This is a genomic window from Salinadaptatus halalkaliphilus (genome assembly GCF_006543045.1).
GTDB classification, from domain to species: Archaea; Halobacteriota; Halobacteria; order Halobacteriales; family Natrialbaceae; genus Salinadaptatus; species Salinadaptatus halalkaliphilus.
Window position 1 is genome coordinate 1 of sequence record NZ_RBZW01000015.1, and the last position, 40,990, is coordinate 40,990.

The window sequence follows — 40,990 nt, forward strand, 5'->3', positions numbered from 1 at the left end:
TTCGGCGGAAACTATTTCGAAAACCGGGGAGAAAAGCGCTCAAACACGCTATCAAAGCTACACTGTGAAATCAACAAAGTGCTACACAAGAGCGAAACTATGAGCCAATCTATCGGGAAAGGCTTGGTGGAGCAGTCCGAAATACATCAGTGCAACCAGACCTCATAGAAGACGCTATCCAGATCGGTCTCGCCTCAGAACAAATTCTTCCTTGTGGCGGTGACGGAAAAGATGCCGTACGTCTCCCCAGCCCACGAGAAAACTTTGAGCACCATCTCAACGACGAACAAATCGATTTCACACAATCGTATGAAACATGGGCTAATATTTGGGAAAAATCGGGCTTGAAAAAGGATGAAAAAGAAGAGATAGCCTCTACCATAGCAACCTTAAAACTCATATATGACTATAATTCTACTGAAGCACAAGCAGGGGTTGGTGCTGCGATTACAGCCGGCGTATTAAAAGAATCCGGCAAACAAATCACTCTTGGAGAAAGAAAAATCCCCACATTTTGGGCTAATATCTACAATGAATTCTCATACTCACCCCACGAACCAATGCCAAAAGCCCGACTTCAGATCGGTTTGGAAAAGCTACACGATTTAACAGAAGACGAAGCTAACGCAACAATAAAACTAGCACTTGACCACGGGATTCTATACAAACACGAGGACCGCTTCAGCATCAACACACCTCGAGATGACAAAGGCCCCCAGATCGATGACGCAGCTTTCAATCCTGAAAGCTATCCGGTCACCATCGATAGCACAGATTCCGATCCAGACGACAAAGAGAACGACAACGACCCAACCGACACCCTAGAAGAACAATCAGCCCAAGGTACCTCCGCTGATCCCTCGCCCGAAAAGAGCCCGACCGATCCGGCCTCAACATCTGAGCAAACAACTGAAACCGAAAGTACTGAGCTTGAATATACCTCTGACGAAGACGAACCACCCACAGAGAAAGCCACTTCGGACACACCACCCGGTGGCCAACAAACACTCGGGGCTTCACTCACAGCAGAACCTCAGCCTCCCACCGACTCCACAGATCCAGCCCCAGAATCCAATTCACAGCAAGAGACAGACGCACAATCGGATTCCACAACTGACCCAGTGGATTCCATAGATAGCTCGCAAAAATCCAATCAGGAACCAACAGAGCCCCCTCACCCAGACGACTCCACTGGCCAAGACACAACTGAGGATTCAGAGTCCGAAACTTTCGGCTCTGGGTTTTACTCAGCAGATACTGTAACAGACTCTGAGCCTGCCCAGGACCCCGAAGGTGATCAACACTCCAGTACCGACACCAGCAAATCGAACTCACAGCCCCAAGCAGACACACAAGCCGATCGCGACTCTCCCTCGACGAATACCCCTTCTACCTCATCCGAATCCGCTCAGGAACAATCTGAGCGCGAAACAGAAGACAGCACTGAGCCGGCAGAGTCTCCAGATTACTCTGACGACCCACTTGCCGCCGAACCCAACAGTATGCTCAAAGAGGTTGATGTCGACGATCTCAACCTCCGACCCAAACCCCGGCTTGAACGAATCCAAGCCTGTCTCGAGGAAGCAGCCGCATTCTTCCACGCTCAACTCGAGACACCAATCGACGAGAATATCGAGTGGAACGAGACAAAGGCCTACGAGGAAGGCTACCGGAAACCCGAAACAGCACGAGAATACTTCGGCACGCCAGATACGGACCCGATACCAATCCCCCTCGAACAGGATCCAGAGGCACTCGAGAATCAACCTGCCCACCGGGACGAACAACACTCTGGCGTCATCCCGACCGCCGACGCCAAAGCCGACGATCGTACCCCAGAGGAACTAGCAGCCGACGACCAACCTTACGCCTACCTCGGAACGGATCACCGTGGGTGGCCTGACGAGACGATCGACGACAAACAACTCGGCTGGGCACCCATCGACACCACTGCACTTTTCGACCATCTCCAGGCACACGGCTTCGAACACCACACGATGGTCGCAACTGGCCTCTTTGCCAGACCGTCCGACGCCGGCGGCAAAACCGACAACAACCGAGAGTGGGTCGACTACACGACCCAAATCGACGACGATGAAGAGCCAGACCCCCTCAAATGTCTCTTCTGCGCTCGATACGTCTTCCCATACTACGACGAGCACAATCGAGTCACGTTCCTCATCGGCCGGAAAGTCGGATTCGACACCGAACACGGCATCCACGAAAATGACTTCCTCAAAGGGAAGTACATCAAACTCGCGATGAGCAAGGGCTACTCCGCCGCCAACGAACCAATCTACGGCCAAGAGTCCATCGTCGACGGCGAACCACTCGTGATCACCGAAGGGATTGCCGACGCGATCTCAGCTCACGCTCACGGCATCCCCTGTATCAGCCCCGTCACGACAACCGTGAAAACAGAACTTCGCGACAAACTGAGCGATATGATCCAATCTCACGGCATCCCCGACGTCCATTTCATTCAGGACGCCGACCCACCCGAGACGAGTATTCCCGCCGAAGACGACCTCGAGTACGACGAGGAGGCGTGCAAAGAGGCACTGAACACTCGACTGCTGTTCTCGCCGACCGACCTTCCAGCCGACCTCACAGCCGACCAGATCGTCGACGCCTACCAAAGCGACGAACTCGGAGCGCTACTCGAGGAGCACAACATTGCCACCGACCCCGAGGATGTGCCGGTCCACATCTTGACCGACGACCCATCGATCAGCGACAGTGGTCCAATCTCGGAAGTCCTGACGATCGGCCAGGATGGGCCAGGGGTGAAATCCGCTGTCCAAATGGGACAGATTCTCGACGCGAAAACACCCGACCAGTACTCTGCAGAACACGGCGACCTCCAACAGGCTGCATCGATCTACGAGGACCACGTCGTCAACGCACCCCCAGAGGACCACCCAACCAACGCCGAACTCGACACGCTACTCGAAGAGACGCTCGAGGAGATTGCCGCCGAAGAAACCGAAGACGAAGACGAAGCAAATCCAGCTCCAGACACGGACGGCAAAATCGACGTTCCGAGCGACTACGAAGGGACCAACATCTGGGTGACGGAACTCCCGCAGTTCGGTGACGAAAAACGCGACCTCGACGACTACCTCCAAGAGGGGTGGCTCTCGATCATGCCACCAGCTCAGTTCGGCCTCTGGTCGATCCTCGAGACCTTCCCAGCAACACCCAGCGATGGACCGACCCAACCCGCCGATTGGCTGGCGAGTCTCACAAGCGACGAGGAGCCGGTGAGAGCCTACCCATCGAAGATCGATCCAACCATCCTTCGGTATCCACCAATCGACTCTGCGACACCAGAAACCTACGGGAGTGTCAAGCGTGACTGCATGGCTAGCTCCAGTGCAGTCTACAACCCAATCACCGACACAGAACAACTGGCCACTCTCGCTCAACAGGGACTGGCAACCACCCCGTACCACCATGCTTCGTTGTTCGGCACACTCCCCTCGCTGACCCCCGGCCAACACCCGGCATCAGCACTCCCCCCAACTGGGGGCCAATCCGGCACCGATCTCAACCTCGATCCGCAGGAACTCGAGGACCGAATTGAGTCGAACGAATGGCAGAATCTCACCGGCTCTCACAACCCCCTCTGGAGTGCCACCTTACGGGACCTTGGGTTCACGCCTGGATTCCGAGGAAAGAATCCCTTCGGCCATCACGGCGAGAGTGAAAATTACTTCGTCGTCTACGACGATGACAAAGCCTATTGTTTCAAGAACAATGTGCTCTATAATTTCTTGAACGCAACCCTGGTCGAGATCGGTGAACGACACCACGCAAATGCCGAAGGCTCGCTCTCAGATCGGGAGAAATTTTTGGTCTGGAAATACGCTCGAACAAACGGCATCGTTCCTGCCCATACTCCTCTCCCGATCGACTCGCTCGTCTGGTACGGACTCGAGAATGATCTCGTCGAAGAATCCCAGCTCGAGCGCTGGGATACTGACGACACTGACGGCGATGAAACCAACGCCAGCAACGCCGCGCCCAAAACCAAGTTCCCGTACGACAACTACACCCAGACACTCGAGCATATCGAAGAACACCACGGCGTCACACCAGCCCGTCTCGTCACCCTGCGCGAGGGGGATTCTTCCAGTGACAATCATAGCGGTAACGAAGATAGTCCCAAATCTGATACGATGAGCTGGGACGATGCTCTGCTCCAGTACGGTTCCTTGCACCAGCAGCAAGACGATTCGCCCGAACCACTCCAACAGTTCCTGAACTTCTTCGTCGAGATCGACACCGATGTTGACGAGCCCAAAGAGAGTGACCTGTACATCCCAACCGAGCAATTCAGAGAAGCTTATTACACCTGGGTCGATCTGGTAAACGAATACACGAGCAACACAGATGGTATCGACTATGCTGATGTTGAAAAGAAAGCACCAAATATCTTGGGAAGAAATCTGAATGAAAATGATGATGTGTCAAAATCCCGCCGCCGAATAGACGGGCCTCTCACTTCGTGTTACATTGGAATATGCTTGAACTCAGACGGTAACAAACTATCTAACTTGACCGAAGACTAAGAATCTAATATTTATTCAGATACATTTTCACCCCAAACAAATAGCCCCGCTAGCCGGTTTCATAGCACCACTTCGGATAGAGATCTTCCTATAGTTTGTTTTGAGAGGGACCTAACTCCCATAAAGACATAACCATAAAGAATCACCAATAATTGGATTTCTACATCTGAAACGGAATATATTGAAATAAACCATACAACGAGGGGGTGTTCAGGGATAATCCGATAAAAATATCAAAATTAATATTCAGCCTAATATAGCCAATAATTGCTATACGTAGCGGTGTTCAGGGATGCATAATTTCAACACAATATAGGTAAATCTCACGATATAGGAATTCAGTATATCAATACTGATGCTATGTCTATTAGTTAAAGTGAATGGACATGCGAGTAATGCCGATTTGAGAAATCACGAAAAAAACCATACGTAGCGGTGTTCAGGGATAGAATATGACCTATTCTACCTATCCCCGAACACCCCCATCTAATCGCAAGAAGACTTAGGGGTGTTCAGGGATAGCCTCCTGACTTTATTCCGCCATATATAGAAATATTCTTGATAGTTTTTCTCTCTTTACTGAAAAAAACCATACGGCGGTACGATAGCTTCCAATTCGAGTGTTGTTTGAAGCCTATCCCCGAACACCCCCGCCTAATCGCAAGATGGCTTCGGGGTGTTCAGGGATAGATGTACTTAAACGGGGTGGATAGGGCATATTCTTGGCAAATATGGTGTGATAGAGCTTATTGCAGGAATATAGTCCCCATTTTCACTGCTCTTTATTTCACCCTATTTTGGACCCCCCGATTTGACTAGCGGCGTCTGAGTTAATACCCCCATTTACCCCCGTTGGGTGGGGGGTGAATGGGGATTTGCCAAGTTGTATGGCTCCTAGATATACTGGCTTCACCAGCATCACCCCCAGTCCCCCTGTGAGGGGGTTGGGGTATTGGGAAGACCAGAGGAAAACGAAGATTGGAGATGGGGGAGGGTGGGAAGACAAGTTGGACTGCCACCACGATCTCCAAACGGCCGATCGGCCTCGACGAACTCGACGTGCTATCGCGACCGCCGGTCGTTGCACTCCCATCGACTCCAACTGACTCCCTCGAAACTATCTGATTTCCTAGATTGGACTCACCGATGTCTTCTGGGTCAGACGGACCAAGGGATGACACAATTTTTCGAGCGGTGACGACCGCCGCTTCCCGAGTGAGTCTCGACGCGGTCGCACCAGCTGGATCGCCACCAGATTTTGACCACTCGTCTCACCGCGATACCGACTCGGATCTCAGTCGACTTCCCGGTCAGTCGGACTCGATTCGAGGAGTGATTTCACCGAGAGTTCGTCGACGGTGATCGACCCAATACTGACCCAGGTCTGGTCACCGGACGGTCGACCACGAACACCAGGTAACTCACTCGCCGATCGGCTCAGTTCGAGAGGACGAATCCCGCCGGCGACCGTCGCCATCGGAACGGTGCAGACGTGACCGACAGTCACTCTCAGAAATCTGATATCGGCTGGTGACCAAACGCCATCTGTCGGGAGTCGTCTCAGGGTCCGTCAGCCCAGGTCTGATGCCGGTCGCGAACAGCCGGTCGGCAGGCTCCGACCAAGCCGCCCCAGCTGCGACGGTCGCCGCGCCGATCGAGGTTCCATTGACACTGGGTGGCCCCCAGTAGGACGGTCACCGCCACGCTTCGTTCACCACCTCCGATGGACTGCAACGAACCCTACAGCCCAGGTCGGGCCGCCTGTTTTTTCGGCGCTGTATTTACCCTGGAATGAGGTCAACCAGATGGGCCGTGCAGGCAGGGTTTGTTACATTCGCATTTTCAAGCCGAATTTATCCGGCATTTGCTTTGGACACTTGGTGTTTCTTGCTACTGCTGTTAGGCACACAATTTACTCACCGATTTGGACTCCTACCCACGGGTTTGTTGAGGCCATTTAGGATTGCAAGTTAGCCCCGATTCTGAATGGAATCTCGGCTGTTTCTTCAGGCTACTATCGAAGCCGAAACGAACCACTACCTCAACCGGGAACTTCCATAGTTTGTTCGAGGTTCTTTGCAGACCGAAACGAACTCACCATTGAGGGTTGTACTCACGGTTCGTTTGACACCCATTACAGGCCGAAAACAAGGTCGGATATTGGGTGGGTATTTCGGGTTTCTTTCGGAACCGATCAGGTTTCCAACGAACGGCGACCTCGAGCGAGGGGAGATTTTGTTTCCACTGCTGTAGCGTGGCGTAAGCAAGGTCGGTCTCGAGAGGGCGGCGGTTGTTCGTTCGAGGCTCGGATGACCTTGAAACCAAGGACAGTCTCGAGGACCAGCAGAAGTTTGTTCGAGGTCCAGTCATGGCCGAAACCAAGGACGGTCTCGAGAAGCAGTGGGTGTTTGTCCGAGGCGCGATCGATCCTGAAAGCAACCACAGTCTCGAGCAGCAGTGGAAGTTTGTTCGAGGCCCAGATCGACCTGTATCCAATGGGAGTGTCGCAGGGGAGTGGCTGTTCGTTTTGGATCGCAATCGACATGGAAACAACACCAGTCTCGAGGGGGTAGTCGGGGTTGGTTGAGCGCTCGATCAGCCCCGTCTGTAACGCCAGTCGCCAGGGGGTGATTTGGAGCTGCCTCAGTACCAAGTCCCCCAGTGGGACAAGCGTGGCTCCCGTGGGGGCAATGGTGTTCTGAACCCCTTGCTTTCCACTCGAGTTTCGGTCACTCTGCAAAGGGGTATCGTCCGTTACTGTGGGTGTAATCAGCCGACCGATTGTCCCCATAGGGAGGTGTCTCGGATCGGCGGTGATCACTTCGTCGACGTCGACGCCGGCGAACCACACCACTTCGAAAGCCCTCGGGCCGCTCGAGGTCGCTCTGCGGGATATCGACGGACGTCGTTGCGTCGATAGAGCCCACAGAGACGACCACGTACACTCGAGCGACCCTCGCCCTTTCAGTCCACCAGGGGACGGTGGCGGCGGCAGATATAGCGCCGACAGTAAGGCTATCTACCGGAGATGAGGGTTTATCGCCCCCAGAGGGGCGAGGTCCCTCGGAGTGACTATCATGAGTTCGAATCCACAGACCGTCCAGCAGTCCAGCACCGACAACCCAGAACCAGTCGTCGCGACGTTCAAGAGCAAAGACGATGTGGTCGGCCGGCGTCCCGACCACGATCCCCACGGAGAGTCCCAAGCACTAGCCGCCCACTGTACCACGTCGTGTGACAGCTGCGGTATCACCGGCCTCGTCCCCGAAGAGACGCTCATCTACGCCGACGGGCTCTGTCGAGACGGGCCGGAGAAAGACATCATCTGTCCCGACTGCGACGAGTGAACCCAGCCGGTCGCCTCTTTTTTTGCGCTGACAATCAGCCCGACATTCGTCTAAGTGGATAGATGCAATCCACGATACGACTCGAGGTTTCGACCGACGCAGGCAGCATTTATCGCCGACAGTAAGGCCAACTTCCGAAGATGAGGGTTTCGACCCCAGGGGGGTCGGATCCACCCTCGGAGTGACTACCATGACTCAGAAAACCATTCAGCGAAGCCGTCGCACCGATACCGAGACCGAATCGACCAACGCGAACTACTACCTGCTGGCTCCCGGCACGTCGCTGTCTAGCCGGACGCTCGAACAGATCGGCCCGAACGCGACCCAGACGGTCTACGATTGCCAGCTCGAGGCCCTCGTCCACGATCTGGCGTTCAACCGCTCCCGGAAGTTCCACGTGCTGCGTGTCGACCCGGAGACGAACGAGGCCGCCGTCGGCAGTGGAGACGGCGCAATCCACCCCAACCCGGTCGAGGGAGTCAGCACGGCCGACGAGACGGTCTTCTGCAAGAACAAGCCCTGGAGTCGATGCGGTCGCCTCTCCTCGGATGCCCTCTTCGAGATCGACACCGAATGCCTCTCCCTCGAGAAGCAACAGGGAAGCCAGTTCACGATCGCCTCGGAGTGAGGCCAGCCGGTCGGCCTCTTTTTTTGCGCTGACAATCCGCCCAACACAGCAGTAAGTGCTTGGGAAAAAGCAGTCGGTACTGAACTCCCCGTGGTCTGGATGCCTCAGCAGATTCGTCGCCGACAGTAAGGCCATCGACCGGAGATGAGGGTTTTCGCCCCCAGAGGGGTGAGGTCCCTCGGAGTGACTTCAATGTCTGACAACCCAACTCCCGAGCAGCAGCAGCGACTCACCAGCATGTTCAACGCCCGCAACCGAGTAAAGCACTTTGCAACCGACGAAACGGAGGTCGAAGGCCGATGAGCCGTCGTGTCACCTTCAGCCTTTCCGGTCACGCCGTTACCCGCCAACGCGGGTCGGAGGTGGACAGCGTCCAGACGACCACCGGCGGGGCATCGATCAGCGACCTTCTCGAGAACCTCGAGTGAGCCCAGCCGGTCGCCTCTTTTTTTTGCGCTTCTCGACGCCTCCACCACCCACCACCTCCAGGTTCCGGGCTGCCGATGCCTTCGGCATCGGTTCCGGGCTTTCCCTTCCACTCCAGTCGCCAAGTCCTCATCCAGCTCGGTTGAACGGCCGTCGTGACGGTCGCGATCTCTCCGGTGGGGACAGAGACACTGGGGCAACTACCTCTTCGTCGACGTCGACGCCGGCGAACCACACCACTCCGAAAGCCCTCGAGCCGCTCGAGGCCGCTCTGCGGGATATCGACGGACGGTGTTGCGTCGATAGTGCCCACAGAGGCGACCACGTACACTCGAGCGGCCCTCGCCCTTTCAGTCCACCAGGGGCCGCCGAGGTCTAGTGAGTGTGTGCTCAGTACGGCATTTGTATATCGTGACGGGTAGAACGAACATGACGGAATCTACCCACCCAGAGGAAAAGGCACAATCGTTCGAATTTACCCAGACTAGCCCATTGTCACTATCGGATTTTGACGGGGCCGACCACCGCCGAAAGCACAAGCTGTCGTTCGATACCTCGACGTTGCCGGACGACGCAGACCCGTGGATGGCCGACCTACTCGACTGGCTTCTGGATGGGATCAATGCCATAACGAACTACCCGACCCTGTGTCTCTGGCTTCGTGGATCGACACGCGATCTCCTGTTGGGATACGAACCGGCCGACGGCCACGAACGTGCTAGATTCATTCGTGCAGCAACGTTTTCCAACTCCGGCCTCTCGGCCTTCGAGTTGTCTCGAGACAACGAAATCGACGCCGGACTGGTGACAGTCTTCGACGCCGTGAATATCCTGTACGATTTCGTCTGTGGTGTCGGTGGCCACTACGGCGAGGAACCATCGGTCGTACTCACCGATATGATGTACCTGCAACAGGTTGCCAGTGCCACCCACCCAATCGCCACCGACATGCCAGACGGAACCGAATCCTGGAGTCGATCACAGCTGGTAGATCGCCGCTTCCCTCTTCCCAACGACCGCGACCGTGTCGCACTCCCCGAACCCGTGTTCGACCCATCTTGGCACCAGCAGGATCCTCCCGAAGACCCTCACAACCATCCCGAACAACTACTCTCTGAGCACATCGATCAGAGTTAGGCCTATCCAGCTCGTGACTGTTAGCCAGACACTGTCGTACCGCATTTATGTGCCCGAATGGGCAGGTCCAGTTCCGACGGACCAGAGCGAAGGACGACCAAGGGAGTCGGCCTTCGGAGTGATCTTCATGAGTACGACACAGCAGACCCAGTCCCCACGACGATGCATCGAGACGCCAACTGCCTACGATTCCGAGCTCGAGAACTCCGAGACTATCCGTCTCGAGGTGGAATGGATGCACGAACGAGCAACCGGCTTCGCGATGAAACTGTCGCGGTTCCTCGACACCGGCGACGAAGTCCACCTCAAAAAGGCCTGTGCCGCGCTGTTGATGGCCCTCGATATCGCCGAAGACGCCAACGATTCGATCGACATCGACGACAAGTGGGTGATCGACGGCCCGTCCGTCGACCGCGATGCACACCACGTTGTCCGCTGTTCCTCGCCGGTCGAACTCGAAATCGAACATCTCGACCAGCGGGCTGCAGACGCGATCCAGCACCAGCTGGCCCACATCTGTCGCCACCGCGACACCGACGATCTCCACACCGAACTCGAGTACCTTGCGGACATGCTCGCAACGGTCACGGAGGACGGCCAACGGTCGATCGTCCGCATCGCGAAGCCCGAAACCAGTGTCCAGCCCAACCTCGAATGGCACACTGACAACACCCCGCTTGCGAAGTGAAAACAGCCGATTTTCGCCGGTAGAGGCCCCACATACATGAGTTCGAGTTCCCAATCCGTTCAGCAGAACCGCTACCCGACTGTCCACGAGTCCGATGTCGAACACGCCCGGTCGTTCTCCGTCGACGATCTCGAGGTTCCCGAGCCCGTCGCCGAAACGATGGGTGTCGACGACCTTGCAGCGTTCGACGGGTTCGAGCACCGAGGGATCACCGTCGAGATCACCGACGTCGTCAAGTCGGCCCGCCATGCCCTCTACAACGAACACGTTGCACAGGGCGAGGAGGCTGCCCCCCAGACCTCGATCACCCTCCACGATGCCGCCGATCGGCTCGCGTCGTTCCTTGGGAGTCGCTTCGATACCTGGATGACGACCCAACCCGAGATTGCCCTCGAAACCAGTTCGGAAGCACTCGACGAATCGGATGTGTGGGGCTACCTCTGGGGAGACGATCCACTTGGCCTTCGCGACGGAGGAATCAATTACCATGCAGATATTCACCGAGACTTGATCGTCTCGGCACTGGCCGTCGTTTTCTCCCACGCCGTTCCCCAGGAGGAGGCTGACATGGACGTTCGACGGGAGGATGCCCAGCGCGAGCTGAAGATGGTCGTGGCCGGCGAAGCACACGGTGCGTTGTCTCGCGAGGAAGTTCACGAGGTCGTCGACCAGATGTACGACCAGATGGACGACCGCTTCGGCGCTCTCGAAGACTGAATCGCTCACCGATCCGATTCCAACCACCGAATCTATGACCAATCTCCAAGACACAATCGACCTGCTTGACGAGGCTGAAGAACTGCTTTCCGAACAAAACCCAGGGAGTCGCGAAGCCCGTGCTGCAGCGAAGATTCGCGAGGCCCGGACTCGAGCCGAACGCTCTCGAGAGGAGGTTGTCCGAGTGCTCGGTGCAGACGAAGACTGAGACCAGCCGGTCGTCTCTTTTTTTATGCCATCTGGTCCGACAAACACGCCGACAGTAAGCCTTTCTCCCGGCGACGGCGTTTTTGTCCTTCGGACAAGTGTTCAATACCATGACTGAAAACGAATCCACCCGTGTTGGGCATTGCAAGCAGGACGATTGCAGCGTGTATATCGGCCGGGGCTACGACGGCGAAGCGATGGGCGATGTGGAGATCGGCGAACGAGGCTGGCTCGGGAATCCGTATCCCCTCGACGATGGATACAGTCGCGAAGAGTCGATCCGACTGTTCGCTCTGGATCTCCTCGAGCGTATCGACGAGGATCCACAATTTCGAAAGGCGTTGTTCGACATCCAGGGCGAGACTCTGGGCTGTTGGTGTCACGGACTCGACGAGGAAGAACCGGCCTGCCACGGCGACGTGCTTGCTCGAGCAATCGATGCGATCCAAAAACGCGAATGAAAGTAGTAGTCGTCTCAACTTCAGTACAGCACCGGTAGTACATACAGTGAGTTTGATACAGGAATACATTCAATAGGTTTCAATACATCCAATAGAGTATGCCAATCAGCAAAGATCAATTCGAAGAAATCGGTGACCGAAAAGACAGGGATGGCCCTACACCTGGAACAAACGCGGCGAAAATTCTCTCCTTTCTCCGTACTCACCCGAATAAAGCGTTCACACAAAGCGAAATCGCAGAGAAAACCGACGTAACAAGTGGTTCCGTCGGGCCGACACTCGTCCGGTTACGGGAACGCGGACGAGTTGATCATCGGGGCAAGTACTGGCGCGTCAGCGATCACGACCAGAGTGTGGATACTGCTACCGGCCATGCAGCTACTGCGTTAGCAGCACGAGAAGACGACAACGAGAAGCCCCAGATGACAAACTGGCAAGAACACGCCGTCGACCCTCGAGAACATCGAAATGCACCGTGACCCATTCGAATCCGGCGATGTGTTCTGGGCACCCGATCCGTATCGCACAGGAGACAATCCTCGGCCATGGCTGGTGCTAGCCGCCGAAACCATTCCGTATGTCGGCGAAGAATACATTTGTGCTGGGCTGACGATGAGTGACCTCCCAGACAATATCGAGGTGAAAAACAAAGACTGGGTCGTAGGGAACGACCCAGCCAAGACCTCGTACTGTTCACCGTGGGTGCTGGCTACAGTCAAACACGATACAGTAGCAGGACCACAGGGATACCTCACAGACGAGTTCACTCGCGAGATCGTTCAACAAAGCGTTGGATATCTTAACGGGGACGTGAACAGCAAGCCGTGACCTCCCTCCGCTAATTTGTTTCGCTCGTAGCCAGCCCAACATTCCTGTACGTGGTTAGGAGATACAGACTCCTTTTCCAATCCGTTGTTCCGGTTGGCTGTCGGGACACTGCTTTCGACATTTATATGCTATCGGACAGGTACAATGTGGTTAACGACTTCCGGAATGAACGTTTCGATGGAAACCGCAACTCAGTACGAGGATTTCGATCCAGCCGAGGCAGTTCTTCTCACGGTCCCCGAATTCTCCGAGGACCAGGCCCAGCTGTTTGCAGAACAGTTGTCGGCCTTCCTCGAGAGCCACGATGGTCGGTCGCTGCTTCGCTGTGTCTCGCTGTTGTACACCGCTGTCGAAGAAGACAGCGAAGCACAGGCCGTCGCGACGACCGGCGATCTCGACGCCGTCGACGACGACCTCGAGTCCAACTGGTCGATCGAACTCCAGATCGAAGGCCTCTCCTCCGAGGCCGCCGAGAAACTCGCCCGGAACTTCCAGCCGATCCTCGACGGCACCCTGAACGATCCAGCACTTCTCCTCCTGGGGGGTAGCCTCGCGTTTGAAACCGAACACCAGCCACGCTCTGTCATCCGTCTCCCGGCCCCCGACGGTGCCGATCGCAACGACCTCGAGTGGCACACCGACACGACAGTATCCCAGAAAACCTTCTGCGAGGAATACGACGAAGTCTCCACGTAGTTCGTTTCATCGTTCCACAGCCAAACACTCGCCTAAGTGGTTAGGAGTTACCAGTATTTTTTGACTGGTATCTGTTCTGGTGTGGCTGTCGGTACAGGCTGGTATTCTCGTGGCTATCACGCATTTGTCGGCGTGGAACGGTCGATGCTCGAATCCGTTAACGACCTCGATCTCGAGGAGAACGAAGCTGTCCGCGTCGAAGGTGCCAACGGTCGCCCAGACCGATGCATCTATATTGGCCGTGTCGGATCAACCATTCTCGAGGTCTCGTCCGACCGACTCCGAGAACTCTCCCCGGAGGCAGCCCACTACGTGGTCTGTGCTGGCCTCGCGACCTCGCAGACGACGATCGGCGAGGCCTTCGAGTTCTTCCACGGTGACTACGAGCCCGAGATCACGTATTTCTGTCTCGGCTGCGGGTCGACGTCGACGCCAGGATCCAAGAAGTGCTGTGGATGTCCGGTCGGCTGCGAGATCGACTCCGTTGATTGGCCGCCCGTCCCGACTCCTTCCTCCGCGTAGTCACTCTTTGTTTCACCACTTTCCAACTCAACACTCGCCTAAGTGGTTAGAAGTTACACGACGGCCGGCTGCCAGGTGTCTGCGTTCCCGCATTTATACACGACGAATTGGTGCAGTATCGTCGATCCAACGGATCGACTGCAGCCAGTCTCCACACATGCTCGCCGTTGTGGACAGCCGGGTCGGTCGACATTCAGACGACAGCCGACCCGAGACGAGTACCGTGGTTGGGGGAGACTGGCTGATTCATCGCCGACAGTAAGGCTAACTTCCGGAGATGAGGGTTTCGGCCCCCAGGGGGGTCGGACCCGGAGTGACTGTTATCATGAGTCGAAATACCGATTCCGAGTTCGAGATGGACGCACAGACCACCAAGTACAGCGTTGAGTCGACCAGCCACGACGGTGAGGTTCTCGAGGCTGCCGACGTTGACGAGCCGGTCACCGCCGACGAGCCGTCGCCAGAACAGAACGTCACTGCCGACTACGACGAAATCGCGAACCTGCCACGAACCTCGTTCGGTCGCACGATCAACGCCCGAGCGTGGCACCCAAGCTGGGGTCCAACGCCTGCTGGCTACGACAACGTCGTTCCCCGAACCCAGGCAGTCGTCAGTGCCGATACCGACGTGAAGCTCGGCGAGACGGACGACGGACAAGCCCTGAAACAGAGCGTTCGCTCGATCCGACAGGGCAACTACTCGAACACCCCGGACGGCATGGGCGCAACCGTCGGCTCCGGATGGACCTACGACATCCCCGACTACCAGCTGATGGAGCGCGAACTCGCCGGCCACGGTGTCGAACTCAGCGGCTCGCCCTCGGCCCGTGTCGAAGCCGCTCACGCCGAGCAGCGCGAAGAAGAGTTCCAGCGAGCCCAGATCCCCACCCAGCAGGACGTGCATGAGCACTACTCGGTCGACATGACCGAAGGCGTCTCAGGCGACGAACGAGCGTTCACCATCGGCGACGAGTTCGCCGAAGAACTCGAGGAGCAGACCCAGTGGGACCTCACCGAGGAAGCGATGATGTCGATGACCGAGAAGTGGGAATCCGTTCGCGAGTACACCATCGACTGTGCCGATCGGCGAGCCCGTGAGTCTCGAGAGGCAGTCGCCGAGATGGGCGTGACGAACACGGCGACTCGCGACTTCGAGCGCTTCACTGACGACGGTGACCGAGCACCGGAAGCCGAGATGGCGGGCGAGCAGGCTGCAGATCACCGGAACTACCACGCCCGATTCACCCGAACGCGCTACCCAGAAGGCCGCTGCCCAGCGTGGCCAGAGGGTGAAGCCGAGACGGAGACGATCGACCTGGGCGGCGAGACGGTCGAAGTCGCAACGGAGCCAATCGCGCCGGCGTCGGCCGAGGAGCTGAAGTGGGCCGCAGAGCAGGCTCGAATCGAGTGTCTCCCAGAGTGGCTGCTCGAGAAGGTCGAACGCGGTGCGATGCGGTTGTGGGATCGCAACGCCGAGTGCGTCGGTGTCGACGCCGAGAACACGTTCTACGCGGATCTCTCGGACGAACTCGAAGATGGCGAAGAACACCCAGCCAACGAGGAGGCACCTGCATTCGTGACGGCAGATGGTCGAATCCCGGCACTCAGCGACTCGAGTGCGCCCGGCCTGCCGAGTGTGGACCGAGCACGAACCAGTTTCGAGCGAGCGCTGGCCACCGAGCGCGAATACATGTACGCCTTCGAGCCGGCGATGGAGAACCTCTGGCACGCAGACGGCACGCAGTCCCTCGAGACGATCGAGCCGTACTGGAACGGCTGTTCGGTCAAGGTCGAAGTGACGCGCTCGTACGTCCCGAACGACCCACAGAGCCAGAACCAGATCCTCTACGTGAAGGATGTGACCCCGACGGCGACGGGCGAAGGACAGCTTGGCGAGGAAGCGAAGTTGACAGTCTGGCGAGCATCCAACCTCGACAGTCGGGTCGCAGTCGGTGACACGTTGTACATCTCGAACGCGAAGCCCGGTCAGTACAAGAACCAACTGACCCTGGCTGCCACGAGCGACACGACCATCGAGGTCGTCGAGGCGGGCGATGGCCCGATCAACACCCACCGAGACGCCCTGATCGGGGCGATCAGCGGAGCCAACGAGGCACACCGTCCCGAGGGCGACGACCACCCACCAAGCGTCGGTGGAGAGATCGTCGAGGAGAACCCAACGAAAATCTTCCAGAAGCGCCACCGGCCGCCGGAGATGACGTTCCAGGTCGGACCACCGTACGAAGGCAAGAACACCCGCGTCGGTCGCCCGATGGAGGAACGTCCCGTCCCGATGACGTGGACGTACCCGATCACCGAGTGGGTCGACGAACACGCCGATGTTCGCTCGGAGGAAGCCGACGGCGAGGTGGCACCAACGGTCCACGAGCCCGACGAGGTGCTCGAGGACGATACGACCCAGATCACCCCAGACGAGTTCGCACAGGCGCTGGCCACCCTCGACGCCGAGGACAGCACGCCCGGTGGCCGGTACTGGGAGGCAGACGACTTCGGGGCAACGGTCGAACTCCTTGACGACCCCGAGGCACTGGGTGGCATCGACGAATTCGTGGCTCGGATCGGTCACCACCCGCACGCGGCAGATGAACTGGAGATTCGTGTTCATTCCGGGATTCCCCTGGAAGAGGGTGAGCCGAAGGCGATTCGGATCGTCGAGTGGCACACCGAGGAGGACGCACCAACAGCGTTCCGACCGAAGGTCCACCTGACGCCGGGCTGGGAACAGCGGTTGGTCCGGAAGGTCCAATCGCTCCACGGCGCTCGCCACGACCCATCGCGGTCGTTGGAGGCGGCGAAGCTCAAGGCAGCGACGGGCGCGGACGAGAGCGGTGTGCCGGTGGTGCAGCCGAGCGCGGCGACGGAGAGCGCAGGACGGTCGCCGTCGGAGCGCCCGGACTGGGAGCCCCGGCGGATCTTCCAGAACGGGAGCTACTTGCATGAGTGTCCAGTCGACAGCTGTGAGTTCTCGCATCCGAAGAAGATGCGAGTCGTCCAGCACATGGGCGGGAAGGCGAGTGGCGCGGACGATCCCCACAGCGCAGCGAGCGAGAAAGCAGCTGCCGAGTAGGCGCTCGACGCGGTAGGAAATCCGGTCGCCCTAGCCCGCCGGTTCCTTCGAACACCGACACCACCCACCGCCCTCCATGTTCCGGGCGGCTAACGCCGCCGGGCTTTCACCAGCGTCGACGGTCCGGGATGCAGTACACGAGGTTGCAATCGCGACCGTTCAGCGAGAGTTGGACCGGTCAGCCGCACCTCTCTCGATATTTGTGTCTCTGAAAGAGGTGGTGGTCGTCCAGGTTCGACCTCGAGCACCACGAGTGGTGTTCGAGTCGCTGGGTGATCACCGTGGCGAGTCGTACAGTCTGCAGTCCATCGAACCACCATAGCACCCCAAGTCGGGTCTATCAAAATCGTAAGACTGACGTGCATCCGTCTTTAGTTAGGCGCAAAACCGCACGATAGCGGCGGCTTATCGGAGTTACTTTTCGGAAGGAATGAGGAGGCGGAAGATGTGCACTCTAACCCCTCCTCACAGGAAGTGGAACGCCATCTCACTAACTTCCTTCCATCTGAAGCGCTCGAAGACCACGCCGATGCCGTCGGCGTGGTCGAGCGTGACCGGAAGCTGCAGATACCGCCGCTCGTTTGGTCATTTGCGTTCGGCTTCGCCGGCGGCGCAAGCCGAACGCTCGCCAGCTTCAGACGGAGCTACAACTCGACTGCAGACAGGACATTGTCCGCAGGAGGCTTCTATCAGCGGTTGACGCCGACTCTCACAGAGTACCTCCGCGACCTCGTCGAGTACGGGCTCGACGAGGTCGCTGTTCCTCACACCGTCTCAGAGGAGTTCAACCGATTCAGAGACGTGATGATCGCAGATGGAACGGTTCTCCGGCTCCATGAGTTGCTTTCTGAGGAGTACGAAGGTCGCCGTGATGAGCAGGCTGGAGCACGGCTCCACCTGCTCCATAACGTCACTGAGCAGACGATCGACCGGTTCAGCGTCACAGATGAGAAAAGACACGACAGCACGCAGTTCGAGACAGGATCGTGGCTCGAAGGTCGGCTAGCGATCTTCGATCTGGCCTATTTCAAGTACCGGCGGTTCGCGTTGATCGACGAGAACGACGGCTACTTCGTGAGTCGACTGAAACGCAGCTCTAACCCGGTTGTAACCGACGAATTTCGGGAATGGCGCGGCCGCGCCATTCCCTTGGAAGGGAAGAAAATCTTCGACGTCGTGGACGATCTCTGTCGCAAGTACATCGACGTCGAAGTTGAGATCGAGTTTGACCGGAGAGAGTACGCGGGCACGCAGTCGCGCGATACGAAGCGGTTCCGCGTCGTCGGCGTCCGCAACGAGGACGCCGACGACTACCACCTGTACATCACGAATCTCTCACGCGAAGAGTTCCTGCCGGAGGATCTAGCGACGATCTACCGGTGTAGGTGGGAAGTAGAACTACTGTTTCGGGAGCTGAAGACGCAGTACAGGCTGGATGAGTTCGATACGACGAAGAAGCACGTCGTAGAGATTCTGCTGTACGCGGCGCTGTTGTCCTTGGTTGTGAGCCGTGAGTTGCTCAGTCTGGTCATCGAACACGCAGATGATGAGCTCGTGTTCCCGCCGGAACGCTGGGCGGCGACCTTCCGGTCGCACGCCCAGCTCATTCTCTACCGGTTGAGTGACTACCTCGGGTACTCTCCACCGCCACTGCTTGATCGGCTGATCGCCGACGCGCAGAAGATCCACAAACAACGGCCGGTTCTCCAAGAACAGCTCGCTACCGCCCTCAAACCGGCTGCTGAGGCCTAACTAAAGACCAATGGACTGACGTGTTGTTGGTCACTGATGTCAATCTGCCGTTCCAGAGTCTCCACCTCGCTCTGGTAACGACAGATACCTTCCCTTCCCCAACCCCTCTTTCGAGCAACTGGGGAGCCAAAAGAGCGCACATCGGTTCGACAGGGAGCATCGGTTCGTCCGCGCCGGCACCCCAACCCGGCGGTTCGAAGCGGTGTTCCCCGAATCGTGTCGCGCATTCGTGCGCTGAAGCGTCGAACTCATGCACCTCAGCCAGACAGTCTGTGTCAGAGTCACTCCGATCGACACCCCCCTAACCTCTGGAACGAGTCGGCGGCTGCAGACAAGCCCATCCGGCTCGACGACATTCGTCATATTCGACTGAACGGTTTCTCGAGAGCATACTCTCTCGAGAAGCGGTTCGATTCCGCGCCAGTCGATTCCCTTCTCGTTCGTCGAACAAAGACCTTCGATAGCTAGCGGTATATTGCAAATTTCCAAGTATTACACCCTCCTACCCCCTCACTATGGACAAAATAAAAGGCGAAACCACCGTCACCGTCACAAGCAAGGGGAGAGTCACGATCCCGAAAGAGTTCCGAGACAAGCTCCACATCGACACGCCAGGCCGTATCCGATTGATCGAGAAAGAAAACGGAGAGATCATAATCCGACCAGTCAAGCGTCCGTCCGAGCTCCGAGGAGCACTCGCAGCAGAAACCACAGGGGACGACGAAAAATCGGCAACAGAACTCCTTCGCGAAACTCGAGAACAAGACCTCATCTAGCGGTTCCGTGGTCAGCTCGGTCAGCCATTCCACCGGAAGTCCGGTGTCTCGCACCGCATTTGTATTGACGAATTGGTGGTCTCGTTTTGAGTCGGCTTCCAGAGGCGACACAGAGGCGAGATCGGAGTTACACAATGAACCGAGAACCGTCATTCCCAGAGCCGTCAGAAAGTTCCGACATCGTCGAAATCAACGTTGCAGAACTCGAAGAGAGCCTCCAATTCGAGAGCGAAGTCTACAACGGCATGCCGGCTGTCCAAGCCGAACGCGAGGCACCACAGCCCGATGTCCATGAAGAGCTTGCGCCCGACGAGCGCCCGCTCTGCCCGCTGTGTGGCGACCACGATTGCACGGTCCACAACACTCGGTGATCACGATGCAGGAACCAGCTACTCCCCTCGAGCCGGCAAAGCCGTCCGTTCCCAACACGATGGGTGTTCGCGAGCACGTCCTCGAGAGCCCAATCCCGAAACTGGCACAAGGTCGCCAGCTGTCGACTCCAGAAATCGACAAGATCGCGCCGGGCGACGTTGTGGCGGGCTCGGATTTCTTCGTCGTCGTCGATATCGAGTACCACAGCGATCCCGCAGAGTCTCAAGTCGTGCTGTTCAACCAACGGACGACGAATTTCGAGCGCGTACGAGCCAGCCTGTTGTCGGAGTGGGTCGACTCGCCAATGTTCCCGGTCAAACACTTCGGCGACGTTCTCATTCCAGCCGACAGCAACTACCAGGTTGAACCGCCCACGCTCGAGACCGAGCGTGCGACCGAAATTCCTGTCGCCGGCGTTCGCGAAGACGACGCCCAAGAAGAATCGGAACCAGAACTCGACGAAATCTACCCGATGTAAATACATGACCGAGATTCCACCAGAAGCGACCGACCTTTCCGAAGAACAATTCCGAACTGCTTTCGCCGTCCTCGAAACCGCTCGCGAATGGAGTGCAGAAAACGGCCTCGAGCCGGAGCGAAATGCATTCAACGACGCTCACCACTGGTTGCAGGAATTCGAAGCGCTTCTCCACAACCAAGGCCACCTCGAAGAGAAACAACCGCACTCGGTCACAGAGCACGCCTTCACCTGCTCGGAATGCGGCCACGAAGAATGGTCGACCGAGGAACCAACTCTCGGCGGGAACACGTGTCCGAACTGCGGGTGCGGAATGACTGATGCTGTCAGCCAACAGCATGACTGACGGTGATCCCGACGATATCGTCGTGGGCCAGTGCGAAGAGTGCGGATACGTATTCGACGACGATGTCGATTTCCGATTCCCCCAGCCCGCCGAATGCTCGTGCGGTCGCACGCTAACCAGTACAACTGTCGCCGACGTCGAGACTCTCGAGTCGGTCCTGCCAACCACTGTCAACTACGCCTAGAAACCCCCACAATGCAAATCCAGCAATCTCAAGCCGACCAGACCCAATGCACAGACCGTCTTTGCACCGAAGAGGCTGAATTCGGGTACTGGATGCCCGCCCTCGACGATTTCTCGCGTGTTCGCGATCCCGAACGTGACGAACTCGAGGACGGCGATCTCTGCCCGCACGTATGCAAATCCTGTCGCAACCGTCGTCTCGAGAACGGCCAGTACGACGCCGACCGCTTCGTCCGGATCCGCCGAGAGCCCAGACAACCCGAAATAGCCTGAAGCACTGTATTTTTCTCCCGAAATTGTGTGTCGATTCGTTCACTATTGGATTCACTTCCATTACCAGCGACAAACCAACACCAATGTCCACAGATACACCACCCACCGACATTCAAGAAGAATTGGAAGACCGACCCACCATCTCCGCAACCGAACCAGCTTGGGTCACAAGCGACTATAAAATTACAGAAGATGGGGTTCTCGAGCGCGTCAGCGTCCCAACCGTCTCTCATCCAATCCACTCGATTCCCCAGGACCCAACATATCGATTCGAGGATGGTACTGTTCTCCGTTCTTGGAACGATGCAACCGCCTACGCAAGCGCATTCTCGAGCGGGAAAGATCCAAGCCTTTTCTTGCTCGCACACGGGTATCTCGAAGTTGACAAAGAACTGGTTCCACTGATCGAAGAAAGCCGCTCTTGGTTCGAAAGTGCCGAAGACCAGTACCAGATGGCAGCTGGCGGCTTCGGAACAATCGAATCGTTCTCCCCCGGCGGAGCCACCTTTGCGTGGGTCAACAACCTCCACCCAGCGAAGGAATTCCCCCACCGACGAGACAATTTTGAGGCACTCGTCGCTCAAGCAGAAACGCAGGCCACTGTCGTCCCAGACCGAGCTACCGGCATCCAGATCTCCTCCCAGGAAAGAAAAACCACCACTTGGCGAAATGTAACGCCAGGTGGCGACCTCGAGATCTTCGAACGAGTTCCCTTCGAAGAAACCGTAACCGATTTCGACACTCTCGAAACCGAACTCAGCCGGATCATGGAGTCGCCACCTGATTTCGACCTTCTCGAGAGAGATGCCACTGCCGTGGCCAAAGAGATGGAAGCCATCCCAGAGTAGCCGACACGAACCGCATTTGTCCCTCCAGAAGGAGTACAGATGTCCGATACTCCAGACTCGTTACCGCCAGGGGTCCTGGCGTTGTGCGACGAATTCGACCTCGAGCAGCCAACACCCGGCGAACGCTGGGAGTTCGATTTGGCCAATCCACCAACAGACATCAGTGACCGACTCGTCCGTGCTGGCTGTCAACTTCGGTGCGAGTACGCAACCGACAACGGCCGCCGATACGAGTATGTCGTCCCCGAAGCGGGATGGCCAGACCCACTGGGCTATGTGACCACCGACGACCCACAGTGGGTCGGCCCGCAACACGGCTGGAATCCAGCCGATCGATACCACGGGAACGTTCGCGGGTCGATTCCGTCCCCTGGAGACTGCGACCGCCATCCCGACCTGCCTGCCAACGCCTACGCTCTTTCCAGAGTCACACTGTATCCGCCAAAATCTGAGGCCAAATTCCATGCCAAAACGTCGCTCGAGCCTCCAACTGGGGCCTGGGTCGCCGTGCTGACCTACGAGCAGGCGACTCGAAGCCACAGTTCTCACGTTGGTGTGTATTCATCCGAACTCGGCGAGTTCCCCGAATGCACCAAGTGGACGTCCGCACCGTATACCAACGACGAACGTCGCCACGTCGAGTGGTTCGATACACTCGAGGACGCAACCACGTTCGTCAAACGCGAAACCGGCCTCGCTGTCCCGCCCCGATCCGATTAACGACTTTCCACACGTTCACCAACCATGACTGAGAATCGCAATTCGACCCTCGACGAGGAGTATCGCAACGGAGTGTACTACGATTGCCACGCTGGCGAATTCTGCCGGTTCATCGAAGGAGACGGTACAATCTGCCTTGTACACCCCAAGACCGGAGATATCTACCACGAAATCGACGTTGCCGACTGGGGCGAGATGAAGAACGATTTCGATCCCGTTCCGGACAAGGCGATCGAAGCCCCTACCGAGTTTCTCGAGGACGCTATCGAAGATCTCGCGTACCACCACGAGCCCGGCATTGGTTTCAACTTCGCTCGACAACACACCGAAATCGTCGAGTCTAGCTCCAGTTGAGTTCGGCTCAAGGCCCTTTCCCCCTCGAACGCACCGCATTTGTCCGTATTGAGGAGTGGATCGCGTTCGTTCCATGATCTCACAGATGCCATTCCCGGTCGGTTCGCCGGACAGCACCGTCCGACCCGCGACCGCCCCGCATTTGTGGACAAACATGGGTGAGGCGATTCGACGACTCGAGTTGCCTGACACACTCGTCCAGATGACTCACAGTACAACTGCAATTCCGAGTTCCAGCAGAGACACCCCTTCAGTGGGGGCGACTCGGAAGGCGTTCGAACCGGCGAACGCACCGCATTTGTGGGTGAAAATGGGTGAGGCGATTCAGACGCGACGAATCGACTCGACACGAGACGACACAGACGAATAGAAACGTAATCTCGACGCTGTTGCCCTCCGGGTGGCGACACGTCGGTACGCAGAGCCCGGATTCAGATTCACATAACTATGAACGACATTCAGTCCGCTGCAGCCGACCTCGCAGAAACGGCCGACCAAATGAACGCAGACGTTTCCGAAGCCCAGATTCGAGACCAAATCGAAGAACTCACCGAGTACCGCATTCCACTCGAGGATGCCGTCAGCACCGTCCGAAGTCGCCACGAACTCTTCGGCCCGATGGAAATCGACGCGGTCGCTGACATCGACGAGGACGGTGAGTGGTTCAATCTCGAGGTCCAAGTCGTGGAGCTCTGGGAACCAAATTCGGATGCCATTGCCCAGACCGGGCTCATCGGTGACGAGAGTGGTACGATCAAGTTCACGTGGTTCGACGGCACGGACCTGCCAATGCTGGAAGAAGGCGAAAGCTACCAGCTCGAAAGCGTCGTCTCGGACCTCTACCAGGATCGGATGTCGGTGAAGCTGAACAAGGCCACCGACGTGGTCGAACTCGAAGAGGACATCGAAGTCGCAGACCGCGAAACCGAATTCAACGGCCGAATCGTCGACATTCGGGACAACAGCGGACTCATCAAGCGCTGCTCCGAGGAGGACTGCAACCGAGTGCTCTCGAACGGCGAGTGCCCAGTCCACGGGCAGGTCGAAGGTGAGTGGGACGTGCGAACAATCGCGGTCGTCGACGACGGTACCGAGACTCGTGTGGCCACCTTCGACGCCGAAGCCACCGAGGAACTCGTCGGGATGTCTGTCGAAGACGCACGCAACATGCTCGCGAAGAACCCCGACCCAGACATGATCCAGCACGAAATCGAGACGGAAACGCTCGGCCAGCGTGTCTCGGTGACGGGTCCACAGTACGAAAACGACTCCTCGCCGACCATCTTCGTCGATTCGTTCGAAACCGTCAGCGGCGTGACCATGGACGACATCGACAACGTCCTGGTTCGCGCTCGCTCCTAAGCGGGTTCGGAACTCGGAAGACGTTCGAACCAGCCGAACGCACCGCATTTGTTCGGAAAAATGGGTGCAGCGATTCGCGCCGATCGGCGGCGTGACCAGACGAACAATGAGTGAAACAGATTCGTCGGTGGTATCGCTCGGAGCCACCGAGGAGTTGCGGTTGTAGTAGCGATCCGAGCATCCTTGATTCAACAATGAGTACCAACGCTCAAGCTCAGACCCAGGCACAGACTCAGACTCAGACCGACGCCGAAGACGATGACGCCCAGCGCTACCAGCGTCAGGAGGCTGTTCGCGCTCTCGCCAGTGAGATCAACGCAGCGAAATACGAATTCCAGGAAGCAGACGGCGACCGAGAACCCAGCTTCCAGGCACTCCCCAGTGGCATCGGTGCAAACCGCGTGCTGTTCAGCGGGACGCTCACCGATGTCGAGGATGTCGGCAACGACACCGAGTACCTCAAAGCCGAGATCATCGGTGCGACGGGGACTGTCTACGCCTACGCTGGCGACTACTCGCAGGAGGCACGTGCGTTCCTTCGCAACGCAGAGGCTCCGATGTTCGTGACGATCTGTGGCAAGCTCAACTGGTTCGCAGAGGACGACGACGAGTCGCCGGTGGCCGACCGGAACGTCTACATCGATCCCGAGTGGGCCGTCAAGACGGACGCCGACGATCGAGACCGAGCGGTCCTGGAAGCTGCAGAGGCAACTCTGGACCGTCTCGAAGCAGACACCGACCCCAACCTGGAGCAGGTGATAGACGTCGTCTACGGCGAAGACGAGGATGTCCAGGATCTCGACCTTCGCGACGAGGTCGTTCGGGCTCTCGAAAATCTCGAAGACTAACAGCCGAAATCCGGCCCGCTGACCTCGCCGGCTCTCCCCCTCTCTCGGTTGTTCACTCTCTTTTTTGCTGTCTCAGACACCATCACCGCCCACCACCCTCCATGTTCCGGGCGGCTAACGCCGCCGGGCTTTCACTGACGTTGTGATTAGCCAGTCCTCATTGCTGGCGTTATTTTTTGCTGTCTCAGACACCACCACCGCCCACCACCCTCCACGATCCCGGCGGCTTGCCGCCGGGCTTTCGCTTTCCAGCACCGCGATAGTTGGGCTGGAAGGCCATTAGAAGTAGTGGAGTTGGAAGTCGTGAGACAGGAGAATGGATTGGAAGCCTTTAGTATTAGCATTTTGATTGGAAGTCGTATTCAATAATTTGTATTAGAAGACGTATGATATATAGTCGGTTTGAAAGTCGTCTGAACAAACGGTTTGAAATTCTAATTTGAGTCCTTGTAAACCACATTCCACTCTCCGCCTGGCTTCCGCACGGCGGTCCTGGGAACTCCCGTTCCACCAGCTGAATACTAACGGAGAACTCCGACCGATAGCAGCCCCATCGGACGCTCCTCGTCGATTTCCGGCTGCCGGAGAGCGCCCGATTCTGCCCCACAATCGCGCGCGAGGAGAGCGTAGCCGGTAGTAGTAGTAGACCAAAGTTTAGCCAGTAAGTGTTTTACGGACATATGAATGTATATTGCTGATAGGGCAGCGGCAACTGCTACTGCCCCCAAGCATCGATCGGGGGAGCAGTCTAGAATGGTATTCGTCGCCCTCGCGACTGCTTTCTTCGGTACTGTCAGTCTTGACCGACCTGTCGTCGCTCCTCGAGGACGAGTTCGGCGACCCGTTCGGGTTGTTCGTTCGCAAGGCGGAGCACCGCGTCGTGGATCTCACGGGTCTCCTCGTCGAGGACCTCTGCCTGAGCCAACTTCGGAACAATTATTGTCCGAATGACGCTTTCGAACTGATCGACCGTCTCGCTGCGCGCGTAGAACGGCTTCTGCTGGACGTCACTGTACTCGAACGCCGGACCCGATTCCGCGGGAGACACCGGCTCCAATCCCCCGGACGTGTCGGCGTTGTTATCGGCCTTGGACTGGCGGGTCGTCGGCGATTTGCTCGAACTCGAGTCCGTTTCGATAGCAGCACTCGAGAGATCGTCGGACGGCGTCGACGAATCGGCAGTCGTCTCGTTCGCAGCCACTGTTGACTGTTCGATTTCGGTGGTAGTTTCGTCGCCCGACGCGCTCTCGTCCGCATCGGGTGATTCGGCCGCGGTTGACTCCGGACCATCGTCTTCCTTGAGATCGTCGAACGGATTGCTCATCGCTCTATCCCTCCGGCCGCAACGATCTCGGCGAGTTCCTCGTAGTAGACGATCTGGTCGTTCTCTGGATCGTAGTCCTGCAACGGCTGGTTGTGCTGCAGCGATCGCGACAGCGCCGACCGGTGCCGGATCCCCGGCTTGGGCGGCGTAATCTCGCCGGTGTCGATCGCCTCGAACTCCTCACTCGTGATCCGGGCAAAGTCGGGTACGACCTCCTTGAGAGGCTGGCTGGGGTTTACTTCATAGGTTGCCGTGTTCAGGTTCTCGATCAGTTCTCGGTCTTCGGTCTGTTGATCAATCCGGTCGGAGAGCTTGTTCGGAACAACGGCAAGAACGTCAACATCGATGTACTCCCGTGCGGGCTCGATGAGCCGTTCCATCGTTCGCTTGTAGCCGCCGATTGCGCTCGAGCCTGGTTCGATCGGGATCATGACGTTGCCTGTTGCGACGAGGGCGTTATTATTGAGCATCCCCGGATACGCTGGGCAGTCGAAGACCACATAGTCGTACTCCTCCCCTAATAGGGGATCGACGATTTTCGACTTGATCCGTGCGGACCCCTGCATCGCCCCCGCGAGATCTTTCTCGACGTCCTCAAGAGTGTCCGACGAAGGGAGCAGGTCGAACCGGTGATCGGTCGGTCGGATCAGATCGTGAGGTGTCGCCTCGCCCTCGAGGATGATGTCGCCAAGATTGATATCGCTTTGATAGGCGTCTTCGAACCCAAGGCCGTTAGTCGCGTGCCCGTTCGGATCGAGGTCAGCAAAGAGGGTCTTGCCGTGCTCGGCGAGCTGGCGCGCAAGGTTCATTGAGGTCGTTGATTTGCCGACGCCACCTTTCAGGATGACCACGCTGACGGCACGTGAGCCGGTCGTTGTGTCGTTCATTGTCGACTGCCCTCCACTTCGAATGGGTCGGAGTAGCTACCTATTGTTTCGATATGCATTATCTCAGTTTATATAGAACATATCTAATTCAGGTCTCTTAATTCTACCTACTGTAAACAAGGTAGGCGAAGTAGGTACAATAGCTACAATAGGTAAAGTAGGCCCAATAGTAGGTGTAGATGCAATAGGTAAGGTAGATGCAATAGGTAAGGTTCGTGGAAAAGCGATTACAGGTACTGAGTCTAGGATAGCTGGCTTGAGGTATTCAGCTGTCTTGAATGAAACAAATCGGCTCACACTACAAGTTCCCTTATAGAATTTCAAGGCGAATACACCTTCCCGTGAGGAGGGGGTGTTCCGACGACTGTCGGAACCGAGTGACGAACAGGCGGGTGATGAAGCCGACACGGTGAGCAACAGTCCACCGGTTACACCACGGCTGGATATTCCACGCTGACCACAATCTTTACATTTCAAAAGAGTATAAGCTGCTCTGTTGAAGAGCGGTCTAATCGGCTGATATCACGGGTTAGAAGGACGAAGCCGAGGAAACCGAGCTTGGAATGGAGATCGATATCCTCGACTTCGTTGAGCAGTGTCGAGACCTAGCTAAACAAGCGTTGGGGAAGCACGCGGGCGAGCCCGCCAGCGGCGGGTTCGCCCGCTGGATACACGTCGTTTTGCACTGTTTTCGGCTCGAAGAGGGCCATAGCTACCGTGAAACGCCGAACCGGCTGAAGTACATGTCTGAAGTACGTGACGTACTTGGCCTCGATCGGGACGAGTTGCCGGATTACAGCACGATCTACAAGTCGTTCGATCGGCTGAAAATGTGGGTGTGGCGGGCGTTGCTGCGCATTTCAGCGCAGCAACACCCGCACTCTGGGCACGTCGCTCTCGACAGTACGTTCTTCGACCGACGCGCTGCTTCCTCATACTACCGTCAACGATCCGGGAATAGCGTTCAGACGCTGAAAGTGACAACACTAACCGATGTGGAGTCTCTTGCAGTTCTTGACGTCCATATCTCTGCCCGGTGGAAACACGATACGAAGACAGGGCCGCAGGTCGTCCGCCGGAACGCGGACGACCTGCTTTCAGTGGCAGCTTACAAAGCCTTCCACAACTGGCACACCAAATACGAGTTCTACGCTCTCGGTGTCGAACCACTGATCTTACAGCGCGGATCAAGACCACTCACGACGGGGAACAACGGGCTAATCCGGACAAAAGACTACTCTCAGCGCTGGATGGCCGAAACTTCGTACTCGACAACGAAGCGCTCGCTCGGCGATGCCGTGCGAGCGCTGGGCTGGTATCGACAGTTCCGTGAAATTGTCCTCATGTTCGCCATCATCAACATAGAAAAGCTCTGTGAGCCTCTCTAACCATCATTCAGCAGCTATTCAACAGAGCATAATATCCCAATCCAGCGGTGCGGTGCCGTGGGATTCCTCCGCGTTCACGCGGAGGAGGATGTCAAAAGCGCCGTCCAGCTTGCATTGACCCTTGGCGATTAGGACGTTTTGAGCTCTAAGGGATCCATTCAATTTACTATTAGGAAGCGAGCGTTTCTTCAAAATAGGCGATGACCTTTCGTGTCGCCTCAGCAGTAACATCCTCCACGAGCTGCCCCTGATAGCCATCCCTCGGAACATCGTTGTCTGGAATGCTGTCGAGACGAGCGACGAGATCACCAGTTGTATCCAAAAATCGCTGTTGAATCGCGGAGATCGACCACGGCATGATCGACGACCCCTCTGGTGAGCCGCCTTCTACCCAGTCCTCTGCTGAGAGAGGAATCGATTCGTCGTGCCATGTTCGCGTCGTGAGCGTAAGACAGATGTATTGCTCAGGATGGAACGGGACAGCATCAGTGCTGATGATCAGCCACGGACGCGGTGTAACACCACCATCGTCAAGAGATGTTTCGTGGTTCGTGGTCAGGTCTTGCTTGAACGGGTCAACTCCCCAGACGACATCTCCGCGCTCAAATGCGATAATCTCTCCGTCAGCATCTCGCTTCATACGTCGTTTGTCTTCTCGGCTGTGTCCGTAGCTGGCATATGCTCAACCCACTCGGCGGGGTCCTCTTCACCATAGAGATCGTTTAGACTCTCCGTGACGAATTCATATTGTGTGAGCGAGTGGAGGCGGTCTCGATCGTCTGTAATCGCCCAGTATTCTCCCTTATGCCTAACGAGCGCTTGTTCTTCGAGACGCCGCAGGACGGAGTTGATGGAGTTTTGCGGGATATCCGTCTTCTCAGCGATTTCGACTGGCCGAAACGCCTGATCAGCGTGGGTTGCGAGGAACGACAAGACACGTTCCGGCTGTGTGAGTCCACCGCCAAGGGCATCTTCTGAACTCCCTTCGAATGTATCGATGTCAATTGGCATTGTCACTGTGTACCTACGTCTGCCTGTACGATAAACCTTTGTACGCTGTGTAGTACTCGCGCTGGTCGGTAGAATTCGGTAGGTACTGCTCTGCTTTCTCACAGGTAGCAATACGGAGAGTCACCTGTACACCGAGTTCTAAACTCTGAGCTACTAGAAGTGTTGGAGCTTTGGTGGTTTGTAGAAATCCAAACGCAGAATCTCTGGACTCCAGCACGTTTTCGGGATCTACCACCGCTACAAACGAGATCAGAGAGAAGTTAGCTCGATTTGAGACATTTGTACCTGAATCGGCTGGTGTAGTTCACCGATGACCAGTGATATCTAGCAAACTACGGCTTCCCATGCAAGATTTTGCGGAGAGTACGAGTGCTGCGGCTCTCGAAGAGCAGCCTATGGGCCGCAGCTGCACCTTCAGCCGCCCTCGCGGAGATATTTTCCGATCGCCCGGACGAACGTCTTGGCAGTCACGACTGGTGGAGAGCGAATATCACGCCCCATCCCGACTTTCACCAGATAATCAGTGAGTCGCCAGAGATTGTAAAGCAGGGCTGCGAACGTGAAGCCAAACAACCGCACACGGTAGTCCTTCGAGGACGTCTTCGGGAGAAACGCCTTTACCGACTTGTATTGGTTTTCGATGTCCCAGCGTCGGCTATAGCTGTTGGTGACGTGCCTGATCTCGTTGGGAGTGACGTGGTCGCGGTTGGTCACGAACACGGCGTAATTGCCGTCTGCTTCCTCGTCAGTTGCTGGCACGTACAGGAATTCAGCGGTGTGATGGAGTTCGCCATTGATCGCGAACGGAACATCGTGCTTAACAGCGGCGTCAACCCCGTCTTTGCTCTTGATTTTCGCAATCGACTCGTAGTCGTTTTCGTACTTCGGTACCGGCGTCATGTACACCAACCCACGGTCGTGGATCGTTGCGTACACGTCGTTGCTGTAGAATCCTCGATCAAGGAGCACTTCGTCGAGATCGACGTACTGCTGGGCAATCGCCAGCAATCGGTCGACTACATCTGCCTTCGAACCGGCTGGAGCATCTTCTGGTTCCCACGCAGAGCATTCTTTGACTGGTTCAATACCCAAGATGATCGGGACGTCGTTCCCGACGACCGTAATCGTCGCGAACGTATACCCGTGCTTGATTTCACCGTCGCCTTTGTACCCGCTGACCATCGGCGGATAGTCTGCCTTCGGGATTTGCCTGTCCTTGTCGATCCACGGCCAGACGTGGTAGGGGACGTGTGTGAAGTCGATAGCTGCTGCCACGTGGCGGTCATCGAACGGATCTTCGTGGCGAATCGTGCTGAGAATGTTCTCGGTTGCAGCGTCGAACGACTCCATCAGCGTCTCACGAAATTCCTCGGTGAAAGCGACAACATCCCCGATGCTGTACTCCTGAAATGGTTTTGGAAGCTCCTGACCCGGTGACATCGAGAACTGCTTGATCACTCGCAGAAACGTCGAATCGTCACAGAAGTCGTTCTTATCGAGGAACCACCCTGCTTCCCCTTCAGAGTGGGCACTTCCCTGTGTCAGGCATGCGTTGGCAAACAGATCGAGGATCTGTTCGTCCTCGTAAACTCTGTTGTCGGCTCTGTCGGATCTGAACTCGGCGAAGCCGTGTCGGCGAGCGAGTTCGACGACCTTGCTGCCATGGTCGTGTACATACTTGCGTGTCGCTGTTGACTGATCTTCGGTCTCTTCGATGTCGTTCTCGCTGGGTTGTAGTGGTAGCAATACGTCGGTGATAAGGCCCTGATCGTGGGCTTCCAAGAGTATTCCTCGTGATGCGGCCTCAAGCGTGACTTTCGTCTGTTCGCTGAACTGGCTCCAAGCATACGAGATGTTCTGTTGAGTCGGTGGCTTGGGCATCCCGAAGCCCTTCAATAGTGCTGGGCGATTCGCAAGACGGTCCGCGAGTTCGCTCTGGGAGAAGTCGTGAACCATCTGGTAGATGTAGAGTCGTGCCATCGACTCGGTGCTAAAGGTTGCTTTATTCTGATTGCGGGTATCCGTGAGCTCAGCAACTGGAATCGAGACCCGGTTGAGAAGTCGCCAGAGTGTATCAACTTGGTCACAGAGCGTTTTCGCATGATAGACGATTGCTCCTGCCATCGCGGGAGCATCATCATCCAGCGTAGGCGTCAATTCGTGTGCCACAGTAGTTCAAAATATGAGAACAGACGTATATGAATTATTCAACTAACTGCTTAGAGAATTACTTGTAGACCAGGGAGTTGATTTTTCGTATGTAGATTATTATTCGCACACAAATAGGTCATATACTACTCTTTGAAAGACATATATCATTTCGAAAACTAGGATGTGGGTGGACTGGCTAGTTGTTAGCCCTTGTCTTTCCAGTGTTAGCTATGTGCGGGAACCTAGCAAACTGTCATCCTATCAGCCTCCATTGGGCAGTTCATCAACTGTTGGTATCTGGGATTAGTCGTCAGCTATCGCTTCGTAAGTCGCTGCCGTCTCACGGACGGCCTGCTGTTCGAGCCAGTCCTCGGCATCGAGGGCAGCCATGCTTCCAGTACCAGCGGACGTGATTGCCTGTCGGTAGTCGGGGTCCATCACATCACCCGCGGCGAAGACGCCTTCGACAGTTGTCTCCGTCGTCATTCCCTCCCTAGTTTCGACATGACCGGTGTCAGCCAGTTCGACCGGTGTCTCTTCGAGAAAGTCCGTGTTTGGAACGTGACCGACGCCGTAGAAGATCCCGCCGATGTCGACGGTCTCACGTTCGACCTCACCAACATCTCGCGTCTTCGCCGCTTGATCTGCCACGTCGCCGTGTGCCGCGTTCGTCTCGAGTTTCTGCTTCGGATAGCCGTCAGGGTGGCTCACCAGGGTTGCACCGGTGACGCCCTCATTCTGCGAGCCCTGGATTTCGAGGAGTTCGGTGTTCCAGCGGAACGAGATTGCGTCGTGGTTGCGAGCGCGTTCGGCCATAACCTCGGAGGCGCGAAGTTCGTCGCGACGGTGAACGATCGTAACGCTGTCGGCAAACTTCGTCAGGAAGAGCGCTTCTTCCATAGCGCTGTCGCCACCACCGATCACGAGCACGTCGTCGCCGCGGTGGAACGCACCGTCGCAGGTTGCACAGGTTGAGACGCCGTACCCCATCAGCTCGTCCTCGCCGTCGGCTCCGACCCAGCGAGCGCTCGCACCGGTCGCAACGATCAGGGCGCGCGTTCGGAGTCTCTCTCTCCGTTCGAAAGACCGAGTTCGAACGGTCGATCGTCGAGCGTCGCGTCCTCGAGGGTTCCGTGGACGAACTCGGCGCCGAATCGCTCGGCCTGTTCTTTCCCGCGCTGGATCAACTCCATGCCACCGACGCCCTCGGGGAAGCCGAGGAAGTTCTCGACGTCGGTCGTCAGCGTCAGCTGGCCGCCCGGCTCCGGGCCCTCGAGCACGATCGGCTCGAAATCGGCGCGTGCGGCGTAGACCGCAGCCGAGAGGCCGGCGACGCCGGAGCCAATGATCACCACGTCGTGGACGAGTGCGTTCGTGTCCTCGTTCATTCAGTGTGGCCTTGGATCAGGTCGCGGAGTCGATCCGCCGGCAGTGCGCCGGTGTGTTGTTCGACCTGTTCGCCGTCCGCGAAGAGCACGAGCGTCGGTACCCCGCGAACGCCGTACGCACCTGCGAGTTGCTGGTGTTCGTCGACGTCGACCTTCGCGATCACGCCCTCGGTCTCACGCGCCAACTCTTCGAGAACGGGCTCGAGCATCTTGCAGGGTCCACACCAGTCGGCGTAGAAATCCACGAGCACAACGTCGTGCTCGTCGACGATCGCCTCAAGGTGGTCTCCACCCTCGACGTGAATCGGTTCGTCAATCGGGTCGTCGTTCGATTCGGGGTATGCGTCAGTTGCCATCACTCCACTGTAGAGCCCGACAGTGTTTAAAGGTTTTGTGTGTATTGCACAATATAGGATAAGGATTAGGCGGTGGTCGCGGATCAATGATGATAACCCGACGATCAGAAAGATCGTGAAAGAGACAAGCATCGAGCGTCACTGGCCCGAAGCCGAAAATGAGTCCCGAATGGCGAAGCTGTCGAGTTGATGAAACCACATGTCGGGTGCTGCGGTCGTTCGTTGAGATTGAACTATTGGCACAAATTTACTGGAGAGGAAGGTCATCACCACGAAGAACGAGTAAGTCAGTACAATTGAACACAGTAGCTCACAGAACATTGGATCCAGGATCAATCTACAAACAGTACAGGTAGCGAAACCAGCGTTCACGAATAGCAGTAGGAGAAACCACTTCCGTCTACCCCCAAAATGAAAACATATGACAACTGATTCCGAGGAGTCCGTTCGCGTGTGGCTCGTCGAACGGACGTACTCCGACGACGAGCAAAACCTGATTATCCTCACGTACGCCACCACCGACGGAGAGCGATACTTCCGTAAAGAGCGCGCACTCACTTCTTTCACCGACGTTCGCGACACGACTGCCGCCGTTGACGCCGACTCTGATAACCTCGGCACCGTCAACGATGCCGATCTGCGAGAGCGGTATGCTGCTGAAGCGCAGCGTATGGCAGACATACACGATCCTGACGATGTTATTTGATCTTCACGAACCGCAACACAAGTTCACCAGACGACTCGTTTTCCCGGATTCCACACCTTATTATACGGATTGAAGGAGAATACCTGTGGCTTTAGCCGCAAGATGAATCCGATATCTCGAAATCAAATCACGATACGATAACCACTCCGAAATCTCCAAACACATAGTTTTAAGCGACAGGTGACTGATTGTTTATATAGGAATCAGGTCGGGAACAGAGCGATTCCACCTCGTCCTACGATGGCGGCCTGTCCGCCCCAAGCAATGAGACAGTAATCGGAACCAGTCGGATGAACGGTCGGTTCCTACAATGAACCGATGCAGTGCCCGACTGCTTGGAACCCTCAAAAAGTAACTCCGAGTCCGCCGAAGTCTGCCGGACTCCCCGTGGCAAAAACAACACCGGGAGTCCGAACATGACCGAGGATAGGAGTACCGGGGGCTTGGCACTCCCAGCAGTCCCACCCGCCAAAGACCATGAGCATCCCGACGGATTCTCACCGACTGGATGCTCGGTGAGGCTGCAAACCTGAAATAGCCAACGCTCAGGATTCCTCCGCGTTCACGCGGAGGAGGATGTCAATGATTTTGACTTCGTCCGGGTCGTATTAACACGATATTTGCCTATTCGAAGGTCACAATCCATAATCGAACAACAGCAGGGACCCGTTCAGCTCTCGGCGGCAACTACGCTCTCGTCGACGGATTCGTACTTGTCCTCGAACTCCTGAATGAGTTGGCCCATCTTCGCGTACCAGTCGTTTAGCTTGCGTTGCATGTCGTCGGCAATCTGGGACGGATCGGTCGGATAGTAGACGTGATAGTATCCCCCCTGGTCGTAGTTGATCTGTTCCTTCTGGATGAATCCCGCTTGGAGCAACCGCTGAATCGATCGGTAGGCGGTCGAGCGTTCGCGGTCAACTCGGTCCGCGACCTCGTCGATCGTCAGTGGCTCGTCACTCTCGACCATTGCCCGGAAACAGTCCTTGTCCAGTTGCTTGAGACCGTGAATACACTCAAGCAACCCTTCACACTCCATGTCCTGCTGGAGTTGTTCTGCCATCGAATTAGCCATTATTCTATTTCGGGATAGGGACCGCGCTGGTATAAGGGTTGTGTGAATATTGCGCAAGTCCAATAAACGATGATCTCAGCGGTGAAGACAGACGATTGACTCCAACAGCCGAAATGTGTCGTCGTTGGTTGCCCGGCTATTAGCGTCATTACCACTCACCGGCAAGCACCTCGAGAACCGCGTCTATTTCGGCAGACGTGTTGACGGCGTGAACTGAGACCCGAATTGCGTTCGGAGACGGAAGCGCTCGGACGACGATCCCTTCGTCATCGAGGCGACTGACGGTTTCGTCGGGTGCATCAACGTCTATCGTTATGAGACCTGACTCGGGAGACGCCGGACTGAGCAGGCGGTTGTTGGGGACGTTCGATGCCAATCGATCAGCGAGGTTCTGGATTCGGCGTTCGATAGTGTCGAGGCCGACGTCCGAGACCGTGTGAATAGCCTCCCGTAGCGCGACGTGTGGAGCCGGATTCGCAGATCCGATTTCGAAGCGCCGAGCGCCAGCGGCGAACGTCGGTTCGGCTGCTGTGGGCGTCTCGACGCTTCGGTACCCGACCGCCTGCGGTTCGAACTGCTCGGCGACGTCACAATCGACGTACAGGAAGCCGCTCCCCCAGAGACCGAGCAACCACTTGTGCCCGGCAGCGGCAACGATATCTGCATCCCATTCGGCAACGTCCATCGGCAGCTGTCCCGGCACCTGTACGGCGTCGACGAGCGTGAGTGCGCCCGCATCGTGCGCGATGTCGACGAGTTCCGATACCGGGAGTTTCGTTCCGTGGGTCCAGGTAACGGCGCTGAACGAGACGAGTCTCGCGTCGGCAACTGCCTCGGTGTATGCCTCGCGATCGAGACGCCCATCGCTGGTCTCGAGGGTCCGAACCTCGACCCCCTCCCGCTCGAGGCGTTGCCAGGGGAGGACCCCGGCCGGATGCTCGAGGTCGGTACGAACCACGATATCGCCGGGTTGCCAGTCGATCGCGCCGGCGATTGCGTTGATTCCGGCGGACGTACTCTCTGTAAGGGCAATCTCGTCCGGCTGTGCGCCGATAAACGAAGCGACCTGGTTTCTCGTTTCGTCAAATTCGCCGAACGCCGTTTCGTACGGGTCGCCCACCGCAGGCACGTCGTACTCGTGTCGTTGAACGAACTCCGTCGCAGCCTCAACTACGTACTGCGGACTCGGCCCATGTGCGCCGTAATTCAGATACGTCGCGTCCTGTAGTGTTGGGATATCAGCACGGAGTTCTGTCGGCGTTAGCATCGAATCAGCCCTGTCGTGGACAACTCCATATCAAATCGAAGGCGCTGGTCGCACAATAGTTTTGGGTTATCAATACAATACAATGTGGGGAAAACATCTGTCCTGACAGCTACGTCAAACAACGTTCCTAGTACAAAAGTCTGGATAGCGGCTGTAATTCCCATACAACTGCAATTTGTACTACCGGCACTCTCTCGGAACCGGTCAAGTACTGGGACCTGCAGCGATTCCCCCAGCATATATTCTATAGAATTGGGGACAACGCACAACACTTTTGTACCCCGTCACCCAACACAGTATTGCATGTCTACTGAAACACCAAGATCAATGGCGTTCGATTACGAATGGGAATACTCTCCGAGAGTTACGGAGCTGTTCGGAGTATTCACGCTCGTCGCGGTTCTCGGCTGGCTCGTCACTGTCATCTTGACGGCGATTCACCTGTTCGCAATCCCCGCAATACCAGCTGATGCACCAGTCCAGGGAAGCATCGAAGTGATCACCAGTCAGTGGGCGTACGTCTTGGGCATCCCGCTCGCGACTCTCGGCGGATTCTACTACCTGACGACGATCGGACTCGCACTCTGGTGGTTCGATACGCGCCACCCGCTGATCATCAAGATCCTGACGCCGATCACAGCCAGCGGCGTCGCGTTCTCGGCGTACTTCGTCTACCTGCAACTGGGCGTCATCGGCGCGATCTGTCCGTTCTGTATGGTGTCTGCCGCAGCGACGGTCATCCTGTTCGCTCTCGAGCTGGTGATTCTTCACCAGAGTGCGACGCCGTCGCTGTCCAGCATGGGTAGTGACCTCGGTCGCGTTTTCGAGAAGACAAACTACGCACTCGTCCTCGTCCCAATCCTCATGGGGTTGGTCACCATCGCAGGCCTGTTCGTGGTACCCGTGCTCCCGCTGCCGGAAGTGGTTCCGTTCGCCTAAACAGGGAATCCAGTGGCATTCATCGACGGTAGAAACTTGTTTTTAACACGACTGATCATCACGACGTTCAGCGTCGGCGAACCGCTGCCCTTGAGCAGCGACAGGAACGGGGTCGAACAGAGAACGGACAATCGAAGCGAGTCGGTTCCGGGCCGATCACTCGCCGACGTCTCGGCGTGCGAATGCGTTCGGGAGCCGAGCGTACACCCTCGCCGTCGTCTCGAGTGCGTCGACCGTCGTGTATTCGTCGCAGGCGTGGACTGTATCGGTCCCGATGGCGAACTCGACAGTAGGTATCCCAGCGTTGCGGAGTCGCTTCGCATCGCCACCGCCGGTCGCGCTGCGTCGGTGGACCACATCGTCGAGAACCGCAGTCGCTGCAGTCGTCGTTGCGTCCACAAGCGGTGATTCGGGCGCTTCGTACGTTCCAACGCTCCAGCTGACGTCGGTAATCGAGACGTCCTTGTCCTCGTGGAGCCACTCCCTGACGTCCTCGAGCACGGCTTCCGTGTCTACCCCTGCAGGAAGCCGAATGTCAAGCTCCGCGCGAGCAAACCGAGGGACGCTATTGACGGTCTCCCCGCCCTCGATCGTACCGAGGTTTACTGTCGGCTGATCGAACAGGCGTCGGGCTGTGTCCTCGTTCATTGACTCTCCGTAGTAGTCGATCGACTCCTCGAGAATCGGCTCGACCGGTACGGGGACTGTGATGGGATAGTCCGCGAGTCGTGCCCGAATCGTCTCGAGGGCGTCCCAGAGCGCATCAATCGCATTAGTGCCGAGCATCGGTCGCGAGCCGTGAGCCGCCTCACCGGTGGCTTCGAGCGTCAACCAGAGGCTACCCTTGTCGGCGACGGTGATCGACGGGGCATTCAGTGGACCGGTCGGTTCGCCGATCACGCAGGCATCGGCCGTGAGTCGGCCTGCATCGAGTACCGCCTGTAATCCGGCGTCGCCGGCCACTTCTTCGTCGCTGACGAACGCGAACGCGAGCGTCACGGGCGGGCGTCGGTCGGCCACGACGTAAGTGCGGGCGAGTTCGAGCATTGCGGCAACGCCGCCTTTCATGTCCGTCGTCCCTCTCCCGTAGAGGCGATTATCGATGCGCTCGCCGAGCGGGTCGTACGACCAGCCGTCGGGATCGTACGGGACCGTATCGAGATGTCCGCTGTAAAGCAGCGTCGTCGATCGTTCGCCGGGGAGCGTCGCAAGCAGGTTCGGTTTCGTCGGATCGGTCGCCACCCGTTCGGTTTCGAGACCGAGGTCGGTGAGTGCCGATTCGATCCAGTCGACGATTTCGCGGGTATCACCTGGCGGGTTCGTCGTATCGAAGGCGACGAGGTCGAGCGTCGTTTCAACTAGCCGTTCCCGAGGAATTTCGGGCGGACGTTCGCGACTGGACATGGAGTCAGTCAGAACGCCTCATCTGGCGTCGGTTCGTCGATGGAGTCGTATTTGTCCTCGAACTCCTGGACGAGCTGGCCCATCTTCGCGTACCAGTCATTGAGTTGGCGTCGCATGTCAGTCGCAATCTGCTCGGGATCAGTCGGGGAGTAGACGTGATAGTAGCCGCCCTGATCATAGTTGATCTGTTCTTTTTCGAGCAGGCCACGTCCCAGCAACCGCTGGATCGAGCGGTACGCGGTCGAGCGTTCGCGGTCGATCCGGTGTGCAACCTCGTCGATGGTGAGCGGGTCGTTGCTCTCGACCATCACGCGGTAGCATTCCCTGTCGAGTGGTTTGAGCCCGTGTAAGCATTCGAGCAGCCCTTCACAGGCGATATCACGTTCCAGTTGATCGGTTATCGACGACTGCCTAGCCATACTCGAACGTAAGCGTCGCGCCGGCATAAGATTTGCGCGTATCGTACAATACTATTTCGGCGAGCGACGAGGACGCTGACTGAAGCTTCCAACACAGGCGGTCATTTCCGGTTCGACCGCGACGTGAACAGTGGCCGCATCGGTGTATCGGTACGCCTTTCATTTCAGTCGTGTGGGTGGAACCGCTTGACGGCGCGATCGACGGCTTCGGTCTGGCCGAGGAACGTCACACGGTCACCCTCCCGGAGTTCGTGATCGCCTGTTGGAACTTCCGTCGCGCCGTTCCGGTGGGTGAGCAACCCGACGATGACACCGTCGGGGATTTCTGCGTTGAGATCGGCGATCGTCTTCCCGACGAGGTCCGTGGCCGTCACCTCGATCTCCTGGACGTCGCCGGTGCGGCCGAGTTCGTTCATCCACGCCGACAACGACGGACGCTCGAGGACGTTCTCGAGCGACCACGCGGTCGCCATCGAGAGGTCGATCGCGTGGACGCCGAGCGATTCGAACGCATCGACGTTGTCGGGCTGGTTGACCCGAGAGGCGACGCTCTCGACGTCGTATGTCGTCTTCGCGAGCTGGCAGACCAGCAGGTTGACGTCGTCGTCGGGCGTGGTTGCAATGACCGTCTTCGCGTCGCCAGCGCCCGCCTGCTCGAGAACGTCGGCATCGGTGCCGTCGCCCTCGAGAGCGGTGAGACCGCGTTTGCGGGCTTTTTCGACCGCATCGGGGTCGAGATCGATCAGTAGTACGTTCTCTCCGTCTTGTTCGAGCCGTTCTGCGAGAGACAGGCCGACCCGTCCCCCGCCGACGATTATCGTACGCATTGGTGATACCTCGAGGTAATCCGCGATCTGTCGTGCGAGGCCGGCCTGAAGGACGACCGTCGCGAAGATAATGAGAAAGACGGTGCCGGCGAGCAACTGGGCCTCCTGTGGCCGACCGAGGGCCTGCAACTCGACGGCAAACAGCGTCGCGACGCTCGCGGGGATGATCCCGCGCGGGCCGACGGCGCTCAGGAAGAGCCGCTCGTTGTGCGTAAAC

The 40,990-nt window shown here is 57.2% G+C and carries 39 protein-coding genes and 1 pseudogene; 27 read left to right on the forward strand and 13 right to left on the reverse strand.

The genetic code is table 11. The features are described 5' to 3' along the window. The first annotated feature begins 149 nt into the window (after positions 1-149). The 19 genes from D8Y22_RS05410 to D8Y22_RS05490 all read left to right on the forward strand — a co-directional run bounded on the left by D8Y22_RS05410 (position 150) and on the right by D8Y22_RS05490 (position 21,043). Entirely contained in the window at positions 150-4,574 is a 4,425-nt protein-coding gene (locus D8Y22_RS05410; RefSeq protein WP_141463695.1) for a hypothetical protein, read from the forward strand. A gap of 3,077 nt (positions 4,575-7,651) precedes the next feature. Further along, the gene (locus D8Y22_RS05415) at positions 7,652-7,921 is read left to right on the forward strand and encodes a hypothetical protein (RefSeq protein WP_141463696.1); all 270 of its coding nucleotides are present in this window, start codon (positions 7,652-7,654) and stop codon (positions 7,919-7,921) included. Between the two features lie 190 nt (positions 7,922-8,111). Continuing rightward, positions 8,112-8,549 carry a hypothetical protein gene (locus D8Y22_RS05420; RefSeq protein WP_141463697.1) on the forward strand — a complete coding sequence of 146 codons (438 nt, stop codon included), beginning with the start codon at positions 8,112-8,114 and terminating at the stop codon, positions 8,547-8,549. Between the two features lie 299 nt (positions 8,550-8,848). Continuing rightward, positions 8,849-8,977 (forward strand): hypothetical protein, encoded by a 129-nt coding sequence (locus D8Y22_RS23105; protein ID WP_281282377.1) that lies wholly within the window; start codon positions 8,849-8,851, stop codon positions 8,975-8,977. 427 nt (positions 8,978-9,404) lie between these two features. Further along, entirely contained in the window at positions 9,405-10,112 is a 708-nt protein-coding gene (locus tag D8Y22_RS05425) for a hypothetical protein (RefSeq protein ID WP_141463698.1), read from the forward strand. Between the two features lie 127 nt (positions 10,113-10,239). Next, on the forward strand, positions 10,240-10,800 hold the full coding sequence (locus tag D8Y22_RS05430) for a hypothetical protein (RefSeq protein ID WP_141463699.1): 561 nt from the start codon (positions 10,240-10,242) through the stop codon (positions 10,798-10,800). A 36-nt stretch (positions 10,801-10,836) separates the two neighbouring features. Next, positions 10,837-11,517 (forward strand): hypothetical protein, encoded by a 681-nt coding sequence (locus tag D8Y22_RS05435; RefSeq protein ID WP_141463700.1) that lies wholly within the window; start codon positions 10,837-10,839, stop codon positions 11,515-11,517. 34 nt (positions 11,518-11,551) lie between these two features. Continuing rightward, positions 11,552-11,725: a hypothetical protein gene (locus D8Y22_RS22250; protein WP_174811770.1), complete on the forward strand. Its 174-nt coding sequence runs from the start codon at positions 11,552-11,554 to the stop codon at positions 11,723-11,725. A gap of 109 nt (positions 11,726-11,834) precedes the next feature. Continuing rightward, the gene (locus D8Y22_RS05440) at positions 11,835-12,185 is read left to right on the forward strand and encodes a DUF4326 domain-containing protein (protein ID WP_141463701.1); all 351 of its coding nucleotides are present in this window, start codon (positions 11,835-11,837) and stop codon (positions 12,183-12,185) included. 98 nt (positions 12,186-12,283) lie between these two features. Next, on the forward strand, positions 12,284-12,664 hold the full coding sequence (locus tag D8Y22_RS23305; RefSeq protein ID WP_141463702.1) for a winged helix-turn-helix domain-containing protein: 381 nt from the start codon (positions 12,284-12,286) through the stop codon (positions 12,662-12,664). 133 nt (positions 12,665-12,797) lie between these two features. Next, positions 12,798-13,013 carry a hypothetical protein gene (locus tag D8Y22_RS22640; protein ID WP_217350859.1) on the forward strand — a complete coding sequence of 72 codons (216 nt, stop codon included), beginning with the start codon at positions 12,798-12,800 and terminating at the stop codon, positions 13,011-13,013. Between the two features lie 177 nt (positions 13,014-13,190). Beyond that, positions 13,191-13,709: a hypothetical protein gene (locus tag D8Y22_RS05455; protein WP_141463704.1), complete on the forward strand. Its 519-nt coding sequence runs from the start codon at positions 13,191-13,193 to the stop codon at positions 13,707-13,709. Positions 13,710-13,853: 144 nt separating this feature from the next. Further along, entirely contained in the window at positions 13,854-14,231 is a 378-nt protein-coding gene (locus tag D8Y22_RS05460) for a hypothetical protein (protein WP_141463705.1), read from the forward strand. A 325-nt stretch (positions 14,232-14,556) separates the two neighbouring features. Beyond that, positions 14,557-17,319: a single stranded DNA-binding domain-containing protein gene (locus D8Y22_RS05465; protein ID WP_141463706.1), complete on the forward strand. Its 2,763-nt coding sequence runs from the start codon at positions 14,557-14,559 to the stop codon at positions 17,317-17,319. A 447-nt stretch (positions 17,320-17,766) separates the two neighbouring features. Continuing rightward, positions 17,767-19,071, forward strand: coding sequence for an IS4 family transposase (locus tag D8Y22_RS05470; RefSeq protein WP_141463707.1), 1,305 nt, complete (start codon positions 17,767-17,769; stop codon positions 19,069-19,071). A gap of 515 nt (positions 19,072-19,586) precedes the next feature. Continuing rightward, positions 19,587-19,847 (forward strand): AbrB/MazE/SpoVT family DNA-binding domain-containing protein, encoded by a 261-nt coding sequence (locus D8Y22_RS05475; protein WP_141463708.1) that lies wholly within the window; start codon positions 19,587-19,589, stop codon positions 19,845-19,847. Positions 19,848-19,981: 134 nt separating this feature from the next. Next, a complete protein-coding gene (locus tag D8Y22_RS05480; RefSeq protein WP_141463709.1) occupies positions 19,982-20,218 on the forward strand; it encodes a hypothetical protein in 237 nt (78 codons plus the stop codon). A gap of 5 nt (positions 20,219-20,223) precedes the next feature. Then, positions 20,224-20,697: a hypothetical protein gene (locus D8Y22_RS05485; RefSeq protein WP_141463710.1), complete on the forward strand. Its 474-nt coding sequence runs from the start codon at positions 20,224-20,226 to the stop codon at positions 20,695-20,697. 4 nt (positions 20,698-20,701) lie between these two features. Then, a complete protein-coding gene (locus tag D8Y22_RS05490) occupies positions 20,702-21,043 on the forward strand; it encodes a hypothetical protein (RefSeq protein ID WP_141463711.1) in 342 nt (113 codons plus the stop codon). A 180-nt stretch (positions 21,044-21,223) separates the two neighbouring features. Here the strand turns inward: D8Y22_RS05490 and D8Y22_RS05495 are convergent, their stop codons facing one another. Next, positions 21,224-21,484: a hypothetical protein gene (locus tag D8Y22_RS05495; protein WP_141463712.1), complete on the reverse strand. Its 261-nt coding sequence runs from the start codon at positions 21,482-21,484 to the stop codon at positions 21,224-21,226. A gap of 98 nt (positions 21,485-21,582) precedes the next feature. On the opposite strand from D8Y22_RS05495, the gene D8Y22_RS05500 reads away from it, so the two are divergent. The 5 genes from D8Y22_RS05500 (at position 21,583) to D8Y22_RS05520 (ending at position 25,631) form a co-directional block, all read left to right on the forward strand. Then, the gene (locus D8Y22_RS05500; RefSeq protein ID WP_141463713.1) at positions 21,583-22,347 is read left to right on the forward strand and encodes a hypothetical protein; all 765 of its coding nucleotides are present in this window, start codon (positions 21,583-21,585) and stop codon (positions 22,345-22,347) included. 39 nt (positions 22,348-22,386) lie between these two features. Beyond that, on the forward strand, positions 22,387-23,067 hold the full coding sequence (locus tag D8Y22_RS05505) for a hypothetical protein (RefSeq protein WP_141463714.1): 681 nt from the start codon (positions 22,387-22,389) through the stop codon (positions 23,065-23,067). Between the two features lie 24 nt (positions 23,068-23,091). Then, positions 23,092-23,421 carry a hypothetical protein gene (locus D8Y22_RS05510; protein WP_141463715.1) on the forward strand — a complete coding sequence of 110 codons (330 nt, stop codon included), beginning with the start codon at positions 23,092-23,094 and terminating at the stop codon, positions 23,419-23,421. Positions 23,422-23,868: 447 nt separating this feature from the next. Continuing rightward, the gene (locus tag D8Y22_RS05515) at positions 23,869-24,783 is read left to right on the forward strand and encodes a replication factor A (protein WP_141463716.1); all 915 of its coding nucleotides are present in this window, start codon (positions 23,869-23,871) and stop codon (positions 24,781-24,783) included. 194 nt (positions 24,784-24,977) lie between these two features. Further along, the gene (locus D8Y22_RS05520) at positions 24,978-25,631 is read left to right on the forward strand and encodes a DNA-binding protein (protein WP_141463717.1); all 654 of its coding nucleotides are present in this window, start codon (positions 24,978-24,980) and stop codon (positions 25,629-25,631) included. Between the two features lie 793 nt (positions 25,632-26,424). Here D8Y22_RS05520 and D8Y22_RS05525 read toward each other — a convergent pair. Both D8Y22_RS05525 and D8Y22_RS05530 read right to left on the reverse strand, forming a co-directional pair. After that, positions 26,425-26,955, reverse strand: coding sequence for a hypothetical protein (locus D8Y22_RS05525; protein WP_141463718.1), 531 nt, complete (start codon positions 26,953-26,955; stop codon positions 26,425-26,427). Further along, a complete protein-coding gene (locus D8Y22_RS05530; RefSeq protein WP_174811772.1) occupies positions 26,952-27,842 on the reverse strand; it encodes a ParA family protein in 891 nt (296 codons plus the stop codon). The genes D8Y22_RS05525 and D8Y22_RS05530 overlap by 4 nt, the downstream gene beginning before the upstream one ends. A 563-nt stretch (positions 27,843-28,405) precedes the next feature. Here D8Y22_RS05530 and D8Y22_RS05535 point away from each other — a divergent pair. After that, positions 28,406-29,230, forward strand: a complete 825-nt coding sequence (locus D8Y22_RS05535) for an IS5 family transposase (RefSeq protein ID WP_141463719.1) — start codon at positions 28,406-28,408, stop codon at positions 29,228-29,230. 169 nt (positions 29,231-29,399) lie between these two features. Here D8Y22_RS05535 and D8Y22_RS05540 read toward each other — a convergent pair whose 3' ends face one another. The 5 genes and pseudogenes from D8Y22_RS05540 to trxA all read right to left on the reverse strand — a co-directional run bounded on the left by D8Y22_RS05540 (position 29,400) and on the right by trxA (position 34,136). Next, entirely contained in the window at positions 29,400-29,870 is a 471-nt protein-coding gene (locus D8Y22_RS05540; protein ID WP_246084360.1) for a hypothetical protein, read from the reverse strand. After that, positions 29,867-30,241 carry a MarR family transcriptional regulator gene (locus tag D8Y22_RS05545; RefSeq protein ID WP_141463720.1) on the reverse strand — a complete coding sequence of 125 codons (375 nt, stop codon included), beginning with the start codon at positions 30,239-30,241 and terminating at the stop codon, positions 29,867-29,869. The genes D8Y22_RS05540 and D8Y22_RS05545 overlap by 4 nt, the downstream gene beginning before the upstream one ends. 414 nt (positions 30,242-30,655) lie before the next feature. Next, on the reverse strand, positions 30,656-32,365 hold the full coding sequence (locus tag D8Y22_RS05550) for a transposase (protein ID WP_141463721.1): 1,710 nt from the start codon (positions 32,363-32,365) through the stop codon (positions 30,656-30,658). Between the two features lie 330 nt (positions 32,366-32,695). Beyond that, a pseudogene (locus D8Y22_RS05555) lies at positions 32,696-33,780 on the reverse strand (NAD(P)/FAD-dependent oxidoreductase). Next, positions 33,777-34,136, reverse strand: coding sequence for a thioredoxin (gene trxA / locus D8Y22_RS05560; protein WP_141463722.1), 360 nt, complete (start codon positions 34,134-34,136; stop codon positions 33,777-33,779). The pseudogene D8Y22_RS05555 and the gene trxA overlap by 4 nt, the downstream one beginning before the upstream one ends. A gap of 421 nt (positions 34,137-34,557) precedes the next feature. On the opposite strand from trxA, the gene D8Y22_RS05565 reads away from it, so the two are divergent. After that, positions 34,558-34,842 (forward strand): hypothetical protein, encoded by a 285-nt coding sequence (locus D8Y22_RS05565; RefSeq protein WP_141463723.1) that lies wholly within the window; start codon positions 34,558-34,560, stop codon positions 34,840-34,842. A 670-nt stretch (positions 34,843-35,512) separates the two neighbouring features. Here the strand turns inward: D8Y22_RS05565 and D8Y22_RS05570 are convergent. Beyond that, a complete protein-coding gene (locus D8Y22_RS05570) occupies positions 35,513-35,917 on the reverse strand; it encodes a helix-turn-helix domain-containing protein (RefSeq protein WP_141463724.1) in 405 nt (134 codons plus the stop codon). 148 nt (positions 35,918-36,065) lie between these two features. Further along, positions 36,066-37,184, reverse strand: a complete 1,119-nt coding sequence (locus tag D8Y22_RS05575) for an aminotransferase class V-fold PLP-dependent enzyme (RefSeq protein WP_141463725.1) — start codon at positions 37,182-37,184, stop codon at positions 36,066-36,068. A gap of 327 nt (positions 37,185-37,511) precedes the next feature. Between D8Y22_RS05575 and D8Y22_RS05580 the strand changes: the two genes are divergently transcribed. Further along, entirely contained in the window at positions 37,512-38,123 is a 612-nt protein-coding gene (locus D8Y22_RS05580; protein WP_141463726.1) for a vitamin K epoxide reductase family protein, read from the forward strand. Between the two features lie 156 nt (positions 38,124-38,279). Here D8Y22_RS05580 and D8Y22_RS05585 read toward each other — a convergent pair whose 3' ends face one another. The 3 genes from D8Y22_RS05585 to D8Y22_RS05595 all read right to left on the reverse strand — a co-directional run. Continuing rightward, positions 38,280-39,527, reverse strand: coding sequence for a M20 family metallopeptidase (locus D8Y22_RS05585; RefSeq protein WP_141463727.1), 1,248 nt, complete (start codon positions 39,525-39,527; stop codon positions 38,280-38,282). A gap of 8 nt (positions 39,528-39,535) precedes the next feature. After that, positions 39,536-39,946, reverse strand: a complete 411-nt coding sequence (locus tag D8Y22_RS05590) for a helix-turn-helix domain-containing protein (RefSeq protein ID WP_141463728.1) — start codon at positions 39,944-39,946, stop codon at positions 39,536-39,538. A gap of 164 nt (positions 39,947-40,110) precedes the next feature. Beyond that, positions 40,111-40,990 (reverse strand): potassium channel family protein (locus D8Y22_RS05595; protein ID WP_174811774.1); only part of this gene is annotated, 880 nt, incomplete at its 5' end.

Bases quoted from the DNA above. Each gene is read 5' to 3' on its own strand.
- D8Y22_RS05415 (WP_141463696.1), top strand. From the start codon at position 7,652: ATGAGTTCGAATCCACAGACCGTCCAGCAGTCCAGCACCGACAACCCA.
- D8Y22_RS05420 (WP_141463697.1), top strand. From the start codon at position 8,112: ATGACTCAGAAAACCATTCAGCGAAGCCGTCGCACCGATACCGAGACC.
- D8Y22_RS23105 (WP_281282377.1), top strand. From the start codon at position 8,849: ATGAGCCGTCGTGTCACCTTCAGCCTTTCCGGTCACGCCGTTACCCGC.
- D8Y22_RS05425 (WP_141463698.1), top strand. From the start codon at position 9,405: ATGACGGAATCTACCCACCCAGAGGAAAAGGCACAATCGTTCGAATTT.
- D8Y22_RS05430 (WP_141463699.1), top strand. From the start codon at position 10,240: ATGAGTACGACACAGCAGACCCAGTCCCCACGACGATGCATCGAGACG.
- D8Y22_RS05435 (WP_141463700.1), top strand. From the start codon at position 10,837: ATGAGTTCGAGTTCCCAATCCGTTCAGCAGAACCGCTACCCGACTGTC.
- D8Y22_RS22250 (WP_174811770.1), top strand. From the start codon at position 11,552: ATGACCAATCTCCAAGACACAATCGACCTGCTTGACGAGGCTGAAGAA.
- D8Y22_RS05440 (WP_141463701.1), top strand. From the start codon at position 11,835: ATGACTGAAAACGAATCCACCCGTGTTGGGCATTGCAAGCAGGACGAT.
- D8Y22_RS23305 (WP_141463702.1), top strand. From the start codon at position 12,284: ATGCCAATCAGCAAAGATCAATTCGAAGAAATCGGTGACCGAAAAGAC.
- D8Y22_RS22640 (WP_217350859.1), top strand. From the start codon at position 12,798: ATGAGTGACCTCCCAGACAATATCGAGGTGAAAAACAAAGACTGGGTC.
- D8Y22_RS05455 (WP_141463704.1), top strand. From the start codon at position 13,191: ATGGAAACCGCAACTCAGTACGAGGATTTCGATCCAGCCGAGGCAGTT.
- D8Y22_RS05460 (WP_141463705.1), top strand. From the start codon at position 13,854: ATGCTCGAATCCGTTAACGACCTCGATCTCGAGGAGAACGAAGCTGTC.
- D8Y22_RS05465 (WP_141463706.1), top strand. From the start codon at position 14,557: ATGAGTCGAAATACCGATTCCGAGTTCGAGATGGACGCACAGACCACC.
- D8Y22_RS05475 (WP_141463708.1), top strand. From the start codon at position 19,587: ATGGACAAAATAAAAGGCGAAACCACCGTCACCGTCACAAGCAAGGGG.
- D8Y22_RS05480 (WP_141463709.1), top strand. From the start codon at position 19,982: ATGAACCGAGAACCGTCATTCCCAGAGCCGTCAGAAAGTTCCGACATC.
- D8Y22_RS05485 (WP_141463710.1), top strand. From the start codon at position 20,224: ATGCAGGAACCAGCTACTCCCCTCGAGCCGGCAAAGCCGTCCGTTCCC.
- D8Y22_RS05490 (WP_141463711.1), top strand. From the start codon at position 20,702: ATGACCGAGATTCCACCAGAAGCGACCGACCTTTCCGAAGAACAATTC.
- D8Y22_RS05500 (WP_141463713.1), top strand. From the start codon at position 21,583: ATGTCCACAGATACACCACCCACCGACATTCAAGAAGAATTGGAAGAC.
- D8Y22_RS05505 (WP_141463714.1), top strand. From the start codon at position 22,387: ATGTCCGATACTCCAGACTCGTTACCGCCAGGGGTCCTGGCGTTGTGC.
- D8Y22_RS05510 (WP_141463715.1), top strand. From the start codon at position 23,092: ATGACTGAGAATCGCAATTCGACCCTCGACGAGGAGTATCGCAACGGA.
- D8Y22_RS05515 (WP_141463716.1), top strand. From the start codon at position 23,869: ATGAACGACATTCAGTCCGCTGCAGCCGACCTCGCAGAAACGGCCGAC.
- D8Y22_RS05520 (WP_141463717.1), top strand. From the start codon at position 24,978: ATGAGTACCAACGCTCAAGCTCAGACCCAGGCACAGACTCAGACTCAG.
- D8Y22_RS05525 (WP_141463718.1), bottom strand. From the start codon at position 26,955: ATGAGCAATCCGTTCGACGATCTCAAGGAAGACGATGGTCCGGAGTCA.
- D8Y22_RS05530 (WP_174811772.1), bottom strand. From the start codon at position 27,842: ATGAACGACACAACGACCGGCTCACGTGCCGTCAGCGTGGTCATCCTG.
- D8Y22_RS05535 (WP_141463719.1), top strand. From the start codon at position 28,406: ATGGAGATCGATATCCTCGACTTCGTTGAGCAGTGTCGAGACCTAGCT.
- D8Y22_RS05540 (WP_246084360.1), bottom strand. From the start codon at position 29,870: ATGAAGCGAGATGCTGACGGAGAGATTATCGCATTTGAGCGCGGAGAT.
- D8Y22_RS05545 (WP_141463720.1), bottom strand. From the start codon at position 30,241: ATGCCAATTGACATCGATACATTCGAAGGGAGTTCAGAAGATGCCCTT.
- D8Y22_RS05550 (WP_141463721.1), bottom strand. From the start codon at position 32,365: ATGGCAGGAGCAATCGTCTATCATGCGAAAACGCTCTGTGACCAAGTT.
- trxA (WP_141463722.1), bottom strand. From the start codon at position 34,136: ATGGCAACTGACGCATACCCCGAATCGAACGACGACCCGATTGACGAA.
- D8Y22_RS05565 (WP_141463723.1), top strand. From the start codon at position 34,558: ATGACAACTGATTCCGAGGAGTCCGTTCGCGTGTGGCTCGTCGAACGG.
- D8Y22_RS05570 (WP_141463724.1), bottom strand. From the start codon at position 35,917: ATGGCTAATTCGATGGCAGAACAACTCCAGCAGGACATGGAGTGTGAA.
- D8Y22_RS05575 (WP_141463725.1), bottom strand. From the start codon at position 37,184: ATGCTAACGCCGACAGAACTCCGTGCTGATATCCCAACACTACAGGAC.
- D8Y22_RS05580 (WP_141463726.1), top strand. From the start codon at position 37,512: ATGGCGTTCGATTACGAATGGGAATACTCTCCGAGAGTTACGGAGCTG.
- D8Y22_RS05585 (WP_141463727.1), bottom strand. From the start codon at position 39,527: ATGTCCAGTCGCGAACGTCCGCCCGAAATTCCTCGGGAACGGCTAGTT.
- D8Y22_RS05590 (WP_141463728.1), bottom strand. From the start codon at position 39,946: ATGGCTAGGCAGTCGTCGATAACCGATCAACTGGAACGTGATATCGCC.